Annotated in this window: 47 protein-coding genes and 1 tRNA gene (1 of these 48 cut by a window edge); 18 read left to right on the top strand and 30 right to left on the bottom strand. The window is 63.8% G+C overall.

The genetic code is table 11. The features are described 5' to 3' along the window. Nucleotides 1-339: 339 nt before the first annotated feature. The 3 genes from ACIPY3_RS17045 to ACIPY3_RS17035 are packed head-to-tail and all read right to left on the bottom strand — an operon-like array spanning nucleotide 340 to nucleotide 7,870. On the bottom strand, nucleotides 340-3,990 hold the full coding sequence (locus ACIPY3_RS17045; protein ID WP_400336031.1) for a 1,4-alpha-glucan branching enzyme: 3,651 nt from the start codon (nucleotides 3,988-3,990) through the stop codon (nucleotides 340-342). A gap of 1 nt (nucleotide 3,991) precedes the next feature. Continuing rightward, nucleotides 3,992-5,788, bottom strand: coding sequence for a maltose alpha-D-glucosyltransferase (treS, locus tag ACIPY3_RS17040; protein ID WP_400336029.1), 1,797 nt, complete (start codon nucleotides 5,786-5,788; stop codon nucleotides 3,992-3,994). After that, entirely contained in the window at nucleotides 5,789-7,870 is a 2,082-nt protein-coding gene (locus ACIPY3_RS17035) for an alpha-1,4-glucan--maltose-1-phosphate maltosyltransferase (protein ID WP_400336027.1), read from the bottom strand. It abuts the gene before it with no gap. A 131-nt stretch (nucleotides 7,871-8,001) separates the two neighbouring features. Between ACIPY3_RS17035 and glgP the strand changes: the two genes are divergently transcribed. After that, nucleotides 8,002-10,626, top strand: coding sequence for an alpha-glucan family phosphorylase (gene glgP / locus ACIPY3_RS17030; protein WP_400336025.1), 2,625 nt, complete (start codon nucleotides 8,002-8,004; stop codon nucleotides 10,624-10,626). Between the two features lie 62 nt (nucleotides 10,627-10,688). On the opposite strand, the gene ACIPY3_RS17025 is transcribed toward glgP, so the two are convergent. The 5 genes from ACIPY3_RS17025 to glgX all read right to left on the bottom strand — a co-directional run bounded on the left by ACIPY3_RS17025 (nucleotide 10,689) and on the right by glgX (nucleotide 15,755). After that, nucleotides 10,689-11,432 carry a hypothetical protein gene (locus tag ACIPY3_RS17025; protein ID WP_400336023.1) on the bottom strand — a complete coding sequence of 248 codons (744 nt, stop codon included), beginning with the start codon at nucleotides 11,430-11,432 and terminating at the stop codon, nucleotides 10,689-10,691. A gap of 18 nt (nucleotides 11,433-11,450) precedes the next feature. Beyond that, complete coding sequence (locus ACIPY3_RS17020; RefSeq protein WP_400336041.1) at nucleotides 11,451-12,011, bottom strand: matrixin family metalloprotease; 561 nt, start codon at nucleotides 12,009-12,011, stop codon at nucleotides 11,451-11,453. A gap of 793 nt (nucleotides 12,012-12,804) precedes the next feature. Continuing rightward, nucleotides 12,805-13,164, bottom strand: a complete 360-nt coding sequence (locus ACIPY3_RS17015) for a barstar family protein (RefSeq protein WP_397326522.1) — start codon at nucleotides 13,162-13,164, stop codon at nucleotides 12,805-12,807. Nucleotides 13,165-13,170: 6 nt separating this feature from the next. After that, nucleotides 13,171-13,614, bottom strand: coding sequence for a ribonuclease domain-containing protein (locus ACIPY3_RS17010; RefSeq protein WP_400336021.1), 444 nt, complete (start codon nucleotides 13,612-13,614; stop codon nucleotides 13,171-13,173). A gap of 32 nt (nucleotides 13,615-13,646) precedes the next feature. Further along, nucleotides 13,647-15,755 (bottom strand): glycogen debranching protein GlgX, encoded by a 2,109-nt coding sequence (gene glgX, locus ACIPY3_RS17005; RefSeq protein WP_400336020.1) that lies wholly within the window; start codon nucleotides 15,753-15,755, stop codon nucleotides 13,647-13,649. Between the two features lie 122 nt (nucleotides 15,756-15,877). On the opposite strand from glgX, the gene ACIPY3_RS17000 reads away from it, so the two are divergent. After that, entirely contained in the window at nucleotides 15,878-16,687 is an 810-nt protein-coding gene (locus ACIPY3_RS17000) for a carbon-nitrogen hydrolase family protein (RefSeq protein ID WP_400336040.1), read from the top strand. A 339-nt stretch (nucleotides 16,688-17,026) separates the two neighbouring features. Here ACIPY3_RS17000 and rlmB read toward each other — a convergent pair whose 3' ends face one another. The 6 genes from rlmB to ACIPY3_RS16970 form a co-directional block, all read right to left on the bottom strand. Beyond that, a complete protein-coding gene (gene rlmB, locus ACIPY3_RS16995; protein ID WP_400336018.1) occupies nucleotides 17,027-18,016 on the bottom strand; it encodes a 23S rRNA (guanosine(2251)-2'-O)-methyltransferase RlmB in 990 nt (329 codons plus the stop codon). Nucleotides 18,017-18,095: 79 nt separating this feature from the next. Then, complete coding sequence (cysS, locus tag ACIPY3_RS16990) at nucleotides 18,096-19,559, bottom strand: cysteine--tRNA ligase (RefSeq protein ID WP_400336016.1); 1,464 nt, start codon at nucleotides 19,557-19,559, stop codon at nucleotides 18,096-18,098. Between the two features lie 35 nt (nucleotides 19,560-19,594). Further along, nucleotides 19,595-19,948 carry a hypothetical protein gene (locus ACIPY3_RS16985; RefSeq protein ID WP_400336014.1) on the bottom strand — a complete coding sequence of 118 codons (354 nt, stop codon included), beginning with the start codon at nucleotides 19,946-19,948 and terminating at the stop codon, nucleotides 19,595-19,597. Further along, nucleotides 19,941-20,468: a 2-C-methyl-D-erythritol 2,4-cyclodiphosphate synthase gene (gene ispF, locus ACIPY3_RS16980; RefSeq protein ID WP_400336012.1), complete on the bottom strand. Its 528-nt coding sequence runs from the start codon at nucleotides 20,466-20,468 to the stop codon at nucleotides 19,941-19,943. Before ispF ends, ACIPY3_RS16985 begins: the two co-directional genes overlap by 8 nt. After that, nucleotides 20,468-21,250 (bottom strand): 2-C-methyl-D-erythritol 4-phosphate cytidylyltransferase, encoded by a 783-nt coding sequence (gene ispD, locus ACIPY3_RS16975; protein ID WP_400336010.1) that lies wholly within the window; start codon nucleotides 21,248-21,250, stop codon nucleotides 20,468-20,470. The genes ispF and ispD overlap by 1 nt, the downstream gene beginning before the upstream one ends. Nucleotides 21,251-21,316: 66 nt before the next feature. Further along, a complete protein-coding gene (locus tag ACIPY3_RS16970; protein ID WP_009357288.1) occupies nucleotides 21,317-21,799 on the bottom strand; it encodes a CarD family transcriptional regulator in 483 nt (160 codons plus the stop codon). Between the two features lie 293 nt (nucleotides 21,800-22,092). Here ACIPY3_RS16970 and ACIPY3_RS16965 point away from each other — a divergent pair, with 293 nt between their 5' ends. Further along, nucleotides 22,093-22,650, top strand: a complete 558-nt coding sequence (locus ACIPY3_RS16965) for a hypothetical protein (RefSeq protein WP_400336039.1) — start codon at nucleotides 22,093-22,095, stop codon at nucleotides 22,648-22,650. A gap of 71 nt (nucleotides 22,651-22,721) precedes the next feature. Here ACIPY3_RS16965 and ACIPY3_RS16960 read toward each other — a convergent pair whose 3' ends face one another. Both ACIPY3_RS16960 and ACIPY3_RS16955 read right to left on the bottom strand, forming a co-directional pair. Continuing rightward, nucleotides 22,722-23,402, bottom strand: coding sequence for a response regulator transcription factor (locus ACIPY3_RS16960; protein WP_020608526.1), 681 nt, complete (start codon nucleotides 23,400-23,402; stop codon nucleotides 22,722-22,724). Next, nucleotides 23,399-24,676, bottom strand: a complete 1,278-nt coding sequence (locus tag ACIPY3_RS16955; RefSeq protein WP_400336037.1) for a sensor histidine kinase — start codon at nucleotides 24,674-24,676, stop codon at nucleotides 23,399-23,401. The genes ACIPY3_RS16960 and ACIPY3_RS16955 overlap by 4 nt, the downstream gene beginning before the upstream one ends. A 199-nt stretch (nucleotides 24,677-24,875) precedes the next feature. On the opposite strand from ACIPY3_RS16955, the gene phoU reads away from it, so the two are divergent. Then, nucleotides 24,876-25,529 carry a phosphate signaling complex protein PhoU gene (phoU, locus tag ACIPY3_RS16950; protein WP_400336008.1) on the top strand — a complete coding sequence of 218 codons (654 nt, stop codon included), beginning with the start codon at nucleotides 24,876-24,878 and terminating at the stop codon, nucleotides 25,527-25,529. Between the two features lie 78 nt (nucleotides 25,530-25,607). Here the strand turns inward: phoU and ACIPY3_RS16945 are convergent, their stop codons facing one another. Beyond that, a complete protein-coding gene (locus ACIPY3_RS16945; protein ID WP_387438948.1) occupies nucleotides 25,608-26,354 on the bottom strand; it encodes a phosphoglyceromutase in 747 nt (248 codons plus the stop codon). 258 nt (nucleotides 26,355-26,612) lie between these two features. On the opposite strand from ACIPY3_RS16945, the gene ACIPY3_RS16940 reads away from it, so the two are divergent. Further along, nucleotides 26,613-27,434 (top strand): class I SAM-dependent methyltransferase, encoded by an 822-nt coding sequence (locus tag ACIPY3_RS16940; protein WP_400336007.1) that lies wholly within the window; start codon nucleotides 26,613-26,615, stop codon nucleotides 27,432-27,434. An 18-nt stretch (nucleotides 27,435-27,452) separates the two neighbouring features. On the opposite strand, the gene ACIPY3_RS16935 is transcribed toward ACIPY3_RS16940, so the two are convergent. Further along, nucleotides 27,453-27,794: a DUF2516 family protein gene (locus ACIPY3_RS16935; RefSeq protein WP_397326069.1), complete on the bottom strand. Its 342-nt coding sequence runs from the start codon at nucleotides 27,792-27,794 to the stop codon at nucleotides 27,453-27,455. A 10-nt stretch (nucleotides 27,795-27,804) separates the two neighbouring features. Next, the gene (locus ACIPY3_RS16930) at nucleotides 27,805-28,989 is read right to left on the bottom strand and encodes a trans-sulfuration enzyme family protein (RefSeq protein ID WP_400336006.1); all 1,185 of its coding nucleotides are present in this window, start codon (nucleotides 28,987-28,989) and stop codon (nucleotides 27,805-27,807) included. A gap of 73 nt (nucleotides 28,990-29,062) precedes the next feature. Between ACIPY3_RS16930 and tmk the strand changes: the two genes are divergently transcribed. The 3 genes from tmk to ACIPY3_RS16915 are packed head-to-tail and all read left to right on the top strand — an operon-like array spanning nucleotide 29,063 to nucleotide 32,420. Continuing rightward, a complete protein-coding gene (gene tmk / locus ACIPY3_RS16925; RefSeq protein WP_400336004.1) occupies nucleotides 29,063-29,713 on the top strand; it encodes a dTMP kinase in 651 nt (216 codons plus the stop codon). Then, nucleotides 29,710-30,861, top strand: a complete 1,152-nt coding sequence (locus ACIPY3_RS16920) for a DNA polymerase III subunit delta' (RefSeq protein WP_400336002.1) — start codon at nucleotides 29,710-29,712, stop codon at nucleotides 30,859-30,861. The genes tmk and ACIPY3_RS16920 overlap by 4 nt, the downstream gene beginning before the upstream one ends. 8 nt (nucleotides 30,862-30,869) lie before the next feature. Continuing rightward, a complete protein-coding gene (locus ACIPY3_RS16915) occupies nucleotides 30,870-32,420 on the top strand; it encodes an alpha/beta hydrolase (RefSeq protein ID WP_400336000.1) in 1,551 nt (516 codons plus the stop codon). Between the two features lie 13 nt (nucleotides 32,421-32,433). On the opposite strand, the gene ACIPY3_RS16910 is transcribed toward ACIPY3_RS16915, so the two are convergent. Then, nucleotides 32,434-33,165, bottom strand: a complete 732-nt coding sequence (locus tag ACIPY3_RS16910; protein ID WP_400335998.1) for an HAD family hydrolase — start codon at nucleotides 33,163-33,165, stop codon at nucleotides 32,434-32,436. Between the two features lie 218 nt (nucleotides 33,166-33,383). Here ACIPY3_RS16910 and ACIPY3_RS16905 point away from each other — a divergent pair. The 4 genes from ACIPY3_RS16905 (at nucleotide 33,384) to ppk2 (ending at nucleotide 37,083) form a co-directional block, all read left to right on the top strand. Next, nucleotides 33,384-33,456, top strand: a tRNA-Thr gene (locus ACIPY3_RS16905). A gap of 243 nt (nucleotides 33,457-33,699) precedes the next feature. Then, nucleotides 33,700-35,058 (top strand): hemolysin family protein, encoded by a 1,359-nt coding sequence (locus ACIPY3_RS16900; RefSeq protein WP_400335996.1) that lies wholly within the window; start codon nucleotides 33,700-33,702, stop codon nucleotides 35,056-35,058. Then, complete coding sequence (locus ACIPY3_RS16895; RefSeq protein WP_400335995.1) at nucleotides 35,051-36,091, top strand: hemolysin family protein; 1,041 nt, start codon at nucleotides 35,051-35,053, stop codon at nucleotides 36,089-36,091. Before ACIPY3_RS16900 ends, ACIPY3_RS16895 begins: the two co-directional genes overlap by 8 nt. Nucleotides 36,092-36,189: 98 nt before the next feature. Next, complete coding sequence (gene ppk2 / locus ACIPY3_RS16890) at nucleotides 36,190-37,083, top strand: polyphosphate kinase 2 (protein ID WP_193594428.1); 894 nt, start codon at nucleotides 36,190-36,192, stop codon at nucleotides 37,081-37,083. 44 nt (nucleotides 37,084-37,127) lie between these two features. Here the strand turns inward: ppk2 and ACIPY3_RS16885 are convergent, their stop codons facing one another. The 5 genes from ACIPY3_RS16885 to ACIPY3_RS16865 are packed head-to-tail and all read right to left on the bottom strand — an operon-like array spanning nucleotide 37,128 to nucleotide 42,738. Next, on the bottom strand, nucleotides 37,128-38,675 hold the full coding sequence (locus ACIPY3_RS16885; protein ID WP_400335993.1) for a carboxyl transferase domain-containing protein: 1,548 nt from the start codon (nucleotides 38,673-38,675) through the stop codon (nucleotides 37,128-37,130). Beyond that, a complete protein-coding gene (locus tag ACIPY3_RS16880; protein WP_400335991.1) occupies nucleotides 38,676-39,899 on the bottom strand; it encodes a CaiB/BaiF CoA transferase family protein in 1,224 nt (407 codons plus the stop codon). A 34-nt stretch (nucleotides 39,900-39,933) separates the two neighbouring features. Then, on the bottom strand, nucleotides 39,934-41,160 hold the full coding sequence (locus ACIPY3_RS16875; protein WP_400335989.1) for an amidohydrolase: 1,227 nt from the start codon (nucleotides 41,158-41,160) through the stop codon (nucleotides 39,934-39,936). Nucleotides 41,161-41,207: 47 nt separating this feature from the next. Beyond that, nucleotides 41,208-41,945 carry a hypothetical protein gene (locus ACIPY3_RS16870; protein WP_400335987.1) on the bottom strand — a complete coding sequence of 246 codons (738 nt, stop codon included), beginning with the start codon at nucleotides 41,943-41,945 and terminating at the stop codon, nucleotides 41,208-41,210. 43 nt (nucleotides 41,946-41,988) lie between these two features. After that, on the bottom strand, nucleotides 41,989-42,738 hold the full coding sequence (locus ACIPY3_RS16865) for a DUF5058 family protein (RefSeq protein ID WP_400335985.1): 750 nt from the start codon (nucleotides 42,736-42,738) through the stop codon (nucleotides 41,989-41,991). A gap of 274 nt (nucleotides 42,739-43,012) precedes the next feature. Between ACIPY3_RS16865 and ACIPY3_RS16860 the strand changes: the two genes are divergently transcribed. After that, entirely contained in the window at nucleotides 43,013-44,461 is a 1,449-nt protein-coding gene (locus ACIPY3_RS16860) for an amidase (protein ID WP_400335983.1), read from the top strand. Here ACIPY3_RS16860 and ACIPY3_RS16855 read toward each other — a convergent pair. The 5 genes from ACIPY3_RS16855 to ACIPY3_RS16835 all read right to left on the bottom strand — a co-directional run bounded on the left by ACIPY3_RS16855 (nucleotide 44,442) and on the right by ACIPY3_RS16835 (nucleotide 49,056). Beyond that, nucleotides 44,442-44,978: an Lrp/AsnC family transcriptional regulator gene (locus ACIPY3_RS16855; RefSeq protein ID WP_400335981.1), complete on the bottom strand. Its 537-nt coding sequence runs from the start codon at nucleotides 44,976-44,978 to the stop codon at nucleotides 44,442-44,444. The two genes, ACIPY3_RS16860 and ACIPY3_RS16855, sit on opposite strands and share 20 nt — an antisense overlap. Further along, complete coding sequence (locus ACIPY3_RS16850; protein ID WP_400335979.1) at nucleotides 44,885-45,394, bottom strand: Lrp/AsnC family transcriptional regulator; 510 nt, start codon at nucleotides 45,392-45,394, stop codon at nucleotides 44,885-44,887. The genes ACIPY3_RS16855 and ACIPY3_RS16850 overlap by 94 nt, the downstream gene beginning before the upstream one ends. A 224-nt stretch (nucleotides 45,395-45,618) precedes the next feature. Continuing rightward, a complete protein-coding gene (locus tag ACIPY3_RS16845) occupies nucleotides 45,619-46,860 on the bottom strand; it encodes an AGE family epimerase/isomerase (protein ID WP_400335976.1) in 1,242 nt (413 codons plus the stop codon). Nucleotides 46,861-47,056: 196 nt separating this feature from the next. After that, a complete protein-coding gene (locus ACIPY3_RS16840; protein ID WP_400335973.1) occupies nucleotides 47,057-47,839 on the bottom strand; it encodes a DeoR/GlpR family DNA-binding transcription regulator in 783 nt (260 codons plus the stop codon). A 74-nt stretch (nucleotides 47,840-47,913) separates the two neighbouring features. Beyond that, on the bottom strand, nucleotides 47,914-49,056 hold the full coding sequence (locus tag ACIPY3_RS16835; protein ID WP_400335971.1) for a Gfo/Idh/MocA family protein: 1,143 nt from the start codon (nucleotides 49,054-49,056) through the stop codon (nucleotides 47,914-47,916). A 133-nt stretch (nucleotides 49,057-49,189) separates the two neighbouring features. On the opposite strand from ACIPY3_RS16835, the gene ACIPY3_RS16830 reads away from it, so the two are divergent. From ACIPY3_RS16830 to ACIPY3_RS16810, 5 genes are all read left to right on the top strand, one after another. Continuing rightward, nucleotides 49,190-50,089, top strand: a complete 900-nt coding sequence (locus ACIPY3_RS16830) for a PfkB family carbohydrate kinase (protein ID WP_400335969.1) — start codon at nucleotides 49,190-49,192, stop codon at nucleotides 50,087-50,089. 16 nt (nucleotides 50,090-50,105) lie between these two features. Further along, the gene (locus ACIPY3_RS16825) at nucleotides 50,106-50,990 is read left to right on the top strand and encodes an aldolase (RefSeq protein WP_400335967.1); all 885 of its coding nucleotides are present in this window, start codon (nucleotides 50,106-50,108) and stop codon (nucleotides 50,988-50,990) included. 75 nt (nucleotides 50,991-51,065) lie between these two features. Beyond that, nucleotides 51,066-52,355, top strand: a complete 1,290-nt coding sequence (locus ACIPY3_RS16820; RefSeq protein WP_400335964.1) for an ABC transporter substrate-binding protein — start codon at nucleotides 51,066-51,068, stop codon at nucleotides 52,353-52,355. Then, nucleotides 52,352-53,308 carry a carbohydrate ABC transporter permease gene (locus tag ACIPY3_RS16815; RefSeq protein ID WP_400335961.1) on the top strand — a complete coding sequence of 319 codons (957 nt, stop codon included), beginning with the start codon at nucleotides 52,352-52,354 and terminating at the stop codon, nucleotides 53,306-53,308. Before ACIPY3_RS16820 ends, ACIPY3_RS16815 begins: the two co-directional genes overlap by 4 nt. Nucleotides 53,309-53,312: 4 nt before the next feature. Further along, on the top strand, nucleotides 53,313-53,607 hold the 5' portion of the coding sequence (locus tag ACIPY3_RS16810; protein WP_400335959.1) for a carbohydrate ABC transporter permease. The gene runs 521 nt beyond the window's last position; the window shows 295 of its 816 coding nt (coding positions 1-295); the start codon lies at nucleotides 53,313-53,315; its stop codon lies beyond the right edge, outside the window.

The following is a 53,607-nucleotide window of genomic DNA, read 5'->3' as shown; positions in this document are numbered from 1 at the left end:
AACAAACTTGGCACACTATTGAGTTCTCAAACAACAGACACTAACCAGCACCACCAGCAACCACACAGGCCACCAGATCGCTCCGGAGCAACTTTCCAAACTTACCCGCGCACTTCATCCGAGTCAAATCGGCAAGCTTGACTTGATTTTTCCTTGCGGTTTCTTGTCAGCTTGCGATCCCTGCTCGAGGAGCAGCGCGGGTATTAACTATACGCCTACTCTTCCCGGATCGCAAAACCGAGGGAGGGCCGCTCCCTCGGTGGCCGCGAAAACCCCGGAAACACAAGGAAGGAGGGCCCGGTCCCATGGAGACCGGGCCCTCCTGTCCGGCAAAGCCGACTAGTCAGCCAGCGTGAACCACGAGGCGCCGAGCGGCGGAAGTGTTACGGTCAGCGCGGCCGGCTGGCCATCCGTACCGGGCGAGACAGCCTTCAACGTCCCACTGTTCACCACACCGGAACCGCCATAGGCTTCGGCGTCGGTGTTGAGCACTTCCCTCCACTCCCCTGCCGACGGAACCCCCAGGATGTACCCCTCGTGCGGCCCGCCGGAGAAGTTCACGGCACAAACCAGCGCCTTGCCGTCACGGTCGTATCGCACGAAGGTCAGGACATTCCTGTCAGCGTCTCCACCATTGATCCATTGGAATCCGGCGGCGTCGTTGTCCTGGCTGTACAGGGCCGGGGTGTCCGCGTAGACGGCATTGATGTCCTTCACCAGCAACTGGAGTCCGCGGTGCGCAGGAATGTCGGCAAGGAACCAGTCCAGCCCGTGCTGCTCGGACCACTCTGCTTCCTGCCCGAATTCCGTGCCCATGAAGATGAGCTGCTTGCCGGGGTGGGCCCACTGGTATGCGAAGAAGGCGCGGAGGTTGGCCAGCTGCTGCCAGCGGTCGCCGGGCATCTTCCTGAGCATGGAGCCCTTGCCGTGCACAACCTCGTCATGGCTGATGGGCAGCAGGAAGTTTTCCGAGAACGCATACACCAGGGAGAACGTGATGGTTCCGTGGTGCCACTTGCGGTTGACCGGGTCTTCGGAAATGTACTTCAGGGTGTCGTGCATCCAACCCATGTTCCATTTGAGTCCGAACCCAAGTCCCCCGTGGCTGGTGGGAGCCGTGACTCCCGGGAAGGCCGTGGACTCTTCGGCGATGGTCACTGCACCGGGGTGCGTCTTGTAGACCGTGGCGTTGACTTCCTGCATGAAGGAGATCGCCTCGAGGTTTTCGCGGCCGCCAAACTTGTTGGGCCGCCACTGGCCTTCCTCGCGGGAGTAGTCCAGGTAGATCATGGACGCAACCGCATCCACCCGCAGCCCGTCGATGTGGAATTCGTCGAGCCAATAGAGGGCGTTGGCCACCAGGAAGTTGCGTACCTCGCGCCGGCCGAAGTCGAAGATCAACGTACCCCAGTCCGGGTGTTCCCCCAGTGCCGGGTCGGAGTGTTCGTACAGCGCCTCGCCATCGAATTGGGCCAGGGCCCACGAGTCCTTGGGGAAGTGCGCGGGGACCCAGTCCAAGAGCACGCCGATGCCCGCCTGGTGGAGTGAATCAACCAGGAACCGGAACTCGTCAGGGTGCCCGAACCTGGATGTCGGCGCGAAGTAGGACGTGACCTGGTAGCCCCAGGATCCGCCGAAGGGGTGCTCGGCCACGGGCATGAATTCCACGTGGGTGAAGCCAAGCCACTTCACGTATTCCACGAGTTCCTTGGCCAGTTCCTTGTAGCCAAGGCCGAGGCGCCAGGAGCCGAGGTGGACTTCGTAGACGCTCATGGGCGAGTTGTGCGGATCGCGCTGGGCACGCGCCGCCATCCATTCCGAGTCCTTGAAGCGGTAGCTGGAGTCAACTACCCGGGATGCTGTCAGTGGAGGCACCTCCGTGCCAAACGCCAGGGGGTCGGCCTTCTCCACCCAGTGGCCGGCGCGGGTCAGGATCTCGTATTTGTAGCACGCCCCTGCTACAACCCCGGGAATGAAGGCTTCCCAAACACCGGACGAACCCAAGGACCGGAGGGCATGGTTCCGGCCATCCCAGCCGTTGAAGTCGCCCTTGACCCGGACTGCCTGTGCGTTCGGCGCCCACACAGCAAAAGAAGCACCGGAGACGTCCCCCAGCGAGGTGCGGTAGTCCTGCAGGTGCGCGCCCAGGACGTCCCAAAGCCGCTCGTGCCGGCCCTCACCGATGAGGTGCAGGTCCACTTCACCCACCGTGGGCAGGTAGTGGTAAGGGTCATCAATGGTGACCGTTTCGGCGTCGTACACCACTTCCAAGCGGTAATCCGGCACGTGGCCGGCCTGAAGCGGTTCCAAAACCGCTACCCACACGCCATTGGATTCGTGCTCCATGGGCGTGCGACCGGTTTCCGTCACCACCGTCACGGACTTGGCTAGGTGCTTCACCGTGCGGATGGTTACGTGGCCATGATCGTCAAGGTGCGCGCCGAGCACGGAGTGCGGTGCATGGTAGGCACCGGCTGCCACACGGGCCAAGGTCTCGGGGTCCACCGGCATGGGGACCCGGGGCCGTTCGGTGCGTGCAGAGCCAGTCATGTCATTACCTTCCGCTGTAGCCGCGGCGTGCTTGCCGCGGCTCGTTTTGTCGAGGATGTGCCGTGCTGCGTTGACCGGAATGGACAGCCAGTCCGGCCGGTTCCGCAGCTCGTAAACCACCTCGTATAAGGCCTTGTCCAGCCACAATGCCACAAAGAGCGGCGAGCCGCGGTCCACGGTTCCGGGGTTGACTTCGGCATAACCGGCAAGGAACGCTTCAGCGCAGTCCTCCACCCAGGATCCGGACACCGTGGCCTCCGCATTTTCACGGACGGCGGCACCCGCGGCGTAGTCAAAGGAACGGAGCATTCCCACCACATCGCGCAGCGGCAGGTCCGGAGTGTTACGTTCCTCGATGGTGCGAAGGGGCTCGCCCTCGAAGTCGAGGATGGCCCACCTGCCCGGCTCTCCCTCGGCGGCTGGAACCCAAAGGATCTGGCCGAGATGAAGGTCGCCGTGGACGCGCTGCAACTGGCCAACGGCACCGGCATCCAAGGCGGACAGCAACTCATCAAGGTTCTGGTCGTAAGGCCCGACGGCGGCAGCCGCCTCAGCCCACGACTGGCGGACCCGCTGGGCGAGCGTTGCGACAATGTGGGCTCCCTGGCCGCTGCCGTCGATCGCACCGAAGGTTTCCGAGAGACGCGCATGGACTGTTGCCGTGGCAGCACCCAGCCCGCGCGCTTCAGCCGTGAAGTCGGTTCCGGAGGCAGCAGCCTCAACCGCCAAACGCCACGCGTCCTGGCCACCGTGCAGGAACTCGTGGGCAACGGTGAGCTCACCCGTTGATGGATTTCCCGCCGAGTCCCAGGAGCCGGTGATCCAACCGAGCGTGGCGGGCACCTCGCTCGTACCAGCCGCGGTGAGGGCCGCACCCAGCTCGATTTCCGGGTTCTTCCCGGCCGCCAACACACGGAAGATCTTCACGATCGCCGACGATCCGCCGTCGTCCACTATGACGGAAGTGTTGGACTGCTCGCTGGAGAGGACCTTCACGGAGGTGGGGCGCCCAGGCAAGGCAACCCGTCCCCGCGCGAGGTGACCGCGGACGGCGCCGTCCCCTGCCGCGCCGCCTTCGCGCATGAGTTCAAGCCACGACCCAATGAAGGCGTCGTCGAAGACGGCATCGTAGACCAGTTGCAGGCCATGCTCCGGGTCCGTTACCTCGCCAAGCAGGGCGGCCGGCGCCTCGGCCAAGGGCTGGCTGCGGAAGCTCAAGGGGACCTGCACCACGTCGGTCCGGGGACCGCCGTCGGACGTCCGGTATGTCACTCCGAGCAGCAGGACCTCCGAGGCCGGCCTCCCTCCCGGATCCGGGAGGTGGAAGCCTCCGACGCGCTCCAGCGCAAAGTCGGGATTCTTCACCGGGAACCAGCGTTTGGTGGGCAGCCAGTTCCGGAGAAGGCTTTCAATGGCGGGGTTAAGTGTTCCCTTGCTCATCTCATCCTTTGGTCGACACCACGGGAATCGCCTGCGTAAAGGGCGACGATGGGTTGGAAGACGCAGAGCGCAGCCGCAACCAGTAGAAGTTGTGGCTTCCCAACATGACATTGAGTTGGCCGTTATCGCCCACGGCGGGGAAGGGCTGACCGCCGAAAATGTCCCGGAATCCCCTGCCAACAAACTCAGGCAGGTCCAGGGAGGCGGCCACTGGATGTTGTGAAAGGTTGAAGACGCACAGGATGGTTTCTGCGGTTTCGCCTTCGGCATTGCCCGGCGGAAGTTCCCGGACATACGCAAGAACCACCTCGTGGTCGGCCTCGATGTGGCGGAAGTTGCCCAGGCCGAACGCGGGGTGGTTCTTGCGGACGCTGAGGATTTGCCGGGTCCACCGGAGCAGCGAACCGGAGTGCGCGGCCTGCGCCTCCACGTTCGCCATCCCGAAGTTGTACACGAGCGACTGGATCACGGGGAGGAAGAGCTTGCCGGGATCCGCACTGGAGAAACCTGCGTTGCGGTCCGGATTCCATTGCATCGGAGTGCGCACGGCATCCCGGTCGTCCAGCCAGATGTTGTCACCCATCCCGATCTCGTCCCCGTAGTACAGGAACGGGCTTCCGGGAAGGGACAACAGCAGGGCGTTGATGAGTTCGATCTCGGACCGTGAGTTGTCCAGCAGCGGTGCCAGCCGCCGTCGGATGCCGATGTTCGCCCGCATGCGGGGGTCGGGAGCGTACCAGCCGAGCATCGCCGCACGTTCGTCCGCAGGCACCATCTCCAGGGTCAGCTCGTCATGGTTGCGCAGGAACGTTCCCCACTGGGCACCCCGGGGGATGCCAGGTGTATCGCGCAGCGTTTCGATGATCGGCGCAGCCTTCTGGTCCCTCAACGCGTAGTACAGGCGGGGCATGATGGGGAAGTGGAAGGCCATGTGGCACTCCGGCGCATCCTCGGTCCCGAAGTATTCCACTACCTCGTGCGGCGGCTGGTTCGCTTCGGCGATGATCACCCGGCCCGGGTAGCTCGCGTCCACCATCCTGCGCAGCCCTTGGAGGAACTCGTGGGTCTTGGGGAGGTTTTCGCAGTTGGTGCCGTCTTCCTCGAACAGGTATGGAACGGCGTCGGCCCGGAAACCGTCGATGCCCTGATCCAGCCAGAACCGGATGACGTCGTGCAGGGCCTCCACCACGGCGGGGTTCTCGAAGTTCAGGTCAGGTTGGTGGCTGAAGAAGCGGTGCCAGAAGAACTGGCGCCGGATGGGATCGAAGGTCCAGTTGGATTCCTCCGTGTCCACGAAGATGATGCGTGCGTCCTGGTACTTCTCGTCCGTATCGCTCCAGACGTAGAAATCGCCGTAGGGTCCCGTGGGATCTTTCCGTGATTCCTGGAACCACGGGTGCTGGTCCGAGGTGTGGTTCAACGGGAGGTCGATGATCACGCGCACGCCGCGCGCGTGGGCTTCTGCCACGAGCCGCTTGAAGTCGCTGATGGTGCCGAACTCGTCCAGCACCGAGGTGTAGTCGGCAATGTCGTAACCGCCATCACGCAAGGGCGAATGGAAAAACGGCGGCAGCCAGAGGCAGTCAACGCCCAACCACTGGAGGTAGTCCAGTTTGTCGATCAGGCCTTGGAAGTCTCCCGAACCGTCGCCGTTCGCATCCGCAAAGGCCCGGACCAGTACTTCGTAGAACACAGCCTTGCGGTACCAGTGGGGATCATGCTGGAGACCGGGAGCGTTCAGCTCGAAGGTGTTCTTCGGAGTGAAGTACTGGCTCGGGTTTTGCGGAGAGAAACTCACTTAAGGCTGCCTCCGGATGCTGAGCACATGGGCCGGCTCAACGTGGGCGTCCAGGCGGACGTAATTGTGCTCGCCCCACGCCCAGCTCTGGCCGCTGATGAGGTCGTCAACCCAGTAGCGGCCATTCTCATCCAGGTCCGCAGGGTCCAGGTGCAACGCTGAGAGGTCCAGGGACACTGTGCTCTCACGGGCGCTGTGCGGATCCACGTTGACCACGATGATCAGTGTGTCCTTGGTGCCGTCGGGGAGGGTCTTGTGCTTGGAGTACACGATCGTGGCGTCATCCGTACTCCGGTGCAGGGTCAGGTTCTGCAGGTCCCCCAGTGCCGGGTGGTCCTTGCGGATGGTGTTCAGCCGCGTGATGTAGGGAGCCAAGGTGCGTCCCGACTCGGCAGCGCCGTCCCAATCCCTGGCCTTGTACTCGAACTTCTCGTTGTCGATGTACTCCTCGGCGCCCGGCCGGGCCACGTGCTCATACAACTCGTAGCCTGCATACACGCCCCAGAGCGGGCTGGCGGTCGAAGCGAGGGCGGCACGGACCTTGAAGGCCGCAGGTCCGCCGAATTGCAGGTACTCCGTGAGGATGTCCGGCGTGTTCACGAAGAAGTTCGGCCGGAAGAAAGCCGCACTCTCGTGGCTGACTTCGTGGAAGTACTCCTCCAGTTCGGTCTTGGTATTGCGCCACGTGAAGTAGGTGTAGGACTGCTGGAAGCCTGCGCGGCCAAGCGCATGCATCATCGCGGGGCGGGTGAAGGCCTCGGCAAGGAAAACCACCTCGGGGTTCTTCTTGTTGATCTTCCCGATCAGCCATTCCCAGAACCACACCGGCTTGGTGTGCGGATTATCCACGCGGAAAACCTTCACGCCGTGGCTGATCCACAGCTGCACCACCCGCAGGATTTCCTTGGAAATTCCCGCAGGATCGTTATCGAAATTCAGCGGGTAAATGTCCTGGTACTTCTTGGGCGGGTTTTCCGCATAAGCGATGGTGCCATCCACGCGGGTGGTGAACCACTCCGGGTTGGAGGTGACCCAGGGATGGTCAGGGGCTGCCTGCAGCGCAAGGTCCATGGCCACTTCCAAGCCCAGGTCATTGGCCCTGGCCACGAAAGCGTCAAAGTCCTCGAAGGTTCCCAGCTCCGGATGGATGGCGTCGTGGCCTCCGTCCTTGGAACCGATGGCCCACGGCGAGCCGGGATCCTGCGGTCCCGGGGTCAGCGTGTTGTTGCGGCCCTTGCGGTGCTGGAATCCGATCGGGTGGATCGGAGGCATGTAGATGACATCGAAACCCATCTCCGCAACGGCATCCAGGCGCTTGGCTGCAGTGCGGAAGGTGCCTGATGTCCACACCCCCGTGGCGTGGTCCAGGACGGCGCCTTCGGAGCGCGGAAAGAACTCATACCAGGCGGCACGGCCGGCGAGGTCCCGTTCAACCTTCAGCGGGAACCGCTCGGAGACGGTTACCAGCTCACGGATCGGGACACGCCCGACGGCGGCCAGCACCTCTGCGCTGAAACCGGCAGCAAGCCGCTCTTCGGCAGATTTGGTGGTGTCGGCCAGCGCCACTGAAGCTGCGCGGAAGGTGCGCTTGTCAGCTGCGCTGCGGCCGGCGTCGTCATCTGCTGCCCCGGCCAGGAGCACGGCACCTTCGGCGAGCATCAACTCAACGTCGATTCCTGCGGCCACCTTCACTTCGGCGTTGTGGTGCCACGTACCGTAACGGTCGTGCCAGGCCTCGATGACGAAGGTCCAAGGCCCCGCCGCCGTGGGCGTCAGCAGGCCTTCCCAGCGGTCACGGCCCTTCCACTGTTCCTGTTGGGACGGTTCCAGACGCACCCGCTGGCGTTCCTTGCCGCGCGGATCCAGGAGAACTGCCGAGACGCCCAGCTGGTCGTGTCCTTCGCGGAACACCGTGGCGGCCACCTGGATGTCCTCGCCGGGGAGGGCTTTGGCCGGGAAGCGGCCACCCTCAACCACTGGCTGGACGGCTGTGATGGGGAACCGGCCGAAACGAAGTCCGTCGGTGATGTCCGTTTTGGTCTTGGATTTCAGAGCGGTGCTGGTTCGCTGGATATTCGTCACAAGCACGACGTTAGCGACAAAAATCACAGAATGCTAAGCACACGACCTTTCTTCTCGACGCAAGATGTCTTTTACCTAAAAGAAACCCAAAGCGGTTCCGGCTGCCATGTGAGTCGGTTAGTGTGGCGCTCGTGAAGGCAATTCGAAGGTTTACAGTCCGTACCGTCCTCCCCGAGTCCATCCGGCCTTTGGCCCGTCTGGCTACCAATCTGCGCTGGTCCTGGCACCGGCCCACCAGGGAGCTTTTTGCGAGCCTCAACCCGGCTCTCTGGGAGTCCGCGCAGCACGACCCCATCGCGCTGCTTGGATCGATCAGCCGCGAGCAACTGCAGGAGCTGGCCACCAACGGCGACGTTGTGAACCGTGTGCAGGAAGCCGCCGCCGACCTGGACCGCTACCTGAGCGAACCGCGCTGGTACCAGGGCCTGGGCGAGGACGCGCCAAAGTGCATCGCCTATTTCTCGCCCGAATTCGGTATCACCGAGGTACTCCCCCAGTACTCCGGCGGGCTCGGCATCCTCGCCGGCGACCACCTCAAGGCCGCGTCCGACCTCGGCGTGCCGCTCATCGGCGTCGGCCTGCTCTACCAGGCCGGCTACTTCAAACAGTCGCTTTCCCGTGATGCCTGGCAGCAGGAAACCTACCCCGTCCTCGACCCCGACGGCCTGCCCCTGACCTTGCTCCGCCACCCCGCCAAGGATGGCGTACCCGGCAAACCGGTCCAGATTTCCCTACCGCTGCCCAACGGCCGGGAACTCCACGCGCACGTGTGGCGTGCCGACGTTGGGCGGGTTCCGCTGCTGCTGCTCGACTCCAACGTGCCCTCCAACGACGAAGCCGCCCGCGGCATCACCGACCGCCTGTACGGCGGTGGCGGCGACCACCGGCTCCAGCAGGAACTCCTGCTCGGCATGGGCGGCGTCAAGGCCCTGCGCGTCTACCAGGAGCTCACCGGCACCCCCGCACCCGAGGTCTTCCACACCAACGAAGGCCACGCAGGATTCCTTGGCATCGAACGCATCCAGGAAGCCATGGCGGACGCCAACGATCCCCTCACGTGGGAAGAAGCCTTGGCCGCAGGCCGTGCCTCCACCGTGTTCACCACGCACACTCCCGTTCCCGCCGGCATTGACCGCTTCGAGGCAGTGCAGATCAAGCACTTCTTCGAGGCCGGGCTTGCGCCCGATGTGCCCGTGGACCGGATCCTGGAGCTGGGCCGCGAGAATTACGACGGCGGCAACCCTTCCGTTTTCAACATGGCGGTGATGGGGTTGCGCCTGGCGCAGCGCGCAAACGGCGTGGCCAAGCTCCACGGCGTGGTGTCGCGCGAAATGTTCTCCGGCCTCTGGCCGGGATTCGACCACTCTGAGGTACCCATCACCTCGGTGACCAACGGCGTGCACGTGCCCACGTGGGTCGACCCGCGGATCTCGTCCCTGGCCCGTCACCAGTTCGGTGCCGAAGCCGAAGCCCTGGGCCGCTGGGACCTGGCTTACAACGTCAGCGACGAGGACGTGTGGGCGCTCCGCCGCGAACTCCGTGTCCAGCTCATCGAGGACGTGCGTCGACGCCTGCGCGCCTCATGGAAGAAGCGTGGCGCCGCTGACGCCGAGCTTGGCTGGACCGAAAAGGTGCTGGACCCTGACGTACTGACCATCGGCTTCGCCCGTCGCGTCCCCACCTACAAGCGGCTCACCCTGATGCTCCGCGACCCCGCCCGCCTTAAGGCCCTGCTGCTGGACCCGAAGCATCCCATCCAGCTGGTCATCGCCGGTAAGTCCCACCCCGCGGACGACGCCGGCAAGAAGATGATCCAGGACCTGGTGCGCTTCACCGACGACCCCGAGGTGCGCCACCGGATCGTGTTCCTGCCCAACTACGACATTGCCATGGCACGCACCCTGTTCCCCGGGTGCGACGTCTGGCTCAACAACCCGCTGCGCCCGCTCGAGGCTTGCGGCACATCCGGCATGAAGGCCGCCATCAACGGCTCGCTCAACCTGTCCGTCCTGGACGGCTGGTGGGACGAAATGTACGACGGCGAGAACGGCTGGGCCATCCCCACCGCCAACAATGGGGCATCCGCCGACGAACGCGACGACATCGAAGCAGCAGCGCTTTACGAACTGCTCGAAAACCAGGTGGCACCGCGCTTCTACGGCACCACCGTCTCCCAGGGTGCCGGAGCCGCGGGTCCTTCCGAATCCAGCACGGAGAAGGTCCCCACGCACTGGGTGTCCATGATCAAGCACACCCTGGCGCACCTCGGCCCGGCCGTGTCCGCCGAACGCATGCTGCACGACTACGTCAACCTGCTGTACTGCCCGGCTGCCGTTTCGGGACGCCGCGCCAGCGCCGACTCGCACAAGGAAGCCAAGGAACTCGCCGCCTGGACATCCAAGGTGCGCGGCGCCTGGCCCGGCGTAGTGGTGGAACACGTGGACTCGGTCGGTTTGTCCGAGGAGCCCCAGGTGGGTGACAGCCTTCAGGTCAACGCCTACGTGGCGCTCAATGACCTGTCACCGGAAGACGTCTCCGTTGAGGTAGCCTTTGGCCGCGCCGAGGAAAGCGACGAACTCGACGACGTGGTTGTGGCCGAACTGGACGCCAAGGAGGACCTCGGCAACGGGCGGCACCTGTTCCACGGCTCCCTGGTCATCAACCGGTCCGGCTCCTTTGGCTACACCGTCCGCGTGTTCCCGAAGCACTCCGCGCTGGCATCGAAAGCTGAACTTGGGTTGATCGCGAACGCGTAGCAAAAACTTTCCTGGCCCGCTGTTCCGTTGTTGCGCAACCACGGAACAGCGGGCCAGCGACGTTAATGCCGTGTTGGTGCCTTGACCATGGTTGAGATACTCTCCCAGGCGCCCGTTTCGTTATTGAGAATCATGGATTCCGGGCCGGATCCCTGTACCTCCCTCAGACCGTACTGGTAGCCCGTGATGGCATATTCGCTATGGCTACCATCCTTCGACACCTGGGGCAGCATGAGGGCGACGTATTCCTTGCCAACCTCCACATCAATATCGTCCGTGATCTTCGCTTGGACATACTTTGAGTCAGTCGGCTTCTGGCCACCATTGAGTTGCAGAATCTTGTCTTGTTGTTCTTTGTTGAGGCTGTTCCAATATTCGTCGTAGGTGACCGTCCCACCAACGCGCGAGTATACGAGCTGGGCGCCCGGATTCAGTTCTCCTTTGTAGACTTCCCGAATGGTCATTTTCCCGAAGGTCTGCGGGAAAACGGGTTGCTCTGACATCGGGCTGGAGGTACGGCCCCCCTCGATCGACTCTATTTGCACCCTGGCAACCAAGGGGTACTTGTTGAACCCGTAGAGGGGGTCCTTCGGGTCCCACAGGAAGTCCACATCAGTTCCCGCATGCTGTATCTGTTGCCGCGGGATGCCTGCATAGGCATCGGCGGAGCTGTGTACTAATGATTCTGATGCCTGCTGACCGGAGCCAGAGCGCTGCTCAGAATCAGGGTTTGGCGCGCAGGACGGTACGCCGGCCAGGATCGTCGCGACTAAGAGAAGAAGCGAAATTTTGTGCGATTTCGACATGATATGTTCTCCCAATCTCTAATACAGAATATTGACTGCGTCGTTGTCGACTACAGTGACCTTCTGAACTACTCTTCCAGAAGCCGTTTGGCACATAATGCTGAAGGGATTTCCATTGTAATGAGCCAAACCAAATGCGTGTCCCATTTCATGAATGGTTGTCCCCAGCGCCATATTGTTGCTGATTCCGGGCGAACTATATACGTCATTATTGATGTGAATCTCCGCATAGGTCCAATTAGATGATGAGGGGTTGACGACCCCACCGGTGCTTGAGAAAAATGATGTCCAGGCTAGGACGTTCCCAGTACCGCCAAAGTACGCATCGTTGTGTTGATGAAAATCGAGCTTGGACCCCACGTTGCTACTGGTGAAGCTAATGTAGACGGGGTTGTCCCAACCCGGGTACATCCAGTTGTTCGCAGCACTCGTGATGTATGACTGCCAGTTGCCTACACCCGAGGAATAGTTTAACCAGGCCGTTACGTTGCCGACTCCCGTTGTATACCTGTAGCCAAAAGTCGGAGTGGCAGCATTGGCACTACCAACCGGCAGCAGTGCCAGGAGCAGGGCGATCATGCCCACCGACAAGGTCCTTCGAGTCTTCTTAAGAAAACCCTTGCTGTACAAATACCTCCATCGACCCACACCACGATAAGACGCGGAACTGGACTCCCTGACCTCCACATCGAGACGCGACCGCAGACAGACAGGATCGAGAATAGAGGATGCGCGTTTATGCATCACCTGGTCCCCCTCAGTGATAGTCGAAACTTCCTTTAACTGAACAGCACTTTGTCAAGAAACTAAATGCATGTCGCTACTTCCTCCCCTTCACTAGAAGCAGGGAAAGATGCTTGGGGATGCGACATATCAAATAATACGAGGCGGGGGCGCACCAACAGATTACTGCGGAGATACCGCTCTGTCACTGGTTATGCACAAAAAAATCTCAAGAAGCATAGAGAAAGTATCGATATGTAGAAACAAATGGAATAACTAAAGAAATATTCGATTTGTGCCGTCACGAATGCCGAGCTAGCGCCACTTAAGCCCTCAGGACGCCAAGACATCACGGCCCTGGCCTGGCCGGTCAGGAGGGGATGAACGAGCCCACTGCTGGCCGAACAAACTGGTATTTCGACGTAGCAGCCCCATCAAGGCGCGACAGAGGACGAGTTAGTCTCTAACTTTTCACCGACCGAAGAATCGAGCCTCACCCAAGTCCCGGCAACCCATTAGGACCTTCGCGAGTAAACCTGCAATTAATGCCGACAGCAAACTAAAGCCGGATCCAAACTGCAAAAGCCAACGGACCGATCCTCGGCCTCCCTGCCTCACCGCACGCTTTCAGCACCAGTATGGCGGATGCTTAGTGCTGGAAGACTGCGATGACTGCGAGGTCACGGCCCGCGTATCGCTCGGCGTCCTGGAGGATTTCGCAGACCACGGCGAAGGAGCGGTCTGTACGGTAGGCGGCCGGGACCTGCCAGATCATGGTCACGGGGGCGTCTCCGTCGTCGGAGAGCGAGTCGGCGAAGTCGTGGAGCGAATCGTTCAGGGCGTCCAGGTTCACGCCGTAGTACTCGGGGAAATCAAGGACCTGGCCGAAGACCTCAAGGACCGCCTGCTTGTTTGCGGCAGGCGGAACCAGGATGGTCCGGCGTCCCGCGTCTGAGACCTGTTCCTGCAGTTCTTCAAGCGTCCAGGTGTCTGCTGAGTAGATCTTCATGGGCTCCTACTTGTCCTCGACGATGAACTTGAATGATTCATAGTGGTCCGGGGTGTAATACTTGGCCCCGTCCTTGCCTGCGATGATCCGGCGGGCGCCACGGTCCGATTCCCCGGGCGTCGCAACCGTGTACTCCTGATAGAAACCGCTGGACTTCTTGGGAAGGAGTCCTTCGAAGTTGCCGAAGTTCACGCCATCCCGGTCATACGGATACGGCCCGCCCTTCACTATCAGCGCGAGAGTCTGCCGCGCTTCCTTGGGCAACTGCGAAGCGTTGACAGCAGGGAGCCCGGAAGGATTCACCGGTGCGCTGGCGGCGGCAGGAGGCGCCGGCGTCGTGGTTTCTGTGCCGTTGGGTGCCGTGGCCTGCTGGCCGCTCACCATCGCGACCACCAGCACGACGGCGGCAATCACCAAAGCTGCGAATGCAGCCAGTTTGCTCCGCTTCATGTGGGGGACTTCCTTGGGTGCCGATCGGCCGCTCAGGTGCGGTAGATGTTGATGGTGTTGGCTTGCAGGATATCCCGCTCGCCGGACGCCACCAGCGCACCCTTGCGGTGATCGTGCAACACGGAGGTGGTGAACCGGAGCTCGAACATGCGTTTGCCGATTCCGGTTTCGCTGAGGATCTCCGGAAGCACCATCTTGACGTCCTGGTTGCTCCCGTTCACCGCGATCAAACCGCGGACGGTGCTGGTCTCGTTCCCCATGAGGAGTTGGACGGAACGGACGTTGGGATCGTTCCACCGGGCAGGGGTCATCCGCTTGCCCTTATCGTCGAACCATTGCAGGCTGGCGTCGTTGGCTGTGGCGGGGAAGCTTTCAGGCTGCTGCCGAAGGAACCACCTCCGGAGCCGGACCAGTTCCCGGGTGGTTTGGAACATCGCGTTTGCCTCGTGGGTGCGGCTCCAGTCCAGCCAGGCAGTGGGGTTGTCCTGGCAGTAGGCGTTGTTGTTGCCCTGCTGGGTACGGCCCAGTTCATCGCCGGCGGTGATCATGGGTACGCCGATGGAGAGCAGCAGGGTGGCCATGAGGTTGCGGATGGACAGCGCGCGGGCGGCAACGATCGACTCGTTCTCGCTCCGTCCTTCGAAGCCATGGTTGTAGCTGCGGTTGTCCCCGTGTCCGTCACGGTTTTGCTCGCCGTTGGCCTCGTTGTGCTTCCGGTCGTAGCTCACCAGGTCAGTGAGGGTGAAGCCATCATGCGCGGTGACAAAGTTGACCGACGCCAAACGTGACCTGCCCGAGGGAGCGAAGAAGCCCTCGGAACCCGCCATGATCTCAGCCAGGGCGGCGACGGAACTTCCCTGTCCGCCGGCCTCGATCGACGCGCGATCGGACAACCAGAACTGCCGGACACCGTCGCGGAAGTGATCGTTCCAGTCGGACCAGCCCTGCGGGAAACGGCCCGTCTGCCAGCCGCCATAGCCAACATCCCATGGCTCCGCGATCAGCTTCACGTCGGAAAGCACGGGATCCTCGGCAAGAGCCCGGAGAAACGGGTGCCGGGGGTCGAACTGGTTGCCGGCGTCGCGGCAAAGCGTGACTGCAAGGTCGAAGCGGAAGCCGTCCACATGGAATGCCTCCACCCAGTAGCGCAAGGAGTCCACGGCCAGCTGCACCACCACGGGATCACTGAAGTCCATGGTGTTTCCACAACCGGTGGTGTCCAGGTACCGTCCGTGGGCATCGTGGCGGTAATAGCGCTTCTCCGCCAGGCCACGGAAGCTGATGACGGGTCCGTCGGGTCCGGCCTCTGCCGTGTGGTTGTACACGACGTCCAGGATGACCTCGATGCCGGCGGCGTGGAGCAGCTTGACCATGCCCTTGAGCTCGTCCTGCACCGCGTGCGGGCCGGCGTTCCGGGCTGCCTCAGTGGCGTAGTCCGCATGCGGTGCAAAGAACGCAGCGCTGTTGTAGCCCCAGTAGTTGGTGAGCCCCAGGTCCTGCAGGTGTGCCTCGTCCAGGTGGAAATGGATGGGCAGCAACTGGACGGCGGTGATGCCGAGCTCGGTCAGGTGCTGGATCATCACCGGGTGCGCCATGCCCGCGTAGGTACCCCGGAGGTGTTCCGGGATGTCCGGGTGCAGCATGCTCTGGCCGCGGACGTGGGCTTCGTAGATCACCGATGTCCGCATCGGAGTGCGCGGGGCGGCATCATCGCCCCAATCGAAATCGGTGGCCATGTGCACGCTGGTCAGGAACTCGCCCCGCTGGTCCACGGCGCGGCCGTAGGGATCGAGCAGCAGCGACTGCTCGCCGTCGTCGTCGAAATCCAGCGACGGGACGGACAACGGCAGTCCACCCTCCGACGGCGCCGCGCGGAAACCGTACCGCGTTCCTGGAGGCATGCCGCTCACCAGGCCAAAGTGCACGCCGTCCTCGGTGTTGGGGAGGGTGTGCACGCGCCAGCCATCGCCGGGCGCCTGGTAGGCAATCTCCACGCGCTCCAGGTCCGGCGCAAAGACCGCAACGTTGACGTGGGAGTCGGTGAATGCAGCAAGTGGCCCGGGCTGCGGGGTGCTCAGTCCGAGGGGCGTGGGACGCGAGGCGTCCAGCGTGGCTGCTGTGTCCAAGATAGGCATAACCATTGCTTGCAAGTTTAGTTCCACGCCAAGTATGTGCCTCTTTGGGGGTCCATGTGACGACACACACGGCGTTTTCCTTGACCGGCTTGCCATACTGAAAACGGACAGAACTGGAGGTTCCCATGGTGCGTGTGGCACTTGCCCAAGTCATTACCGGACGGGATGTTGCCGACAACCTGCGGCTCCTTGGGGAGTACGCGCGGCGTGCGAAGGATGGCGGTGCCCAGTTGGTGGTCTTCCCCGAGGCCATGATGCGCGCTTTCGGGAACTCCCTGCTGGATATCGCCGAACCGCTCGACGGTCCGTGGGCCACCCGTGTCCGCGAAATCGCTGCTGAACTCGATCTGGTGATCGTGGCCGGCATGTTTACGCCCGGCACCGATTCGGAATCCGGCAAGCCCCGCGTTCGAAACACCTTGCTGGCCACAGGCCCGGGCGTCGAAGCGAGCTACGACAAGATCCACCTTTTCGATGCGTTCGGATTCGCGGAGTCGGACACCGTTGAAGCGGGTACAGACCCTGTGACATTCGACGCCGGTGGTCTCACCTTTGGCTTGGCCACCTGCTACGACGTCCGTTTCCCGGCCTTGTTCACGGCCAACGCCCAACGCGGCGCCGTAGTGAACATCGTTTCCGCCTCCTGGGGATCAGGACCGGGGAAGGCCGAGCAGTGGCAACTCCTGGCCAGGGCACGGGCCGTGGACACCACCACGTTCGTCCTGGCCTGTGGCCAAGGCGATCCGGCCACCCAGGGGATCGAAACGAAAGGTTCCGCACCCACGGGCGTGGGGTACTCCGCCGTCGTGAGTCCATTCGGCCAGGTGCTGGAAGCCCTGGAAGGCGAGCCGGGCCTGCTCTTCGCAGACCTCGATCCCGCGGTGGTGGATGAAGCCCGTCAGAAGCTCCCGGTCCTGGCCAACCGCCGCGACTTCTAGCCCCTCCCCCGACGCTCTCTCACCGAACCGCCCCCTGGGCCGAACGCTCTCTCACCGAACCGCCCCCTGGGCCGGACCCTCTCTCACCAGCCACTGCGGCCGAGATAAAGGTGAGAGAGCGTTCGCCAAAAAGCGCCCAACGGTGAGAGAGCGTTCGCCAAAAAACACCCAAAGGTGAGAGAGGGATACGCGAAAGGCGCCGCAAGGGCCACCGGAAGCGTGCGTCAAAGCGACGAAGTGGGCCCACGCCGTCAGGGTTCCCTGGCCGAGCTTGCGAGGCTAGGGGGACGGTGGGGAGGTGCACGCGGAGGATGGCGCTTGCGGCGCCTTACTGACGGATTACGAAGCGCGCTGGCGCGAGACTTCGTACAGCGAGATACCGACGGCCATGGATGCATTGAGCGACTCCATGGCGGAGTCGATCGGAATCGAGACGATCTGGTCGCAGTTTTCGCGGACAAGGCGGCTGAGGCCCTTGCCCTCGGAGCCCACCACGATGCACACCGGCTCGGTGGCCACGGTGAGGTCCGGCAGCGATACGTCGCCGTCACCATCGAGGCCCAGGACGTAGATGCCCATGTTCTTGAACTGCTTGAGGGCGTTGTTCAGGTTGGAAGCACGTGCCACGGGAACGCGGACAGCCGCGCCGGCGCTGGTCTTCCAGGCTGACGCCGTGACACCCACCGAGCGGCGCTCCGGAACGATCACGCCATGGCCGCTGAACGCTGAAACGGAACGGATGATGGCACCCAGGTTGCGGGGGTCGGTGATACCGTCGAGGGCCACGAAGAGGGGGGCATTCGCGATGTGCCCCTTCTTCCACTTGGCAATCGTTTCCTCGGCGAGCTCGTAAGCGTCCCCGTACTCGTAAGGCGGGATCTGCAGGACAAGGCCCTGGTGGACGGCGTCCTCGGTCATGCGGTCCAACTCGGGCTTGCCGGCTTCGAGCAGCGGGATGCCGCGTTCGGCTGCGAGCTTGAGCGATTCCTTGACGCGGTCATCCATTTCGATGCGGATGGCCACGTGCAGCGCCTTCGCGGGAATGCCGGCGCGCAGGGCCTCGACCACGGAGTTGCGGCCCGTGACAAGTTCCTCGGTGGCACGTCCCTTGGGACCGGTGCTCCGGCGGGTGCCCGCAGAACGGTTGGTGGCACCGCGCTTGGCGGCCGAACGCTCGGCCAACTGCTTGTTTTTGTGGGCCTTGTGGTAGACACGGTCCTCCGCCTTGGGCGTGGGGCCCTTGCCTTCGAGCGCCTTGCGGCCGTGGCCACCGGTTCCGATGGTGGGGCCCTTCTTCTTCTTGACCGACCGGTTACCGTTGTTGGCCATGGGATTCCATCCTTGATGTTGTAATGAGTCTGGAATCAAGTCTACTGACCCAGTGCAATTCGGCGGACGTGCCCGGTTGTCAGTCGCGTTTCAGGCTCCAGGTAGCACCATCCGAACCATCTTCGACCACGATGCCCGCCGCGGCGAGCGTATCGCGAATGGCGTCGGACGCCGCCCAGTCCTTCGCGGCACGAGCTGCGGCGCGGGCTTCGAGTTGTGCCTCCACCAGCACGTCGAGCGCTGCATGTTCGCGGCCTTGCACTGCCTCGGGACGCTTGACTGCGTCCAGGCCAAGGACATTTGTTATGTCTATAACGGCCGACCTCGCAGCATGGGCCGTCACGTCATCACCGCTCATTAGTGCAGAATTTCCGGCACGGACAATTTGGTGCAGGGCACCAAGTGCTTTGGGCACATTTAGGTCATCGTCCATGGCAGCTTGGAATTCTTCCACCAGCCCGGACACGGGAGACCAATTAGCTCTGACCAAGCCAAAATCGCCCAATCGGATGGCTGCCTTATGCAAGAAACCGTCAATGCGTTCGACGGCGGCAGCGGCTTCCTGCAGCGAGGTGGGGCGGTAATCCAACACCGAGCGGTAGTGGGCTTGTCCCAGGTAGTAGCGGACGACGCGCGGTGAAGCGAGTTCCAGCATCTCGGCCGGGCTGACGGTGTTCCCGATGGACTTGGACATCTTTTCGCCCTCGTAGGTGACCATGCCGTTGTGCATCCAGAAATTCGCGAACTCGTCCCCGGCGGCCTGTGACTGGGCCATCTCGTTCTCATGGTGCGGGAAACGGAGGTCCAGTCCCCCACCATGGATGTCAAAGCGGCTTCCGAGGTACTTGGTAACCATCGCGGAGCACTCAAGGTGCCACCCAGGCCGACCGGCGCCCCACGGCGAATCCCACTTAGCGGTGGCGGGCTCGCCTTCCTTGTAGCCCTTCCACAGCGCGAAGTCGCGGGGATCGCGCTTGCCCCGGGGGTCGGCGTCGGGAGCGCCCTGCATGTCGTCGATGTTCTGGCGGGTCAGCGAGCCGTATTTGCTCCACGAGCGCACGTCGAAATAAACGTCGCCGGAATCGTCCAGCGCCGGGTACGCGTGCCCGCGGTCAATGAGGCGCTGGATGAGCGCGTGCATTTCCGGAATGTGGCCGGTGGCGCGGGGCTCGTAGGTGGGCCGCTGCACGCCGAGGGTTTCGTAGGCCTTTTCGAATTCCTGCTCGTAACGGTAGGCAAGGGCCCACCATTCCTCGTCCATTCGGGCGCTGGGTTCGGAGAACCAGTCCGGCTCGAACGACTGCGCCGACTTCACCAGGATCTTGTCATCGATGTCCGTGACGTTGCGCACCACGGTGACTTTGTGTCCGCGGAACTCCAGCCAGCGGGTCAGCTGGTCGAAGGCGATCGCGGAACGGACGTGGCCCACGTGCGGCATCCCTTGGACGGTAGCCCCACAGTAGTACACGCTGGCCTTGCCGGGTTCGAGGGGAACGAAGTCGCGGACTTCGGCGGAGGCGGTGTCATAAAAGCGCAGGGTCACCGCTCCAGATTAGCCGATGACGAACCATGAACCGCCTACTTGCAGTACTCCCCCACCTTGTTGAACTGCACCTTGAGCTGTTGTTGCTGTTCCTGGGTGGCGGCACCGAGCGAGGAAGCTGCCGCTTTGTCCATGATGGCGGCCATTTCCTTGATGGGGTTGGCCACCTCCGGCGCCAGCTTGTCAGCGATCTCGTGGTAATGCGCCGCCAACTGCTTCGATTGCTGCTGCTGGTTGCCATCCGGTTTGAAAGCATCGTTGTTCAGGAACTCGCAGCTGGCCTTGACGTCCATGGTGGGCGTGCCGCCGCACCCGCCCAGGAGCAGCGCAACTGCCAGGGCGCCCGCTACGGCCGAAAGACGTACGACGGCGGTACGCGGCTTAGTCATTCTTCGGAGCTTTCGTTGGGGCGGGGACGGCATACACGAGGGCAGTGGCGACAGCCGAGATACCTTCGCCGCGGCCCGTGAAACCGAGTCCGTCGCTGGTGGTAGCCGTAACGCTGACAGGAGCACCCGCGGCCTCACTCAGCACCCTTTGGGATTCCTCGCGGCGAGGGCCGAACTTGGGCCGGTTTGCGATGAACTGCACAGCCACGTTGCCGATTTCGAAGCCTGCTGCCCGGACAATCCTGGCAGCCTCCCCGAGGAGCGTCACACCGGAAGCGCCTTTGAACTCGGGGCGGTCCGTGCCGAAGTGCGTGCCGAGATCACCGATTCCGCAGGCAGAAAAGAGTGCGTCCGCCGCCGCGTGGGCCACGCAATCGCCGTCGGAATGGCCGGAAAGTCCTTGTTCTCCCTCCCAGAAGAGGCCACCGAGCCAGAGCGGTTGCGGATCATCGGCCGGCGCGAAGGCGTGCACGTCGACGCCGATGCCGGTACGCGGAAGAACGGGCGCCACGTCCGCCATCAGCCTTCCACCCAACGGATGCCCAAGGGACCTTCCAACAGGCCTTCGGCAATGATGAGGTCCAGCGGCGTGGTGATCTTGAGTGACTGGCTGGCACCGCGGACTGCGTGGACCGGGATGCCCAGGAGTTCAACCAGCATCGCGTCGTCCGTCACGGCGGCGGACTGCTTGTCATCAAACAGTCCGGCGGCGTCGTGGGCGCGCTGCAGCGTTGCCACCTCAAAGCCCTGGGGAGTCTGCACGGCCCTGAGCTGTTCGCGCGGTGCTGTTCCCGTCACGATTTCCGGAGCAATCTTCGAATCGGAATCGTCCGTGGGCGACACCGTCTTGATGGTGTCCACCACGGGCATGGCAGGAATGACGGCCTTGGCGCCGGAAGCCAGGGCGTCGGCCACCCGCTGGAACACCCGTTCCGGAGTGAGCGCACGCGCGGCGTCGTGGACCAGCACGGATTCGGTACCGTCCTCCAAAGCAGCCAATGCCGCCCGGACGGAATCCGCCCGGGTGGAACCGCCGTCGACGACTGTGACTTCGGGGCCACCGTCAACCAGTTCCACCGTGAATTCGGCAATCAGTTCGCGGAGTTCGGTGTCCCCCTTGGGCACGGCAATGCAGATCTGCCGGGCAACATCGGACGCCACCACGCCGCGCAAGGCGTGCATCAGGATGGCTTCACCGCCCAAGGGCACCAAGGCCTTGGGCATGCCGTAGCCCAGGCGCTCTCCTGAACCTGCCGCAACAACAATGACGGCTGTGACCGAGCGCTTCGAAGGTTGAGTCATGATCACAAGGGTACTTCGTGGCAAAAAGAAACCCGGCGGCGCTTTCGCACCACCGGGCATCAATTCTTAGGAAGCCAAGACCTCGTCGAGAACGCTTGCTGCTTTCTCTTCGTCTGTCTTCTCAGCCAGGGCCAGTTCTGAAATCAGAATCTGCCGCGCCTTGGCCAGCATGCGCTTCTCACCTGCGGAAAGGCCGCGATCGTGATCACGACGCCAAAGATCGCGAACGACCTCTGCCACCTTGATGACATCGCCCGAAGCAAGCTTCTCCAGGTTTGCCTTGTAACGACGTGACCAGTTGGTGGGCTCTTCCGTGAACTCGGCGCGGAGAACGTCAAATACGTGCTCCAAACCGTCCTTGCCCACTACGTCCCGGACCCCAACAAGGTCAACGTTCTCTGCTGGAACTTCAATGGTCAGATCACCCTGAGCCACCTTGAGCTTGAGATACATCTTCTCTTCGCCCTTGATGGTGCGCATCTTGATTTCCTCAATTTTCGCTGCACCGTGGTGAGGGTAAACTACTGTCTCGCCGACCTCAAAAACCATGTGGACTTTCCCCTTTCCCGCAGACTAGTCTATCACGATTAAGGCATACGACTGGCATCGGACGGCCCCTGGACCCGCGCAAATAAAGGGAATGAGGCCTCAGAGGGTCACAAACCACCCCTTGACGAAAACCCTGAAAGATGCATTAGTCAATCAAAGTGAGTGTCGGGTCCGGCCCGCTGCAGCTCGCCACAATGCCCTCCCGAATCCTCGTTTCGGGCTGTTTGCCGATAGGCTATGGCTGAAAACTTTCCAATGACTCTTGAGGAGTAGGTGTCGTGCGCTTTCCTGCGATGAACACTGTCCAGCGCGGCAAGCTGGCTATGGCGGCCGCTGCGATCGGCGTCGGCGTTCTGTCCGTAACCGGCTGCGGCTTCGTCAACGCCCAGCAGACGTCGCACCAGTACTCGGCATCGGACGGGGTCAGGGCCGACCTCGGCAAGCTGCAGCTCCGCAACATCCTGATCGTTGCCACCGGCGAGAACCAGCCGGGCCGCGTCATCGGCGCCGTCTTCAATCAGGGCACCTCCGACGCCACGCTCACCATCAGCGGCGCCAACGGCTCCCAGACCGAGATCCCGGTCAAGGCAGGTTCCGAAACCTACCTGAACGACCAGGCGGATGCCGCCATCCTCAGCTCCGCCGGTACCCAGCCCGGTGGCCTGACTCCGGTAACCATCCGCAGTGGTTCCGACTCCAGCACCGTCAACGTTCCTGTAGTCGACGGCACGCTTCCCGAGTACCAGAAGTACCTGCCCACCCCCAGCGGTTCGGCAAGCCCCAGCGGCTCGGCGACGTCCACAGCCACTCCGACGGCTACTTCCACCGAGTCCGCAGCAGCCGGCCACTAAGGGCCGCAAGCCACATAACAAAGGAAGGGTTCCGCTTCAGCGGAACCCTTCCTTTGTGCTATCGGGAGCTGTTACGGCTCGAACTTGTAGCCCAGGCCGCGGACCGTAACCAGGTACCGTGGCGCGGACGGGTCCGGCTCGATCTTGCTGCGCAGGCGCTTGACGTGCACATCCAGGGTCTTGGTGTCACCCACGTAGTCCGAACCCCACACGCGGTCGATCAGTTGCCCACGGGTCAGCACGCGGCCCGAGTTCCGCAGCAGCATTTCCAGGAGCTCGAACTCCTTGAGCGGCAGCGAGACCTGCTCGCCGTTGACGCTGACCACGTGGCGCTCGATGTCCATGCGGACCGGGCCGGCCTGGACGGTGGACGTGATCAGCTCTTCCGGCTCTCCCTGCCGACGCAGCACTGCCCGCACGCGTGCCACGAGCTCGCGGGAAGAGTAGGGCTTGGTCACGTAGTCGTCCGCGCCCAGCTCCAGGCCCACCACCTTGTCGATCTCCGAATCCTTGGCGGTCAGCATGATCACCGGGACGCTGGAGCGCTGGCGCAACTGGCGGCACACCTCGGTGCCCGGCGTCCCCGGGAGCTGGAGGTCCAGCAGCACCAAGTCGGCACCGTTGCGGTCGAACTCCACCAGGGCGTCGCTGCCGTTATCCACTACTTCAACGTCAAAACCCTCCTTGCCCAGAAGGTAGGACAGGGGGTCGCTGAAGGACTCCTCGTCCTCCACAATCAAAATCCGGCTCAAGCGCTGGCTCCTTGCTCTTGGGCGCCCGTGGCGCCCGCTTGTTGACGTGCGCGAGCTTGTTGGGTCGCGCTTTGGGGTTCGACGGCGGCGGGGTCGGCCACCGGTAGTCCGGGAGATGTGTCCGCAGTGGCAGGCGGCAGGCCGGCGTCGTCGTCCTGGCCTTCCATCTCCGGCAAGCGGATGGTGAACGTGGAGCCCTGGCCCGGCTGGGACCAAACGGTCACTTCGCCGCCGTGGTTGGACACCACGTGCTTGACGATGCTCAAGCCCAAGCCCGTGCCGCCCGTGTGCCTGGAGCGCGCAGCGTCCACCCGGTAGAAGCGCTCAAACACGCGTTCCTGGTCCTCGGGTGACAGGCCCTCGCCTTGGTCCGTAACGGAAATGGCAACCACGCCTTCCCGCGTTCGGACACCGACGCCCACGCGGGTGTTCTCCGGGGAATACCGGATGGCGTTGTCGATCAGGTTGCGAAGGGCTGTCACCAGGAGGTCGCGGTCGCCGAAGACCAACGATTCGGAGTGGCCGCCCACCACGATCTGGATGTTCTTGCTTTCGGCCGGGAGCTGCGAACGGTCCACGGACTCCGTGATGACCGCGTTGATGTCCACGGCGTGGCCTTGCTGTGCCACGTTGGCGCCCTGCAGGCGGGACAGCTCGATGATGTCCTGCACCAGCGCCGCGAGGCGGCCCGATTCTTTGTGCATGCGCTTGGCAAAGCGACGCACGGCGTCTTCGTCATCCGGGGAGGCCTCCAAAGCCTCGGCCAGGAGCGAGATGGCACCCACCGGCGTCTTCAGTTCGTGGGAGACGTTGGCCACGAAGTCGTTGCGGATCTCTTCGGTACGGGTGATTTCCGTGCGGTCATCGGCAAGCAGCACAATGTATTCCTGGCCGAGCATCGCTGCCCGGACCTGGACCACGATCGCTCCCTTGCCCAAGGGACCACGCGGAAGTTCGTACTGGTCCTCCAGAATCACGCCATCACGGCGGACCTTGGCGGTCATGTCCAAGAGTTGTTTGTGGACCACAGTGTGCCCGCGGACCAAGCCGTAGGCATAGGCGGCGGGACTGGCGCGGACCACGCCGTCGATCGCGTCCACCACCACGAAAGCACGGCCAACCACGGAGAGTACCTCGGCCGCCCCCTCGGGAAGCAGCGGTTCGGTGACATCCAGGTCAACAATCCTGCGCTGCCGTTCACTGATCCTGAATGCGAGCATGCCGAAGACGCCCAGAGACAGGCCAACCAAGCCTGCAATGACACCTATAAGCAACGGATCCACCTGTCCAGCTTATGCTGTGAAAACACGGCAAAGCATGGATCCTGCGCCAAACGCGGACGGTTCAACTAACGTTCACCTAAAGGTGCGCAACAGTTCATGGCCGGCTGTCAGTGTTACTTGTTGGACTAACCATGGTTTTGAAATCCGGCCGCCACCACGGGCACAGGATTTCCAAGGAAAGGACGCCTTAGTGCGCAAGGTTTTTCAGGCGGAACTCACCCAGGTGGGCGACGACCTCATCGAGATCTCCAAACTCGTTCACGAAGCAATCACCAAGGCCACCACTGCCTTTGAAGGGGCAGACATCGATCTCGCCCAGGACGTCATCGCGGCCGATGCCCGCATCGACTTCCTGCAGAACAGCCTGGACGAGCGCGCCATAGACATCCTGGCGCTCCAGGGTCCTGTAGCCAGCGACCTCCGCATGATCGTCGGTTCGCTGCGCATGAGCGCTTCCCTGGAGCGCATGGGCGATCTCGCCCGCCACGTAGCGCAGCTGGCCCGCCTCCGCTACCCCGCCACCGTCATCCCGTCCCCGCTGACCCAGACCTTCAAGGCCATGGCCCAGCACGACATCGAGATTGTGGCCAAGGTCATCGAGCTCCTCGAAACCCGCGACCTGGAAGTTGCCCGGGACATCCTCAAGATCAACCTCGCCGTGGACGACCTCCACCTCAGCGTCTTCAAGGCCATCGCCGCACCGGACTGGAACGAATCCGCTTCCACCACGGTGGACGTTGCCCTGGCCAGCCGCTACTTCGAGCGCTTCGCCGACCACGGTGTTTCCGTGGCCCGCAAGGTCACCTACCTGGTGACGGGCGAATGGCAGCCCGAGGGCTTCTAGCCTTTACGGCAGGACGACGACGGCGGCCGGTCACCTGGGGTGACCGGCCGCCGTCGTCGTTTAATCGCTGCGGAGCCCCTACTTCTTGCCCTGGTTGGCTACGGCGAGGATGGCCTCTGCCGCGGCTTCGGGGTCCAGGTAGGTGCCGCCGGGGTTGACCGGCTTGAAGTCCTCGTCCAGTTCGTACACCAGCGGGATGCCAGTGGGGATGTTGAGGGAGGCAATGGCGTCGTCGCTGATGCCGTCAAGGTGCTTGACCAAGGCACGCAGGGAGTTGCCGTGTGCGGTGACCAGGACGGTCTTGCCCGCCTTGAGGTCTTCCTTGATGTCAGATTCCCAGTACGGAAGCAGGCGGACCAGGACGTCCTTGAGGCACTCCGTACGCGGCAGTGCGTCGCCCAGCCCGGCGTAGCGGGGGTCGTGTGCCTGCGAGAATTCGCTGTCGTCCGAGAGGGGCGGCGGCGGGGTGTCGTAGCTGCGGCGCCATTCCATGAACTGCTCTTCGCCGAACTCGGCAAGGGTCTGGGCCTTGTCCTTGCCCTGCAGGGCGCCGTAGTGGCGCTCGTTGAGGCGCCAGTCGCGCTTGACCGGGATCCAGCCGCGGTTGGCCTTGTCCAGGGCCATGTTGGCGGTATTGATGGCACGCTTCAGGAGCGAGGTGTAGAGGACGTCCGGGAGGATGTTGTTCTCAACCAGGAGCTCTCCACCGCGTACTGCTTCTCCGCGGCCTTGGTCGTTCAGGTCAACGTCCACCCAACCGGTGAACAGGTTCTTGGCGTTCCAGTCGCTGTGGCCGTGGCGCAGCAGAATGAGCTTGTAAGTCATGGTTTTCATCCTAGCCGAGCGCCCCTCTCCCCTGCCGGGCGTTACGAACAGCAACGGGCGCCCTCGGTCGCATCTGCCGCACCCACTCGCCCCCCCGCACCCGTTCGCGCCCAGCGCACCCACTCGCGCATCTGCCGCACCCGTTCGCGCCACGCGCACCAGTGGTCAGGGGTGCGTGTGGCGGCAAAGGGTGCGGCACGTCAGGGCAGCGAAGCGCGGCAAAGGGTGCGGAGCAGGGCAGGCGATAAAGTGGGGGCCGTGGTGCAAAAGGCTGAACGGGTGGACTCTCCCCGCAACAGGAGCGGAAAGCCGGTTGGCAATATCACCCGCGGCACCACGAATCCCAACCGCATGCGCCGCTTGGACAGGTGGCTTGCCGGGCCGCAAGCGTGGCGCCTGCGCGCCGCCGTCGAGCCTTTGGTGGTGGACCTGGGCTACGGCGCCTCGCCGGCCACCGCCGTCGAACTTTTTGAACGGCTGCAAGCCGTCCGTCCCGATGTAAGGGTCTGCGGGATCGAAATAGAGCCCGAACGCGTGCGGAACGCCAAACCGTTGGAACGACCAGGGCTGAGTTTCCACGTGGGTGGCTTCGAGATTCCCGTGCCCGGCAAACCCGTCCTGGTGCGCGCATTCAACGTGCTGCGCCAGTATGAGGAGACCGACGTGCCGGCAATCTGGGGACTGGTCCAGTCCCGGCTTGCTCCGGGCGGCCTGTTCATCGATGGCACCTGCGACGAAATCGGCCGCCGGGTGACCTGGGTGGCGCTCGATCAGGAACGTCCGCTGAGCCTGAGCCTGTCCGTGCGCTTCGGCAGTTTCGAGCTGCCGTCTGAGGTGGCCGAGCGGCTGCCCAAAGCCCTGATCCACCGGAACGTCCAGGGAGAGCCGGTGCACACGTTCCTGCAGGCCATGGACCGCGCCTGGTTGGAGGCGGCACCGCTGGCATCGTTCGGGAACCGGCAGCGGTGGACCGCCATGTGCCGCTCACTGCTCGACGCCGGATGGCCGCTTCAGGATGGACCGTCGCGGTGGCGTTTGGGTGAAGTGACTGTGGCGTGGGAAGCCGTGGCGCCGCTCTAGTTTGGTGCTGGGCGGCGTTTACCAGGGGCCGTACGGGCCCACGTTGCGGTTGCCGCCACTGCCGGCCTCGCGGACTGCGGGGCGGACGTCGGCGAGATACACGGAGGCAGCCGTGACTGCCGCGATGCCGAAGAGGCCCAGGCCGCTGCCGCCGCTGAGCACGGTCAGGGCGCCGATGGCGAAAGCGACACCAGTCAGCGCGGTCCAGAACGTCTTGGTGCGCTTGGAGGCAGCCACGAACAGCGCCGGGCGGTGACGCAGGCAATCGACAAAGGCCCAGATTTCCAGGGCCAGGGCCACCAGTCCCAAGATGAAGTAGACCGCGTTGGTGACAATGGCGATCAAGAATTTTCCGTCCACGCCCTTTAGCCTAGCTGTCCAGCGACTTCAGCGCTTGCTCGAGGTCGGACCAAAGGTCCTCGACGTTCTCAATGCCCACGCTCAACCGGACCAGGTTCTCCGGGACGCTGAGCGGCTCGGCCGTGTGCCGGCGTCGGCGTTCAATCAGCGACTCGACGCCGCCCAAGGACGTAGCGGGGAGCCAGAGCTGCAACGCGCGCACCAGCTGGTCGGCGGCTTCGGCGCCGCTGCGGGAGTCGTCGCCGGCAATCTGGATGCAGAGGATGGAACCAAAGCCCTTCATCTGCTCCGTGGCCCGCTGGTGGCCGGGATCCGTGGCGAGGCCCGGATACCGGATGGCTTCCACCCTCGGGTGGGTGCTGAGACGCTCCGCGAGGACAGCGGCGGACGCTTGCGAACGCTCGATGCGCAGGGCCAGCGTCCGCAGTCCACGGAGGGCCAACCACGCTTCGAACGGGCCCGCGATGCCGCCGTGGATGATCCGGTGATGGAGCAGCGCGGCCCGCAGCTCCGGATTGGAGGTCACCAAAGCGCCGAGGACCACGTCCGAGTGGCCGGCCAGGTACTTGGTCACCGAGTGGAGAACGACGTCGGAACCCAGGGCCAGCGGCTGCTGCACCAGAGGCGTTGAGAACGTATTGTCCGTGACGACAAGCGCGCCGGCAGCGTGCGCGGCTTCCGCCAGGGCACGGACATCGGCGATACCCAGCATGGGGTTGGTGGGGCTTTCGAGCCACAGCAGGTCTGCCTTCCGGCCTTCCTCGGGGCTGATGAGGGCTTTGACCGCCTCCGTGTCCGCGATGTCCACTGTGCGCAGTTCAATGAAGCCCTTGTCCGCGAGCTCGGAAGCCATCACCAGCGAGCCCGAGTAGCTGTGCGATGGCATCACCACCACGCCTCCGGCGGGAACCAGGGAAAGCACCGAACTCACGGCGGCCAGTCCGGAACCGTAGAGCAGTCCGGGAAGCCCGGCGCCTTCGAGCTTGGCCAAGGCCTCCTCGAAGGGGTCCCAGGTGGGGTTGGCGTAGCGCCCGTAGCCGCGGTCGCCGTCGCTCAACGGACCCGTTCCGAAGTATGTGGAGGACAAGACGATGGGCGGATTGACCGGCTCATCGTGCTTGCGTTCGGGACGGCCTGCAGCCACCACAAGGGTTTCCGGGGACAAAGCTGCCGCGTGCTCTTCGGAAAGGCTCATGGTTTCAGGGTAGTCGGGGGCACGGGTGTGGATGAAAGCCGTTACGTTTGCACCCGCTCGGTAGGCTAGGCAGGTGAGTATTCAGAGTCCTGGCCTGTTCATTGCCTTCGAAGGCGGGGACGGAGCGGGCAAGTCCACCCAGGCCGCACGGCTCTTCGACGCCCTTGAATCCCGGGGGCTGACCGTCCTGCGAACCCGCGAACCCGGCGGAACCCCCATCGGCGAAAAACTGCGCTCCCTTGTCCTTGAGCACGGCCACGGGACCATCGACGCCCGCACTGAGGCACTGATGTTCGCCGCTGCCCGTGCGGCTCACGCCAGCCAAGTGATCCGCCCCGCCCTGGCAGCGGGCACGGTGGTCATTACGGACCGCTACATCGACTCCTCCGTTGCCTACCAGGGCGCGGGCCGGGGCCTCGGCGCCGAGCAGGTCCGCTCCCTTAACGAGTGGGCCACCGAAAGCCTGCAGCCGGACCTGACAGTACTGCTCGACGTCGATCCTTCAGACGGGCGCCAGCGGCGCACTGCCGGCGAGGCCACAGAAGACCGGCTGGAGTCCGAGCCCGACGATTTCCATTCGGCCATCCGCCACGCGTTCCTGGACCTGGCCACCGCGTCGCCGTCCAGTTATCTCGTGTTGCCCGCATCCTTGGATATTGAGACGTTGGCTTCCCGGATCCTGGAACGTGTCGAGGCGTTGCTTGGTGGGCGGGTTCCCCAGTGAGCGTTTGGGACGACCTCCAGGGGCAGGCTCCGGTTGTTGCGCAGCTGAAACAGGCTGCGGAAGGCGAAGCGGGACTCACCCATGCCTGGCTCTTCACCGGTCCACCCGGCTCCGGTCGTTCCAACGCGGCCAAGGCCTTCGCCGCTGCGTTGAACTGCGAGCAGGACGACGTGGCCCTTCGCGGCTGCGGCGAATGCCCCGCCTGCCACACGATCCTTGGCGAAACCCATTCCGACGTGACGTTCGTGCGCACCGAGAAAGTCACCATCACCATTGACGAAGCACGGGAACTCGTCTCCAAAGCGGGAGACAGGCCGTCCACGGGCCGGTGGCGGATCATCGTGGTGGAGGACGCGGACCGCATGGCCGAACGGACCACCAACGTCCTGCTCAAGGCCATCGAGGAACCCACGCCGCGGACCATCTGGATGCTGTGCGCGCCCTCCCCCGCGGACGTACTGGTCACCATCCGGTCCCGATGCCGTCCGGTCACCCTGCGCCTGCCGCCGGCTTCCGACGTCGCAGACCTTCTTGTTCGCCGCGATGGCATCGACCCGCAGTTGGCTGAACGGGCCGCCCGGGCAGCACAGAGCCACATTGGAATCGCACGCCGTTTGGCTCGCGACGCCGACGCCAGGGAACGCCGGCTGGAAACTGTCCGGATCCCGCTGGGCCTGCGCGGCGTCACAGCGGCGGTGATGATGGCCGAGAAACTGGTCAAGATCGCCACGGACGAGGCCAACAGTTCCAATGACGAACGGGATGCTGCGGAGAAGGTTGCCCTGTTGGCCAGCCTTGGAGCCCCTGAATCCGGAACCCTCCCGCCGTCCATGCGCAGCCAGGTCAGGCAACTCGAGGACGACCAGAAGCGCCGTGCCAAGCGGTCCGTGACCGACTCGTTGGACAGGACGCTGACAGACCTGCTGTCCTTTTACAGGGACGTCTTGATCATCCAGCTCGGGAACGCAGTGGAGTTGGTCAACGTTGAACTCAGGGGCGATCTTGAAGAATACGCGCGCCAGTCCGCGCCGGAGACCACCCTTGCCCGGATGGACGCCATCAACAAAGCACGGGTCCGCATCACCACCACCAACGTGGCACCGCTCTTGGCAGTGGAGTCCATGGCGACGAGCCTGATCCAGCAATAGGAGAATCCATGAAGTCCGCACGCCGCCGCCGGGGGCTCGCAGCGCTCTGCCTCACGCTCGTTTCATTGCTGGTCCTCAGTGCGTGCTCGCTTCCGTTCATGCCCACTCCCACCGCCAAGCCATCCACGAGCACGGTTGATCCTTCCATCGCCGCGTCGGCTCCGAAGGGACTGGAAAAGTACTACTCGCAGGGTGTGGAGTGGAAGGGTTGTGAGAGCGGCTTCCAGTGCGCCACCGTCAAGGTCCCGCTCGACTACGGGAACCCTTCCGGCGGGGACATCGAACTCTCCGCGATCAAGCTCTCCAGCAGCGGAAACAAGAAGGGCACTATCCTGGTCAATCCCGGCGGACCCGGCGGTTCCGGCGTCGACTTCGTCCGGGACGGCGGAAAGACGCACTTCACGCAGAAACTGCGGTCAAACTACGACATGGTGGGCTTCGACCCCCGCGGCGTCAAGCGCTCGGCTCCCGTCACCTGCATGTCCTCGGACGCTGAGCGGGATGCCGCACGGGAAAAGGTCTTCAAGGAGAACACGGACGAGGGACTTGCAGCTGCCCTGGCCTTCGACAAGTCCGTGATCCAACAGTGCGTGCAGCAGACCGGCCCCGTGCTGGAACACATCGACACCGTCAGCGCCGCCAAGGACCTCGATGTCCTCCGCGCCGTGGTCAACGATGCCAAGCTCAACTACCTCGGCTACTCCTATGGAACGTTCCTCGGCTCCACGTACGCAGCCCTCTTCCCGGACAATGTCGGACGCCTGGTGCTGGACGGGGCCGTGGATCCGTCGCTCAGCAACGAAGACCTCACCTCAGGGCAAGCCGTAGCCTTCGAGAAAGCCATCCGTTCCTATGTTTCCGACTGCCTGAACCAAAAGGACTGCCCGCTCAGCGGAAACGTGGACAACGGTGTCCAGGAGATCCGCGACCTCATCCAGGCTGTGGACGACAATCCCCAGACAGCCAAGGACGGGCGACTCGTGACGGGCAACGAATTCGTCAACGGGCTCATCCTGCCGCTCTACGATGACCAAAGCTGGCCTGCCCTGACCCAGGCCCTGGCCAGCGCCTTCTCCGGAGATGTTTCCCAGATGCTGCGGATTGCCGATCTCGGCGCTGACCGGGAGCAGAACGGCACCTACAGCTCCAACTCGAACTTCGCCTTCACGGCCATCAACTGCCTGGACTATCCCATGGTCACCGACACCGCCGGGATGCGGGCCGAGGAAGCCCGCCTGAAGCAGGACTCACCCACGTTCGGTGAATTCTTCGCCTACGGCGGCGTGAGCTGCAAGGACTGGCCGTACAAGGCCACGCGAACTCCCGCAGCGGTGGATTACACGGGCTCGGCGTCGATCGTCGTCATCGGCACCACCGGGGATCCCGCCACCCCGCTGGCATGGGCGCAGTCCCTGCGGAAGCAGCTCGGGAACGCCTCCCTTATTACGTGGGAAGGCGAAGGGCACACCGCCTACGGCCGCTCCAACTCGTGCGTCAGCAACGCAGTTGACGATTACTTCATCGACGGGAAGCAGCCGCAGGACGGGCTGAAGTGCTAGCTTTGGCCCGGCCCTAGAAGTGCCGGGCCTCGTGCTTCTCCAGCAGCAGGGGCAACTGCTTGATGGAGTCAACCACTTCGGTGGCGCCGGCTGCCCGGAGGGTCGCTTCCGAGTGCGAACCGGTCAGCACGCCGGCCATGAGTGAGGCTCCGGAGCGGACCCCGGACAACATGTCCGAGCTCGTGTCTCCAACCACCGCCACTTCCCGGACGTCGTCCAGGTCCAGGGCAAGCACAGCGGTGAGGATCATGTCCGGGTAGGGACGGCCACGTCCGGCGTCGGCCGGGCACAGACTGAGGTCGGCCAAGCCCATCCAGCCCAGGGATTCCAGGACCATGTTCTGGGTGTGCCGGCCAAAGCCCGTGGCGAGGCATACATGCATTCCTGATTCGCGCATCCAATGGATGGCGTCCTCCGCCCCCGGAATGGCACGGACGCCGCCGTCGTCGATCAATTCGTCGTACACCAGCTCGAACGTCTTGTTGGCACTTTCGGCAACCACCGTGTCCTCGAAAAGGTGGCTGAAGACCGTTCGCTTGGAGAAGCCCATGGTGTCCCGCGCATAGCCGAGCATGCTCTCAAAGCGGGTGCTGCCGGGCTCCACTCCGTGTTCGGCCAACGCCCGGGACATGGCCCGCTCGGTCCGGCCGTCGTCCGTGATGGTGGTCCCCACCATGTCCACCACCGCGAGCCGCAACCTGTTGGGCGTGTGGTTGGTATCCCTGGTCAATGCGTCCCCAGTCATTGCGCGGCTCCCTCGGCGAGTATTGCGTGCCGGACGGCCCCGGCAACAGTTGATTCCCCAGCTTCCGGCGGCAGGGGAAAGGCGGCTTGAACCCGGCCCGACGCCCGGGTGAACATCCCCGCAACGGCCGCCACCGCCGTCGTTTTGACCCGGGCGCCGTGCCTCTATTACAGTTATGTCTTGCGTGATCGGCCGGGAAACCGGTAGAAAGTCGCGGTGCTTCCTTAGCTCAGTCGGTAGAGCGTTTCACTCGTAATGAAAAGGTCATCAGTTCGATTCTGATAGGAAGCTCGGTTGGGAACCCCTGGAAATCTTCGGATTTCCGGGGGTTCCCTGTTTCCGCGTTAGGGGTATCCGCTCGTCAACGTCCGGAGCCCCCAGTGGGTTCCCGTTTCAGCCTGCGGCGCACAAATATCCGGACTTGGGCGACCACCCCGTAGACTTGGCCCACTATGGATGACCCTCCTTCACATATGCCCAGGCCCCTCTGCCCCCTGACCGGATTGCCGGTCCACACGGGAGAGGGGCGCCCGAATGTATGAATGGATCATGCTCGGCATAGGCCTTGTCCTCACTGTCGGCACAGGATTCTTCGTCGCTTCCGAGTTTGCGCTGGTCAATCTGGACCGCACTGAACTCGAAGCCCGCCAAGCCCGCGGCGAAAAGCGGCTGGGGCCGACCATCAACGCCCTGAAAATCACGTCGACGCACCTCTCCGGTGCACAGCTCGGCATCACCCTCACCACCCTGCTCACCGGCTATACCTTTGAACCGGCCATCAGCAGCATGCTCCGCGGCCCGCTGCAATCGGCCGGGCTGCCCGAGGCCTTCATTCCCGGCGTCGGTGCGGTGGCAGGTATTTTCCTGGCCACCATCTTCTCCATGGTGATCGGAGAACTGGTTCCCAAGAACTTCGCCTTGGCCTTGCCGCTGGCTACCGCAAAGGTAGTAGTCCCCTTCCAGGCCCTCTTCACCACAGTGTTCAAACCGGCAATCCTGCTCTTCAACAACACAGCCAACCGCATCATCCGTTCCTTCGGCATTGAGCCCAAGGAGGAACTTTCGGGTGCCAGATCCGCGGAGGAGCTGACCTCCTTGGTGCGGCGCTCAGCGTTGGAAGGCGTCCTGGACCGCGACCATGCCGAGTTGCTGAACCGGACCCTGCGCTTTTCGGAGCATACGGCCGGAGACGTGATGACGCCCCGTATCCGCATGGTAGCCGTGGATTCCGATCACACGGCCGCGGAGATCGTGGAGCTGGCATCGGCCACCGGGTTCTCGCGGTTCCCGGTGATCGGACGCGACCGTGACGACGTTCAGGGAGTCCTCCACGTCAAGCAGGCCTTCGCGGTGCCGCTGGAAGAACGTGGATCCGTTACCGCTACTTCCCTCATGACCGAGCCGTTGTACGTCCCGGAGTCCAAGGACGTGGATGCACTCCTGGTCCTCCTGCGCAAGCAAGGCCTGCAAGTGGCCATTGTCTCCGACGAACACGGCGGAACGGCGGGGATTGTCACCCTTGAGGACCTCGTGGAGGAAATCGTGGGCGAACTCGAGGACGAACACGACCGTGCCAGGGCCGGGGTGGTCCGCAGCGGCCGTTCGGTGACCTTCGACGCATCCCTGCGGCCGGACGAGTTGCTGGACCGGACCGGCATTGTGGTGCCCGAAGGCGAGGAGTACGACACTGTGGCAGGCTTCATGTCCGACCAGCTGGACCGCGTTCCCGAGCTCGGTGACGAGGTGGCCATCTCCGACGGCGTGCTGCGTGTGGAACGGGTAGCCGGCCCCCAGCTGGGACGTATCCGCTTCACACCGGATCCCGACGCGGACACAACCAGCACCCACGACCAGATCATCGACAAGATTTCCGAGGAGCTTGGCCATGAGTGAGTATCTTCCCGGAATCATCTGGCTGGTGATCCTGCTGGTGGTGAACGGGTTCTTCGTTGGCGCCGAGTTTGCCGTGATCTCCGCCCGGCGTTCCCAGATCGAGCCCAAGGCCGAGGCCGGCAGCAAGGCCGCCAAAACCACACTGTGGGCCATGGAACACGCCACCCTGATGCTGGCGACGAGCCAGTTGGGCATCACGGTATGTTCGCTGGTGATCCTCAATGTGTCCGAACCGGCCATCCACCACCTGCTGGAAGTTCCCTTGGGGCTTACGTCCCTGCCGGCCGAGGCAATCAGCATCATTGCCTTTGCCGTCGCGCTCCTGCTGGTGACCTTCCTGCACGTTGTGGTGGGCGAAATGGTCCCCAAGAACATTTCGTTTTCCGTGCCGACCCGTGCTGCCCTGATCCTGGCGCCTCCCCTGGTCTTGGTGGCCAAGGTGTTCAAGCCTGTGATCTGGACGCTGAACGGGATCGCTAACTCCATCCTTCGGCTGTTCCGCGTGGAACCCAAGGACGAGGCGACCAGCGCCTACACCTTGGACGAAGTGGCAACCATCGTGGAGCAGTCCACGCGGGTTGGAACACTCAATGACACCAGCGGAACACTGACTGCCGCCTTCGAGTTCACGGCAAAGACCGTGGCCGACGTGGAGGTTCCGATCGCCGAGATGGTGCTTCTGCCGGCCACGTCATCGCCGGCGGACATCCAGCGGACGGTTGCTGAGCACGGCTACTCCCGGTACATCCTGACGGACACGGACAGGCAGCCTTCCGGCTACCTCCACCTCAAGGACGTCATGGACCTGACCACGCCGGAGAAGTTCAGCAGTCCGGTACCGGAAAAACGCATCCGTCGCCTGGCTTCCGTTTATGTAGGCAGCGAACTTGAAGATGCCCTGGCGTCCATGCGCAGGAGCGGAGCCCACGTTGCCCGCGTCTTCAATGCCGAAGGTGCCACCACCGGCATGCTGTTCCTCGAGGACATCATCGAAGAACTCGTGGGCGAGGTACAGGACGTGACAAGCGCCTAACGACGCATGGGTCACCGCGGCCGGACGCTTTGGGGCGTTCGGCCGCGGTGACTTCCTGTATTCACGGTACGTTAACTTCCCGGCGCTACGTTCTGGCCATGACTGCTCTTGGCTCCAACCTCCACGGCTTCTCGGTCCTGGACGATGACGACGATGATCCCGTGTTGCTCGGCCCCGACGGCGTGCTGGTGGATACCTGGCGCGAGGGCTACCCCTATGCGGCCCGCCTGGACCGTGAAACGTACGAGTCGGAGAAGCGGCTGCTCCAGATCGAACTCCTCAAGCTGCAGAAGTGGGTCAAGTCCACGGGTCGCCGGGTTGTGATGGTTTTCGAGGGCCGGGACGCCGCAGGCAAGGGCGGCACCATCAAGCGTTTCACCGAGCACCTGAATCCCCGTGGTGCCCGGATAGTCGCCTTGGAGAAGCCCAGTGAGCGCGAACAGTCCCAGTGGTACTTCCAGCGCTATGTCTCGCACCTGCCTGCGGCCGGCGAGATGGTCATGTTCGACCGGTCTTGGTACAACCGGGCTGGCGTGGAGCGCGTGATGTCCTTCTGTACCGAGGAGCAATACGAGAACTTCCTCCACCAAGCACCCATTTTCGAGAAGCTGTTGGTGGACGACGGCATTGACGTGGTCAAGTTTTGGTTCTCTGTCTCCCGCACCGAGCAACTGACACGGTTCACCATCCGGCAGGTAGATCCAGTCCGGCAGTGGAAGCTCTCCCCCATGGACTTGGCGTCGCTGGACAAGTGGGGTTCGTACACTGCCGCGAAAGAAGCCATGTTCCTCGAAACGGACACGGACTGGGCGCCGTGGACGGTGGTGAAGAGCAATGACAAGAAGCGCGCACGCCTCGAAGCAATGCGGCACGTCCTCAACCGCTTCGATTACACCGGCAAGGACGTGGAACTGGTGGGCACACCCGATGCACTGATCGTAGGCCCTGCTTCGAGGATCTTCGAAGACGGCGAGACCCCGGGCAGCCACTAGCGGAAAACGCCCGACGGCGGGACTCAGCTCCCGTTGTGTGGGGGCTACGAGACCAGGGCACGATACCTTGCACGGCGGGCCTGCAGCCGCGGGGATCGCGGACCTGCCAGCGCTTGGAGTTCGACGGCGATCACGTCACCGAGGCGTCGGCAGAACTCCACCGGCTCGGCAGCGGCATCGGGGCATTCTTCCACTACCACGTCCACCACTCCCCTGCCCGCGAGCGCAGCCGCCGTGATGCCCTGGCTTTCTGCGAGCGCCGGGGCCTGCGACGTGGTCCGGTGGACGATGGCCGACGCACCCTCGGGTGGCAAGGGGGCGAGCCACGCGTGTTGCGCGGCGACGGTCCGGTCGGCGGGCAGGAGGGCCAAGGCTCCCCCGCCGGTCCCCTGCCCGAGGAGCACGGACAAGGTGGGGGTGGACAGTCCAAGGAGGTCGTACAGGGACCGTGCAATCTCGGCGGCGAGCCCGCCTTCCTCTGCTTCCTTGGACAACGCCGCACCAGGAGTGTCGATGACAGTGACCAGGGGAAGCCCGAGTTCCGACGCCAGCCGCATCCCCCGCCGGGCGTCCCGCAACGAAGCCGGTCCCATGGACCTCCCGGAATCGTGCCCCACCACAACGCACGGTTTGGCCCCGAAGCTTGCGAGGGCCACCAGGATCCCGTTCTCCTTGGCACCGTCTCCGGCGCCCCGCAGGAGCACAACGCTTCCCGCTGCTTGCTGCAATAACCCCGCGGTGGAAGGGCGTAGTGGGTTCCTCGAACGTTGCACCGAGTCCCACGCTGCCGGCAGCTCCGCCGGGTGAAGCGGCGCGGTGGGAACCTGCGCGGCGGGATCGTTCGCCCCGGCCGCGCCAACGCCGGCAGCGAACGTCCCAGCAACCGCTCCCACACCGCCGGGCGCCAGCAACAGGTCCAGCACCCGGCCGAAGTAGTCGTGGAGCCCCTTGGGCGGAACCACCGCGTCCACGAGCCCGTGATCGAACAGGTTCTCGGCGGTCTGGACACCGCTGGGGAACTCTTCGCCGTGGAGCGCTGAATAGACCCGCGGGCCAAGGAACCCCAGCAGGGCACCCGGCTCGGCAGCGGTGACGTGCCCCAGCGAGCCCCAGGACGCCATGACTCCCCCGGTGGTCGGGTGCCTCAGATAGACCAAGTAAGGAAGCCCGGCGTCCCGATGGGCCTGGACTGCAGCCACGATTTCCACCATGGCAAGGAACGCGCTGGTTCCTTCCTGCATACGGGTGCCACCGGAGGCGGGCATCGCCACGAGCGGCAGGCCGAGGTGGGTTGCGCGTTCGACGGCGGCAACGAGCCTTTGTGCCGCATCCCGCCCGATGGAGCCGGCCAGGAAAGCGAAGTCGGAGACGACGACGGCGACGCGGTGGTTCCGTATCCGGCCCTCGCCGGTGAGCACCGATTCGTCACTGCCGGACTTGTCGCGTGCGGCAACCAGGTCTGCGGCGTACGCAGAGTCAGAGCCAACCACCCCACGAGCCGGGGCGTCCCACGAAACGAAAGTACCGGCGTCGAGCGTTTCCTCAAGCAGTTCCCGCGCCCCGAGGCGGCGGCGTGTGGCCGTGGCGGTCATTCAGTACTCCTCCCCTGTGGACAGCCACTCGCGAATGCTTGTGTCGTGCTCGTTGAGCAGCGGCGGTGCCGTGTGGGCACGGCGGGTGGATTCGGCTCCGGAGGCGTTGTCGAAGAAGCGCAGCGGCGGGCCGGGCAAAGTGACCGAGCCAAGGAGCGGGTGTTCCACGTCCACCAGCAACCCCTGGGATGCCACCTGGGGCCACTCATACACTTCCTTCAGGGACCGGACCTTGCCCGCGGGAATGCCTGCGTCGGCGAGCTTCGCGAGGAGCGGCTCGGCGTCGTACCCCGCAAAGGCCGCTTCCACGACGCCGATGACCTTGGAGCGGTTCCGCACCCGGTCCGCATTACTGGCGAGGCCCTCAGCCGACGGATTAAGGCCAAAGGTGGACGTAAAAGCTCCCCAGAGCTTCTCGCTGCCGACACTGATCTGCACGCTCCCGTTGCGGCAGCGGAAGAGGCCGTACGGCGCGATCGAAGGGTGATGGTTGCCCTGCGCTTCGGGCGACTCCCCCGCCACGGTGACCTTGGTCCCCTGGAACGCGTGCACCCCGACGAGGGACGCCAGCAAGGAAGTCCGCACCACTTGCCCCTGCCCGGTCCGTTCGCGTTCCAGCAGGGCCGCGACCACCCCGTAGGCGCCGTACATGCCGGACAGGAGATCGGCGATCGGTACCCCGACGCGTTGGGGATCGTCGGGGCCGGAGCCTGTAAGCGACATGATCCCGGCTTCGCCCTGCAGGATCTGGTCGTAGCCGCTGCGGTGGGATTCGGGTCCGTCATGGCCGAAACCGGTGATGGACAGGATAACCAGCCGGGGGTTGATGGCGTGCATGGCATCCGTGCTGAAGCCGAGCCGTTCCAGGACTCCGGGACGGAAGTTTTCCACCACCACGTCGGCACGTTCCAGCAGCTGCCGGAGGACCTCCCTGCCGTCATCGCTCTTGAGGTCCAGCGCGAGGGATTCCTTGTTGCGGTTGCAGGACAAGAAATACGTGGCCTGCGGATCGTCCTCGGGCCCCACAAACGGCGGCCCCCACCCGCGGGTATCGTCTCCGGTGCCAGGGTTCTCGATCTTGATCACCCGGGCACCGAGGTCGCCCATCATCATGGCGGCGTGCGGGCCGGCGAGTGCGCGGCTGAGGTCCACCACGAGGCGGCCGGAGAGCGGACCGCCGGTGTCCCGGAGGACAGGTGTTGTTTCGGTGAGTACTGAAGTCATGGACATTCCTCGAAGATCAGTTGCCAAAGCAATATCAGTTGCTGAGGCGGGACAGCAGGACGGCGACGGCGGCCGAGACTCCGCCGGCCAAGGAGCCTTCCAACTCGGGGGCGAAGAAGGGCGAATGGTTCACGGGTACCGGCACGGGGCCTTCAAAGGCGGACGCCGGGGTACCACCGAACATCCAGAACACGGACGGCACACCGATCGCGGTCCCCAGGTGGCCGAAGTCCTCGCTCCCCATCATCGGCGGGGTGACCTCCACGGACTCATCCCCCAGCGCACCGCGCAATGCCTCAAGAACGGACGGAACGGCGTCGGGGTCGTTGTAGCACTGCGGGAAGCGGTACAGCTCCTCGATCTGAGGAGCGGGCGCACCGGACGCGGCAGCTTCGGCCGCGATGATGCGGCGGACGGCGGCGAGGACCTGGCCACGGACGTCCTCGTCGAAGGTGCGGATGTTGAGCGTGAACTCCGCCAAGGCCGGGATGATGTTTTCCTTGAGTCCGGCGTGGAATGTCCCGACGGTCACGACGGCGGACTTCCGCGGGTCCAGCTCGCGGGACACGATGGTCTGCAGCCGCGTGACCATATGCGCCGCCATGACGATGGGATCGATCGAGTCCTGCGGCTGCGAACCGTGGGATTGCTGGCCGTGGACAGTGACCCTGAGCGAATCCGCCATGGCCGCGACCGGGCCGCTTGAGATGGACACCGTACCCACCGGGCGGGGCATGACGTGCTGCCCGAACACCACGTCCGGGCGCGGAGCTTTGTCCCACAGCCCGTCGTCGAGCATGGCCAAGGCGCCTGCCGCGGTCTCTTCACCGGGCTGGAAAATCAGTACCAGGGTCCCGGACCACGCATCCCGGTTTCCGACGAGGATTTCGGTGGCTCCCAGCAGGCTCGCCACATGGGTGTCATGGCCGCAACCGTGCATCACGGGAACCTCTGCGCCGTCCAGCATGCCTTTGTCCGTGCTGGCGTACTCCAGCCCGGTGGCTTCCTCGATGGGCAGGCCGTCGGTATCGGCACGGAACGCGACCACCGGTCCTTCCCCGTTCCGCAGGACACCCACCACTCCGGTGCCGCCGCAGCGGAAATGCTCCACGCCCAAACGGTCGAGTTGTTCCTCGATGAGTTGCGCGGTGGCGTGCTCCTGCATGGAGAGCTCGGGATGGGCGTGGAGGCGGCGGTACAGGGCGTGGAGCTTGGTGGTCTGTTCGCTGTCGAGTTCCAGGGCGGTGGCGGTTTGCGTCATGGTGTTCTTCTTTCTGGTGCGTTCTGTGGGTTTGCCGTGCAGCTCGGCTACTCGATGTGGATGGGCTTGGCGGCCGCCACCTGCTTTCCGCGGAAGAACCAGGCCAGCAGGATGGTGCCAAGCACGGCGATGGCGGTGGACACCATGGCGAGTGACGGCACCAGCGGCAGGACCACGAACACGACGACGGCCGACACCAGGAGCGCGAAGACGGTGGTGCGGGGCTGCTTCATGGAAACGATGGCCTGCACGAGCACTGCGCCCAGGACAGTCGGCAGAACGTACAGCCGCGTGACCGTCAGCACCGACGGCGGAATGACGCTGATCAGCCAGCTGCCCAGCAGTCCCACGAAGATCGCGAGCGACGTCAGGTGGACCACGGCGGCACCACAGATAGCCACGACGGCGGCAAGCTCGGCGCGCTTGCTGCCCGGCTTTGCGCCGATGTTGGTCTGCGCGATGAGGGCGGCAGGGAGGAGCTTGTTGGAGATATTGCCGATCATGAAGGCCTGGTACATGGCGGCCGGGCCCAGGATCGGGAAGTAGGTCAGCGGTTCGACGATCCAGATGATCCCGAACGTTGCGGCCACTGCGGCGAAGGCAATCCACAATTGGGCGGGTCCGATGTCCAGTCCGCTCGCGAAAACGAGGTACAGCGGACCGGCCACGGAGATCAACAGTCCGGCAATCATGGTGATCTGGCCCCAGCGGGACGTGGTGCGGTTGAACTCGGCCATGGCCGTGCCGGTGGTGGGGGTGATGGCGGCAGAAGTTGTGGAAGTCATGAGGGTGTTCCCTTCACTCAAAGGTGCTCAGTGCTTTGCGGGGTCAGGCGCCGGCGGCGAGGAAAGCCGCGCCCAGGCCGATGACGATGGAGAAGCCAAGGCCCCATTCGCGCAGCCAGCTCTTGCCGAGCTTCTTGGCGAGCAGCAAGCAGAGGCCCATGACCGCGGCGGAGACCAGGAAGGACAGGACGTGGATGCTGGACTTGGGAAGTTCCGTGAGGCCGAGGCAGGAGAAGGCACCGATGAGCGCAGCGGCGGGAACAATCGCCATCGCTGCCGGGTTCACGGAGCGGATCTTGGCGTCGCCCTTGCGGAGCACCGGAGTGAGGATGAGGGTTGCGAGCATCCACATGGCCCCGCCGATGCTCATGGCGAAGAAGGCCACGGCGAAGACGCTTTGGGTGTAGCTGGCATCACCGAGCTTGGCTCCCATGGAACCGGCGGCGATTCCGGCAGCGGAGACGTCGTAGGCAGCTGAACCGATCAGGCCGATCCGGGACAAGACTGCCGGGGCTCCGAACAGGCCAAGCAGCGCAATGGCCACGAGCGAGACTGCCAAGGAGGGTCCGATCGCGGAGACGGCCCCGGAGCGGAAAGACGTTTTGATGTCCTGTGCACTCATCTCCACCGAGGGAGCTGCACGACGTGCCGCCTTCATGAAGATGACGGACTGGATGATGATGACACCGAAGACACCGGCCACGCAGATCCACAGGACGGGGTTGTTGGCGATGGCAAGGATGTCCGTTGAACTGTTGGATGCGAGCGGTTGAAGTGCCAGGGGTTGGTGCATGGAAACCTCCGGTTGCGGGCCCCGCGCATTCACATCCGAACCACGTTGTAGCGGCTGTTTCCTGCTGAGGGGGCAAATCCAGGCCCACCGACCAGATCGGCCAGCGGGTTAGGAACACCTTCCGCTATGAGCCGGATCACACACAATAGCTGACGGAATCAGCCATCTAGTTGGCTGATACGGTCAAACGGGACCCTTGCAGCACGCGGGGCTTCCACTGGCTCAGTGTGACTCGGCACACTTTCAGGCAGCGACCATCCAGCAAAGGAGCACCATGCCCGAGACCATTGGCGAGCTGTCCGCCGTCGAACTCACCGCCGCAATCCGCACGAAGGAAATCTCGGCCCGCGAGGCCCTTGCCGCTCATCTTGGCCGGATCGAGGAGGTCAATCCGGTGATCAACGCCGTGGTGACCCTGGACCCCGAAGGCGCGCAGGCGCTGGCGCACCACGCCGACCAGCTGACAGCCGCCGGGGCCGAACTGCCGCCATTGCACGGCCTGCCCATGACGCACAAGGACACCAACAACACTGCCGGGATGCGCACCACCCAAGGCTCCCTCGCCTTGCGTGACTATGTGCCCGACGCCGACGACCTCATCATTGCCCGGCTCAAGGCAGCCGGCGTGGTGAGTACAGGCAAGTCAAACGTCCCGGAATTCGGCGCGGGCTCGCACACCTTCAACGACCTCTTCGGGACCACCACCAATCCGTACGCGCCCACCCTGAGCGCCGGCGGCAGCAGCGGCGGGGTTGCCGCCGTCGTCGCTTCACGCGTCCAAAGCATCGGTGACGGCAGCGACATGGGCGGTTCGCTCCGCATCCCGGCGTCTTTTTGCAACGTGGTGGGTTTCAGGCCGTCGACGGCGGTGATCCCCATGCCGTCCGACGTCAACGCCTACGCATGGCTGGGACGGACGGGGCCGATGGCACGGACCGTGGAGGACATTGCCTTGTTCATGTCCGTCACGGCCGGTCCGGATCCGCGCGTCCCCCACCCGGCGGGGCTTGAGCCGGAGGTGTTCCGGTCCTCGCTGGAAACAGATATGCGTGGCGTGCGAATCGGCTGGTCGCGGGACTTTGGCATTGGCGTGCCGGTGGAACCCGAAATCCTGGAGCACCTGGAACGGCAGCTCAGGGTTTTCGAGGAACTGGGGGCGATCGTGGAGGAAGCCACACCGGACTTCAGCGAAGCAGACCTGGTGTTCGGCAATACGCGGGCCATGGATTTCGCGGCAGGGCTGGGGCCGCTCCTGGAAAGGGCCGGGGACGTGATCAAGCCCGAGGTGCACTGGAACGTGAACAAGGGACTCGCGCTGACGGCCCGGGACCTGATCGAAACCGCGGCTGCGCGGACCCGGCTTGAAGCAGGAGTTCAGTCATTCTTCAGCCGCTATGACCTCTTCGCGAGTCCCTGCGCCCAAGTCCTGCCATTCGATGCGACGCTGCGGTACCCGGGCTCTGTTGCCGGAACACCGTCGGAAACGTATCTGGACTGGATGCGTTCGGCGTGCGTGCTTTCCGCAACCGGCCTTCCGGTGCTGAGCGTGCCCGCGGGCTTCAGCTCGACCGGTTTGCCCATTGGACTCCAGCTGGCCGGCAATCACTACACGGACATGCAGTTGCTCCGCTGGGGCCGGGCCTTCGAGCAGCAGACGGGGTACGCCGCCGTCGCGCCCGTTATCGCTGCTGACGTGCCGGCCCTTACGACGGTGCCCGCATAAAGCGGCCACCGCGCTTCTGGGCGTCGAGCAGGATGGAGACATCTACGCCGGATGCGTACTGTGCCCACTCCGAAGCAGTGATGAACCGGTAAAGGGCGGACATATCCCCCACGGTGACATCGGCGATCACCTGGTAGTCGCCTGCTATGGCCGCGGCGTAGCGGACCATGGGGAGTTCGGCGAGGCTCTTTCCCAGTTGTTCAACGTGCTGTGGCGCGGCCCGGATCCAGAGCAGGGCTTCAACGGCGAGGCCGAAAGCTGCCGGTTCGATCACCACCCGCAAATGGACCTGGTTGTTGGCGAGGAGCCACTCGCTGCGGCGGCGGGCGGTGGCTTCCGAGACGCCCACCCGACGGCCCAGCGCCTCGAAGCTCATCCGGCCGTCGGCGCACAAGGCTTCCACGATCTCGTTGTCCTGGCGGCTCAGTTCCTTCTGGGCTTCCAGGATGCCCGAGTCCACGGTGAGGTGTGACCGCAGTGCCTCGGCCGGTCCGCGCTGAGGATTTCCGGCCGCCACCCCCGGATAGTGCGGAAGTATCGCAGGACCGGGTAGCTGGTTGAATCCCTGAGGCCGATGGTGGACGGAAGTTCGTCCGAGAGCACGTCGGCCATGTGCCCGGGGTCCGTCATGATCTCGGCCACGCAATCACCGGTGCCCGTTGTGGTGTAGACGAATGTGATGTCTTTTCGCTGGGCCAGGGCTTTCGCAGCCGTCCGCACCGTCCCAGGAATGCACCGCATCTCGAAGAGCACGGCTGCCGGCTTCGGCCGCACGCCCACCACCGCAACCGCTCCCGACTCCAGGAGTTGGGAGCCCCGGCGCGCAACTGTTCGCTCGGCTTCCCCCAACACCGCAGCCATCTTGCGCCACGGGCAGCGCGGGTCGATCTGGAGGGCGGCCACGATCTGCCGTTCCAATGCGTCAAACAACACCGTGGGCGCTCCGTTCGGTTCGTTGGAGCCTCGGTTTCTGTCACGGGCCCACAGACAGAATATAAGGGCGCCACCCAGCCGGAGCCCACCCAGCCGGGGCGACAGGCAAGTCCTGGCACCCCGGCCCTACCGCGCAGGTCGTCCCATGGCAGGGGAAAGTCAAAATGGTCCCCCGGTCCGCCTTCCCCGTATTGATGTCACGTGCCCGGGGTTGACGCAGCAGCTTAGTGGAGGCGCGAGTCCAGCAACCCGGCCGCGAGTGCCGGAGCCAGGCCAGGCGCCAGTGGGAGCCTTGGAACAACGAGGCAGTGCCACAAGTGATAGATATCTGCCTTGCCTGACCACACGGTCGAGGCCACGTTTCCTTGCTCGTCCAGTTCCTGTTTCCAGGAGCCATGCTCGTAGTCGATGAACCAGTCGCGGGCGTGGTCCCAGATCCGCTCGTACCAGTCCGCGTAGCTCTCATCTCCGGTGGCCATGTACAGCGCGGCAGCACCGCCGATCGCCTCCACCGGCACCCACCGGATGCGGGACGTGACAACGGGCTTGCCCTCCCAGTCCACGGAGTACACGAACCCGGGATGGCCGTCCGGCTCCCAGGCATCGCGGATGGCGGCGTCGAACAGGCCCCGGGCGTCCTCCGTCAGCCAGGACGGGGCCTGCAGGCCCCGGGCCTCAAGGCCGGCGCGGAGGTGCAGGAGCAAGCGCGCCCATTCCACCCAGTGGCCAGGCGTTCCGCCGTAGGCCCGGAACTGGCTTGCGCGGTCGTCTGTGTTGTACTCCGGAATCGGATTCCATTCCGGGTCGAAGTGCTCGAAAACGCGGTAGTTGTTGTTCCGCGCGAACTGATGGATGAGCACTTCGGCGATGTGCAGGGCACGTTCGATCCAGCGGTTCTCGCCCGTTACGTCAGCAACAATGAGGTAGGCCTCCACGGAGTGCATGCTGGCGTTTCCGCCACGGTAAGCCTCGGTTTCCGTGAAGTCGCGGTTCCAGGAGTCGAAGCACATGTTGGCTTCATGGTCCCAAAACTTGGTGTCGGCTATGTGCAAGGCTTCGTCGAGCAGCTCCTGCGCGCCAGGCCGCCGGGCAGCCACAGCGCTGGCTGCTGCCAGGAGCACGAACGAGTGCTGGTAGCCGGACTTAGCGTCGTTCACGGGCCCGTTTTGGTCCACCTCGGCGTACCAACCGCCATGCTCACTGTCCCGGAATACTCCGTTGAGCGCGGCAATGCCGTGGTCCACCAGGGATGCCGCGCCTGGCCGTCCCATCAAGGCTGCAACTGCGAAACTGTGGACCATGCGGGCAGTGATCCAGAGGTGGGTCGGCTTGCCCGCGTCCACCTTGCCGTAGTTGTCCAGCCAACCGAATCCTGTGGCAACCTTTGAACCGGCTGCGAAGTTAACGAGCCGATCCGTTTCTGCTTCGAGCCAACGTGCGTGAGCGGCGCTGTTCAGCCACGTCATGTGCATCTCCTCAATGATTTTGGGGCCACCAAAGGGGGCCCGTTGTGGACTTCACTCCCGATGATCGAATTCCACCAAGGTTTAGTCTGATTTCTGACACTGAAGGTCAGTGGACAACTGACGGTCAGTGGACAACTGACGGTCAGTGGGTAAACAGGAGCCTTTGGCTCCAGCAGTCAGGGCCGCTGCGGTGCGGTCAGGCCGCCACGATCAGTTTCACGTCGGCCGCTTTCAGCGCGGCCTCAATTTCCTGTGGCGGCGGCGCGTCCGTCACCAAGACGTCGACCGCATCAAATACGGCCAGTTTGGCCAGCGCATACCGCAGCATTTTCTGGTGCGTGGCCACCACCACCACCTGCTCGGCCGATGCCATGAGCGCAAGCTTCGTGGCCCGTTCAACATCACGTTCAATGTAGAACGCTTCATCATGGATCCCGCTGACGCCGATGAAGGCGGTCTTGGCACGCAGGCCTTGGGCGGCACTGACGGTCATGGGACCGTTGAACGCCTGGCTGTCCAGCAGCAGTTCGCCACCCAGGCAAATGGTCCGCGCGGACGTCAGTTGCAGGCACCGCTGTATGGCCGGTGCCGAATGGGTGATGATCGTGCCCATGAAGGACGCCGGCAGTTCCTGTGCGATCTGGTAGGTGGTGGTTCCTGCGTCAAGGATGATGGCGTCACGTTCGGCCACCATGTCCACACAGGCCTTGGCAACACGCTGCTTGGCGTCGGCATCTTCGCGGGCCCGCGCCGCGAAGTCAGCGTTTTGTCCGTGTCCTTCGACCGCGCTTACCCCGCCATGCACCACCTTGACCAGCCCCAGCTTGGACAGCGCCCGGGTGTCGCGGCGGACTGTCATGTCCGAGACGTCGAACGTCCCGGCCAAATCCGCCGTGGAAAGGAATCCCCTTCGGCCGAGCTCGTCCAGAATGGTGCGCTGACGCGGCGTCAGCGGCGCCTCTTCCCGTGCGATGCTCATGGCCTCCCCTTTCCTCTCATGTCCTTGGACGTTCCAGGGTGTCGCAAAGTGTTGCAATTCCAACACAATCCTACTTACTTCCGGGCGCCAACCATCGGTGCCTGGAGTTCAATGGCGCGTCCTTCCACAATGGACCGCTCGGCTGCAAGGCCCATCCTGACGGATTGAAGGCCGTCCGCCACCGTCACATCCACCGGCCCCTCACCCAGTATGGCCTTCCGGTAGCCGAGGTGCTCGTAGTAGGTGGAACCGTGGTGCGCCCCTGCGGCAAGGACTGCCTCGTCCACCGGAACGTCGTGCTTTTCCGGACCCAGCGGCGAGCGCGGACTGAACTCGACGGTGGCTTCAGTTTCGTCGCCTTCGATCCAGTGGTTGGCGGCCACCGGAATGAGGGTTTCGATCTTGGCTTCGTCCCCCACAATCGAGATGCGTTCCTGGAACTTGGACCCCTCAGCAAACATGGACAGTTCCAGCATGGCCCGGCTTCCGCCCTTGAAATCGACGATCACGTAGGCGTTGTCCACCATGTCGGAGATTCGCCCGTCATAGACCTCGTCGAGGTGGTTCACGTCGTGCCCGCCGCTGGCGTAGACGCGGGTGGGTTCGTCCTGCAGGATCAGGCGCATCAGGTCGAAGAAGTGGCAGCACTTTTCCACCAGGGTGCCGCCGGTGCGCTCGGCGAACCGGTTCCAGGCGTCCACCTTGTGCAGGAACGGGAAGCGGTGTTCGACGATCGAGAGCATGTGGATGGTGCCGAGCTTGCCACCGTGTGCGGCCTGGATGATCTCCTGCACGGGCGGCATGTAGCGGTACTCCATGGCAACCCACACCGGGGCCGGGTACGAGGCGGCCAGCACTTCCAGCTCGTCAGCCTGCTCCGCACTGGTGCACACCGGCTTCTCCACCAGGACCGGCAGGTTGGTGCCGCTGGCGAAGATGTCCTTCAGGATTCCCAAGTGCGTGTCGTTCGGACTCGCGATCACAAGGGCATCCACCAGCCCCGATGCCAGCAGGTCCTGGTGCGAGGAGTACGTCTTCACGTCGTAGCCAATTTCGCGTGACGTCTCTTCGAGGGAGGAGCGCGTGGGATCGGAGACCGCGGTAATGCGGCTTCCTGGAATCAAAGCGAGGTTTCGCACATGTTCGCGGGCCATGTGGCCGGCGCCGATGAGGCCGTAGCGAATGGTCTGGGCTGTTTCCTCAGAGGGCAATGCCATGAGCTGCTCCGTTTCTCTGCGTTGAGTGGGGGACCGACGTTGCATCCCAAACATCACTATACAGAATGTGTTGTTTTTCACACATAGCGTGTGTATATTTTTTCAAACCAGCCCAACTACAACGAGGTGGATCGTGCCCCAACCGTCATCCGGAACCCTGCTCTTCGTCGGGTGTGCCACTTTGGACTCCATCGCACTGGTGCAGGAATACCCCGGTGCCGACAGCCGCACTGTGGCCTCAGATTTTGCGACGGCGGGCGGCGGCCCGGCCGCCACAGCGGCAGTCGCGGCAGCCCGTGCCGGCGCAAAGGCGGCCTTTGCCGGCGTCGTAGGTGAAGACGAGGAAGGCGACCGGATCATCAGCGGCCTCGAAGCTGAGGGCGTGGACACCACAGCCGTCATCCGTGACCCCAAGGTCCAGACGGGCGCCAGCGTGATCGTGGTCAGCCGGTCCACCGAAAGCAGGGCAATCGTGACCCGGCCCGTACCTCCGGTCGAGTTCCCGGCAGGCAGTCGCTTCCATGAGTTGGCGCGAAGTGCCGCTTGGGTCCATGTGGACCACTTGGGCTGGAACGCCATCGCTGATCTGGAGGGCCTGCGGATCAGCGTGGATGCGGGAAACCCCATCCCTGCCTTCAGGCCGGATGGCGTGGCGCTGTATGTGCCCACGATCGAACGCCTGCGGGCCGAGTTCGGTGACCACCTGTCCCCGGAGGCCCTGGTGCAAAAAGCCGTCGACGGCGGTGCGTCCGCCGTCGTGGCGACGGCAGGGTCCGCGGGAGCCTGGGGACTGGAACGGGACGGCGTTCCTTTCCACGTACCGGCAACACCCGCGGAGATCGTCTCCACGCTCGGTGCCGGCGACGTCTACCACGGCGCTATCCTCGCTGCCGTCGCAGCCGGACTCCCGCTGGCAGAAGCAGCAGCCTTCGCCGGCCGCACCGCCACGGCGTCCTGCGCGGGCCTGGACGGTCGCTCCATGATTCCCCGCCAGGCCATCACCCCCGTTTTGACCAGCAATCCCACTGTCTAGCTGAAAGAAGCAGCCCATGAGCACCACCGATCTTTCCCCTCTCCAGCGCCCGTCCGGTGCATTCGCCATGCTGGCAGTGGACCAGCGCGAAGCCATGCGAAACATGTTCGCGGAACACACTGACCAGCCTGTCACCGACGAGGACCTCCGCGACTTCAAGCTTGCGGCGGCCCGGATCCTCACACCGTATGCGTCCGGCGTCCTCATTGATCGCCAGTTCGCGCTGGACCGGGCCATCGAAGCCAACGTGGTTGACCCCAGCTGCGGACTCATCGCCTCAGCCGACCACTTTGAGTCAGCCCACGGCGAATTGGTAGGGGAAGTGACCATCGACAAACTGGTGGATCCCGCAAAATACGCCGCGCTGGGCGCGAAGGCCCTCAAGCTCCTGGTGCTCTACCGACCGGATGAACCCGCCGAAGGCCGCGTGGCAATGGTCCGCGAGTTCGTAGAGAGCTGCAAGTCCGCCGGGCTCATCAGCATCATCGAACCCGTCTCCCGTAAGCCCCTGGCTGGTGGCGATTTCGACTGGAACGCCGGCATCCTTGCCGCGGCCAAGGAACTCGGCAGCCTGGGCGCCGACCTTTACAAGGCAGAGGTTCCGTTCAAGGGCCAAGCACCTGAAGCAGAGGTCCGTGCAGCCTGCGCCGAACTGACCAAGGCCATCGACGGCCCCTGGGTGGTCCTTTCCTCCGGCGTCCCCGAGGACGTCTTCCCTGACGCCGTCCGGTGGGCATGCCTGGAAGGGGCCAGCGGGTTCCTGTCCGGTCGGGCCGTTTGGGCGTCCTGCATCGGCTCCACTGACGTCGTGGAATCCCTGTCCACCGATGCCGTCCGTCGGCTGCAGCGGCTCTGCGCCGTCGTCGACGAGGTGGTTTCCGCACAACGGACCACCGCCTGATCCGTCCCGAAGGCCGCTGGGGCGGCCCATGATCCAAACAACCAGGCACAGCAAACACTCAATGAGGAGAATATTGTGAGTCAGATTTCACGCAGGCAGGCCATGGCCGTTTTCGGTGCCCTGGGTCTCGGTGCGACCGCCGCGGCATGCGCAGGACCTGGCGGTTCCACGGCCCCGGGTGGAGCCTCCGGTCCGGTTGCTCCGTCCACCGGTGACATCACCGGCAAGGTGTCCTTCGCCCACTGGCGTGGCGAAGACAAAGCAGTGTTCGACGAGCTCATCAAGCGCTTCGTGGCGAAGAACAGCGGGGCGGAGGTCACCCAGGATATTTCAACGTCCAACGACTACAACGCCCAGGGTTTGCAGAAGGTCCGGGGCGCGGCCATCGGTGACGCGTTTGCGACGTTCCGCGGCGCACAGTTCAAGAATTTCGGTGAGGCCGGAATCTACACCGAGCTGAAGAACAGCAAGGCGGTGGGGAATTACCAGAAAGGCCTCCTCACGGCCGGGCAGTCCGGAGACAGCCAACTGGGCCTGCCGTACCAAGTGGTCTTCCCCATGCCGATGGCCAACGTGGACCTCTTCGACAAAGCCGGGGCTGAGCTTGCTCCCAAGGACTGGGACGCTTTCCTGGCCATGTGCGAGAAGCTGGCGTCCTCCGGCGTCACGCCCATCTCGTGGCCAGGCGGCGATGTAGGCAACGGTGGCCAGTTGTTCAACTGCATGATCGCCAACAACGCCCCTGTGGACGACATGTGCTCCCAGATCGAACAGGGCAAGCTCAAGTGCACTGACGACTGGTTCATCGCCATGCTGAACCAGTACAAGGACCTGGTACCGTTCCTGCAGTCCAACGCCACAGGCACCGCGGTGGAACCGGCACAGAACCTGTTCTCCCAGGGCAAGGCCGCCATGCTGGCGACGGGGTCCTACCACCTCGCCGCCGTCCGAAATCTGGGCGCAAAGTTCCCCATCGAGCTCGTTTTCCCGAATACGTCCAAGGACGGCAACGCCAAGTATGAGGGTGCCTACAACGCCACGTTCATCCTCGGCGTCAATTCGGCCAGCAAGCACCAGGCCGCCGCGGCAGCCTGGATCGATTTCCTGTCCGAACCCGAAAACGCCGGGTACTACGCCAACCAGACGGCCCAGCACGTGTCCGTCAAGGACGTCGAGTACACGAACGCTGATCTCAAACGCTTGAGCCCGTGGCTGGACAAGAAGACGGCGCTGGCCGCCCGCTTCCAGTTCCGGAACCTGGACGTCCGCAACGCCGTGGAAGCCAGCGCGACGGCGGTCATCTCCGGTACCAGCCCTGAACAGGCGGCCGAAGCCGCCCAGAAGATTGTGGACGAACGGTTATGAGCACCCACACCGGAATGGCTGCCAAGCGCAAGGCACCGGACAGCAGCACGGAAGCTGCCACGAAGAAGCGCCGGTCACCTACCCGTGTGAATCCTGCGCTGTACCTGTTCCCGCTCCCCGCCGTCGCGGTCATCGCGTTCTTCCTGGTGATGCCCACCCTTCAGGCGTTCCAGTATGCCGTCACCGACTGGAACGGCTTCTCGGCAGCGTTCAACTACGTGGGCGTGGACAACTTCATCCGGGCATTTACCAAGGACTCGTTGTTCACCAACGCGCTGACCAACAACCTGAAGTTCGTGTTGCTGGTAGTCATCGCCCAAACTGCCTTCTCGCTCCTGCTCGGCCTGCTCCTCACCAAGAACTCACGAGGCAGCATCCTCCTCCGCGCCTTGTTCTTCTTCCCCACCATCCTGTCCTCTGTCTCCGTGGCCTTCATCTGGAAGTTCATCTACGATCCCAACTTCGGCCTGGCCAACTCGGTCCTCGGTGCCGTGGGCCTGGAAGGCCTGCAGGGGTCCTACCTCGGCGACAACAACCAGGCGCTGTACTGGGTAGCCGTCACCCAGGTGTGGTTCCACGCCGGACAAATGATGGTGGTCTACATTGCAGGGCTGCAGTCCATCCCGCGTGAACTCTACGAGGCAGCGGAAATGGACGGCGCCAACAAATGGCAGCAGTTCAAGTCCATCACGTGGCCCTTCGTCGCCCCGGCAACGTCCATTGTGGTGGCCTACACCACCGTGCAGTCGTTCAAGGCTTTCGACCTGATCCTGGGCATCGCGGGCAATCCGCCCAAGAGCTCCCTGGACATCCTCTCCACCCGCATCTACAGCACCTTCGCCAACTCGGAGTTCGGCTACGCCGCCGCCCAGTCGATCATCTTCATGGCCATGATCGCCTTGGTCACCTGGCTGCAGCGCCGGTTGCTCCGGCTGACCCCGAAGGGGGAGTAACAGCATGCTCGCATCAATCAGCCGCCGCGCCATCCTGGGCATCTACGCGCTCATCATCATCATTCCGCTGACCGTTGTAGGTTTCGGCAGTTTCAAATCCACGCAGGAACTGTTCGAAGGTCCGTTCAGCCTGCCGCAGTCCCTCTCCCCCGCCAACTATGCCGAGGTGATCGGTGGCCAAGACCTGGGTTCCTCCTTCTGGAACAGCGTCATCGTCACCGCCATCTCCGTACCAGTCACGCTCTTTATTGCCAGCCTGGCCGGTTACGCCGTCTCACGGCTCAAGGGTTTTGTGTCCT

Source organism: Paenarthrobacter sp. NPDC089714 (genome assembly GCF_044748905.1).
Classification (GTDB): Bacteria; Actinomycetota; Actinomycetes; order Actinomycetales; family Micrococcaceae; genus Arthrobacter.
The sequence above is the reverse complement of the archived record's forward strand: the minus strand, read 5'-3'. Positions and strand labels throughout refer to the sequence as shown.

What these genes read in the sequence shown, in the direction of transcription:
- ACIPY3_RS17045 (WP_400336031.1), bottom strand. Translation starts at nt 3,990, where the DNA reads ATGAGCAAGGGAACACTTAACCCCGCCATTGAAAGCCTTCTCCGGAAC.
- ACIPY3_RS17025 (WP_400336023.1), bottom strand. Translation starts at nt 11,432, where the DNA reads ATGTCGAAATCGCACAAAATTTCGCTTCTTCTCTTAGTCGCGACGATC.
- ACIPY3_RS17020 (WP_400336041.1), bottom strand. Translation starts at nt 12,011, where the DNA reads ATGATCGCCCTGCTCCTGGCACTGCTGCCGGTTGGTAGTGCCAATGCT.
- ACIPY3_RS17015 (WP_397326522.1), bottom strand. Translation starts at nt 13,164, where the DNA reads ATGAAGATCTACTCAGCAGACACCTGGACGCTTGAAGAACTGCAGGAA.
- ACIPY3_RS17010 (WP_400336021.1), bottom strand. Translation starts at nt 13,614, where the DNA reads ATGAAGCGGAGCAAACTGGCTGCATTCGCAGCTTTGGTGATTGCCGCC.
- glgX (WP_400336020.1), bottom strand. Translation starts at nt 15,755, where the DNA reads ATGGTTATGCCTATCTTGGACACAGCAGCCACGCTGGACGCCTCGCGT.
- rlmB (WP_400336018.1), bottom strand. Translation starts at nt 18,016, where the DNA reads ATGGCCAACAACGGTAACCGGTCGGTCAAGAAGAAGAAGGGCCCCACC.
- ACIPY3_RS16985 (WP_400336014.1), bottom strand. Translation starts at nt 19,948, where the DNA reads ATGACTAAGCCGCGTACCGCCGTCGTACGTCTTTCGGCCGTAGCGGGC.
- ispF (WP_400336012.1), bottom strand. Translation starts at nt 20,468, where the DNA reads ATGGCGGACGTGGCGCCCGTTCTTCCGCGTACCGGCATCGGCGTCGAC.
- ispD (WP_400336010.1), bottom strand. Translation starts at nt 21,250, where the DNA reads ATGACTCAACCTTCGAAGCGCTCGGTCACAGCCGTCATTGTTGTTGCG.
- ACIPY3_RS16970 (WP_009357288.1), bottom strand. Translation starts at nt 21,799, where the DNA reads ATGGTTTTTGAGGTCGGCGAGACAGTAGTTTACCCTCACCACGGTGCA.
- ACIPY3_RS16965 (WP_400336039.1), top strand. Translation starts at nt 22,093, where the DNA reads ATGAACACTGTCCAGCGCGGCAAGCTGGCTATGGCGGCCGCTGCGATC.
- ACIPY3_RS16945 (WP_387438948.1), bottom strand. Translation starts at nt 26,354, where the DNA reads ATGACTTACAAGCTCATTCTGCTGCGCCACGGCCACAGCGACTGGAAC.
- ACIPY3_RS16930 (WP_400336006.1), bottom strand. Translation starts at nt 28,989, where the DNA reads ATGAGCCTTTCCGAAGAGCACGCGGCAGCTTTGTCCCCGGAAACCCTT.
- ACIPY3_RS16915 (WP_400336000.1), top strand. Translation starts at nt 30,870, where the DNA reads ATGAAGTCCGCACGCCGCCGCCGGGGGCTCGCAGCGCTCTGCCTCACG.
- ACIPY3_RS16910 (WP_400335998.1), bottom strand. Translation starts at nt 33,165, where the DNA reads ATGACTGGGGACGCATTGACCAGGGATACCAACCACACGCCCAACAGG.
- ACIPY3_RS16900 (WP_400335996.1), top strand. Translation starts at nt 33,700, where the DNA reads ATGTATGAATGGATCATGCTCGGCATAGGCCTTGTCCTCACTGTCGGC.
- ACIPY3_RS16895 (WP_400335995.1), top strand. Translation starts at nt 35,051, where the DNA reads ATGAGTGAGTATCTTCCCGGAATCATCTGGCTGGTGATCCTGCTGGTG.
- ppk2 (WP_193594428.1), top strand. Translation starts at nt 36,190, where the DNA reads ATGACTGCTCTTGGCTCCAACCTCCACGGCTTCTCGGTCCTGGACGAT.
- ACIPY3_RS16885 (WP_400335993.1), bottom strand. Translation starts at nt 38,675, where the DNA reads ATGACCGCCACGGCCACACGCCGCCGCCTCGGGGCGCGGGAACTGCTT.
- ACIPY3_RS16880 (WP_400335991.1), bottom strand. Translation starts at nt 39,899, where the DNA reads ATGACTTCAGTACTCACCGAAACAACACCTGTCCTCCGGGACACCGGC.
- ACIPY3_RS16875 (WP_400335989.1), bottom strand. Translation starts at nt 41,160, where the DNA reads ATGACGCAAACCGCCACCGCCCTGGAACTCGACAGCGAACAGACCACC.
- ACIPY3_RS16870 (WP_400335987.1), bottom strand. Translation starts at nt 41,945, where the DNA reads ATGACTTCCACAACTTCTGCCGCCATCACCCCCACCACCGGCACGGCC.
- ACIPY3_RS16865 (WP_400335985.1), bottom strand. Translation starts at nt 42,738, where the DNA reads ATGCACCAACCCCTGGCACTTCAACCGCTCGCATCCAACAGTTCAACG.
- ACIPY3_RS16860 (WP_400335983.1), top strand. Translation starts at nt 43,013, where the DNA reads ATGCCCGAGACCATTGGCGAGCTGTCCGCCGTCGAACTCACCGCCGCA.
- ACIPY3_RS16845 (WP_400335976.1), bottom strand. Translation starts at nt 46,860, where the DNA reads ATGACGTGGCTGAACAGCGCCGCTCACGCACGTTGGCTCGAAGCAGAA.
- ACIPY3_RS16840 (WP_400335973.1), bottom strand. Translation starts at nt 47,839, where the DNA reads ATGAGCATCGCACGGGAAGAGGCGCCGCTGACGCCGCGTCAGCGCACC.
- ACIPY3_RS16835 (WP_400335971.1), bottom strand. Translation starts at nt 49,056, where the DNA reads ATGGCATTGCCCTCTGAGGAAACAGCCCAGACCATTCGCTACGGCCTC.
- ACIPY3_RS16825 (WP_400335967.1), top strand. Translation starts at nt 50,106, where the DNA reads ATGAGCACCACCGATCTTTCCCCTCTCCAGCGCCCGTCCGGTGCATTC.
- ACIPY3_RS16815 (WP_400335961.1), top strand. Translation starts at nt 52,352, where the DNA reads ATGAGCACCCACACCGGAATGGCTGCCAAGCGCAAGGCACCGGACAGC.